Source organism: Bradyrhizobium ingae (assembly GCF_055791185.1).
Genome location: NZ_JBVUBB010000014.1, coordinates 115,343 through 173,013, shown reverse-complemented (window position 1 = coordinate 173,013; position 57,671 = coordinate 115,343). Strand labels below are relative to the sequence as shown.

General features: G+C 59.4%; 41 protein-coding genes and 2 pseudogenes (2 of these 43 running past the window's edge). 12 read left to right on the top strand and 31 right to left on the bottom strand.

Annotation, left to right across the window (positions count from 1 at the left end; translation table 11 throughout):
• On the bottom strand, window positions 1-6,052 hold the 5' portion of the coding sequence (gene xopAD / locus ACV1FX_RS21460; RefSeq protein ID WP_473119539.1) for a XopAD/skwp family type III secretion system effector. The gene continues 1,700 nt to the left of window position 1, outside the view; 6,052 of the gene's 7,752 nt are visible here — the first part of the coding sequence; its start codon is at window positions 6,050-6,052; its stop codon lies beyond the left edge, outside the window.
• A gap of 2,892 nt (window positions 6,053-8,944) precedes the next feature.
• Here xopAD and ACV1FX_RS21455 point away from each other — a divergent pair.
• Genes ACV1FX_RS21455 through ACV1FX_RS21445 form a run of 3 tightly spaced genes read left to right on the top strand, consistent with a single transcriptional unit; the run spans window position 8,945 to window position 11,802 of the window.
• Window positions 8,945-9,634, top strand: a complete 690-nt coding sequence (locus ACV1FX_RS21455; RefSeq protein WP_254103315.1) for a response regulator — start codon at window positions 8,945-8,947, stop codon at window positions 9,632-9,634.
• A gap of 28 nt (window positions 9,635-9,662) precedes the next feature.
• Window positions 9,663-11,129, top strand: coding sequence for a type II and III secretion system protein family protein (locus tag ACV1FX_RS21450; RefSeq protein WP_473119538.1), 1,467 nt, complete (start codon window positions 9,663-9,665; stop codon window positions 11,127-11,129).
• 10 nt (window positions 11,130-11,139) lie between these two features.
• A complete protein-coding gene (locus tag ACV1FX_RS21445; RefSeq protein ID WP_473119537.1) occupies window positions 11,140-11,802 on the top strand; it encodes a CpaD family pilus assembly lipoprotein in 663 nt (220 codons plus the stop codon).
• A 45-nt stretch (window positions 11,803-11,847) separates the two neighbouring features.
• Here ACV1FX_RS21445 and ACV1FX_RS21440 read toward each other — a convergent pair whose 3' ends face one another.
• The 12 genes from ACV1FX_RS21440 to ACV1FX_RS21385 all read right to left on the bottom strand — a co-directional run bounded on the left by ACV1FX_RS21440 (window position 11,848) and on the right by ACV1FX_RS21385 (window position 22,454).
• Window positions 11,848-12,885, bottom strand: coding sequence for an EscU/YscU/HrcU family type III secretion system export apparatus switch protein (locus tag ACV1FX_RS21440; protein ID WP_473119536.1), 1,038 nt, complete (start codon window positions 12,883-12,885; stop codon window positions 11,848-11,850).
• Window positions 12,882-13,703, bottom strand: coding sequence for a type III secretion system export apparatus subunit SctT (gene sctT / locus ACV1FX_RS21435; protein ID WP_473119551.1), 822 nt, complete (start codon window positions 13,701-13,703; stop codon window positions 12,882-12,884). Before sctT ends, ACV1FX_RS21440 begins: the two co-directional genes overlap by 4 nt.
• A gap of 421 nt (window positions 13,704-14,124) precedes the next feature.
• Window positions 14,125-15,039, bottom strand: coding sequence for a YopJ family acetyltransferase (locus ACV1FX_RS21430; RefSeq protein WP_473119535.1), 915 nt, complete (start codon window positions 15,037-15,039; stop codon window positions 14,125-14,127).
• Window positions 15,040-15,890: 851 nt separating this feature from the next.
• Window positions 15,891-16,166 carry an EscS/YscS/HrcS family type III secretion system export apparatus protein gene (locus ACV1FX_RS21425; RefSeq protein ID WP_027522073.1) on the bottom strand — a complete coding sequence of 92 codons (276 nt, stop codon included), beginning with the start codon at window positions 16,164-16,166 and terminating at the stop codon, window positions 15,891-15,893.
• Window positions 16,167-16,168: 2 nt separating this feature from the next.
• On the bottom strand, window positions 16,169-16,834 hold the full coding sequence (sctR, locus tag ACV1FX_RS21420; protein ID WP_473119534.1) for a type III secretion system export apparatus subunit SctR: 666 nt from the start codon (window positions 16,832-16,834) through the stop codon (window positions 16,169-16,171).
• Window positions 16,827-17,711, bottom strand: coding sequence for a type III secretion system cytoplasmic ring protein SctQ (gene sctQ / locus ACV1FX_RS21415; protein WP_473119533.1), 885 nt, complete (start codon window positions 17,709-17,711; stop codon window positions 16,827-16,829). The genes sctR and sctQ overlap by 8 nt, the downstream gene beginning before the upstream one ends.
• A gap of 236 nt (window positions 17,712-17,947) precedes the next feature.
• Window positions 17,948-18,481, bottom strand: coding sequence for a hypothetical protein (locus tag ACV1FX_RS21410; protein ID WP_473119532.1), 534 nt, complete (start codon window positions 18,479-18,481; stop codon window positions 17,948-17,950).
• A complete protein-coding gene (gene sctN / locus ACV1FX_RS21405; RefSeq protein WP_473119531.1) occupies window positions 18,457-19,725 on the bottom strand; it encodes a type III secretion system ATPase SctN in 1,269 nt (422 codons plus the stop codon). Before sctN ends, ACV1FX_RS21410 begins: the two co-directional genes overlap by 25 nt.
• A gap of 86 nt (window positions 19,726-19,811) precedes the next feature.
• Complete coding sequence (gene sctL, locus ACV1FX_RS21400) at window positions 19,812-20,435, bottom strand: type III secretion system stator protein SctL (protein ID WP_473119530.1); 624 nt, start codon at window positions 20,433-20,435, stop codon at window positions 19,812-19,814.
• The gene (locus tag ACV1FX_RS21395; RefSeq protein ID WP_473119529.1) at window positions 20,432-21,064 is read right to left on the bottom strand and encodes a nodulation protein NolU; all 633 of its coding nucleotides are present in this window, start codon (window positions 21,062-21,064) and stop codon (window positions 20,432-20,434) included. Before ACV1FX_RS21395 ends, sctL begins: the two co-directional genes overlap by 4 nt.
• 13 nt (window positions 21,065-21,077) lie before the next feature.
• Window positions 21,078-21,947 (bottom strand): type III secretion system inner membrane ring lipoprotein SctJ, encoded by an 870-nt coding sequence (gene sctJ / locus ACV1FX_RS21390; protein ID WP_473119528.1) that lies wholly within the window; start codon window positions 21,945-21,947, stop codon window positions 21,078-21,080.
• A 9-nt stretch (window positions 21,948-21,956) separates the two neighbouring features.
• Window positions 21,957-22,454 (bottom strand): nodulation protein NolB, encoded by a 498-nt coding sequence (locus tag ACV1FX_RS21385; protein WP_473119527.1) that lies wholly within the window; start codon window positions 22,452-22,454, stop codon window positions 21,957-21,959.
• Window positions 22,455-22,658: 204 nt separating this feature from the next.
• Here ACV1FX_RS21385 and ACV1FX_RS21380 point away from each other — a divergent pair, with 204 nt between their 5' ends.
• Complete coding sequence (locus tag ACV1FX_RS21380) at window positions 22,659-23,354, top strand: secretin N-terminal domain-containing protein (RefSeq protein WP_473119526.1); 696 nt, start codon at window positions 22,659-22,661, stop codon at window positions 23,352-23,354.
• A 944-nt stretch (window positions 23,355-24,298) separates the two neighbouring features.
• On the opposite strand, the gene ACV1FX_RS21375 is transcribed toward ACV1FX_RS21380, so the two are convergent.
• Window positions 24,299-25,126 carry an Effector protein NopP gene (locus ACV1FX_RS21375; protein ID WP_473119525.1) on the bottom strand — a complete coding sequence of 276 codons (828 nt, stop codon included), beginning with the start codon at window positions 25,124-25,126 and terminating at the stop codon, window positions 24,299-24,301.
• Between the two features lie 816 nt (window positions 25,127-25,942).
• Here ACV1FX_RS21375 and ACV1FX_RS21370 point away from each other — a divergent pair.
• Entirely contained in the window at window positions 25,943-28,396 is a 2,454-nt protein-coding gene (locus tag ACV1FX_RS21370) for an NEL-type E3 ubiquitin ligase domain-containing protein (protein WP_473119524.1), read from the top strand.
• 317 nt (window positions 28,397-28,713) lie between these two features.
• Here the strand turns inward: ACV1FX_RS21370 and ACV1FX_RS21365 are convergent, their stop codons facing one another.
• Window positions 28,714-29,106: a hypothetical protein gene (locus ACV1FX_RS21365; RefSeq protein WP_473119523.1), complete on the bottom strand. Its 393-nt coding sequence runs from the start codon at window positions 29,104-29,106 to the stop codon at window positions 28,714-28,716.
• 1,125 nt (window positions 29,107-30,231) lie between these two features.
• On the opposite strand from ACV1FX_RS21365, the gene ACV1FX_RS21360 reads away from it, so the two are divergent.
• Window positions 30,232-30,672 carry an IS4/Tn5 family transposase DNA-binding protein gene (locus tag ACV1FX_RS21360; RefSeq protein ID WP_473119550.1) on the top strand — a complete coding sequence of 147 codons (441 nt, stop codon included), beginning with the start codon at window positions 30,232-30,234 and terminating at the stop codon, window positions 30,670-30,672.
• Here the strand turns inward: ACV1FX_RS21360 and ACV1FX_RS21355 are convergent.
• From ACV1FX_RS21355 to ACV1FX_RS21345, 3 genes and pseudogenes are all read right to left on the bottom strand, one after another.
• The gene (locus ACV1FX_RS21355) at window positions 30,585-38,651 is read right to left on the bottom strand and encodes a shikimate kinase (RefSeq protein ID WP_473119522.1); all 8,067 of its coding nucleotides are present in this window, start codon (window positions 38,649-38,651) and stop codon (window positions 30,585-30,587) included. The genes ACV1FX_RS21360 and ACV1FX_RS21355 overlap by 88 nt on opposite strands.
• On the bottom strand, window positions 38,645-39,145 hold the full coding sequence (locus ACV1FX_RS21350; RefSeq protein ID WP_473119521.1) for a hypothetical protein: 501 nt from the start codon (window positions 39,143-39,145) through the stop codon (window positions 38,645-38,647). Before ACV1FX_RS21350 ends, ACV1FX_RS21355 begins: the two co-directional genes overlap by 7 nt.
• A gap of 1,184 nt (window positions 39,146-40,329) precedes the next feature.
• Window positions 40,330-41,022 (bottom strand): annotated as a pseudogene (locus tag ACV1FX_RS21345) (transposase); the annotation flags it as partial.
• A 104-nt stretch (window positions 41,023-41,126) separates the two neighbouring features.
• Here ACV1FX_RS21345 and ACV1FX_RS21340 point away from each other — a divergent pair.
• A pseudogene (locus tag ACV1FX_RS21340) lies at window positions 41,127-41,348 on the top strand (ISNCY family transposase); the annotation flags it as partial.
• Between the two features lie 1,193 nt (window positions 41,349-42,541).
• The gene (locus ACV1FX_RS21335) at window positions 42,542-44,119 is read left to right on the top strand and encodes an NEL-type E3 ubiquitin ligase domain-containing protein (RefSeq protein ID WP_473119520.1); all 1,578 of its coding nucleotides are present in this window, start codon (window positions 42,542-42,544) and stop codon (window positions 44,117-44,119) included.
• Between the two features lie 489 nt (window positions 44,120-44,608).
• Here ACV1FX_RS21335 and ACV1FX_RS21330 read toward each other — a convergent pair whose 3' ends face one another.
• Window positions 44,609-44,731: a hypothetical protein gene (locus ACV1FX_RS21330; protein ID WP_473119519.1), complete on the bottom strand. Its 123-nt coding sequence runs from the start codon at window positions 44,729-44,731 to the stop codon at window positions 44,609-44,611.
• A 6-nt stretch (window positions 44,732-44,737) separates the two neighbouring features.
• Window positions 44,738-45,046: an ATP-binding protein gene (locus ACV1FX_RS21325; protein WP_473119518.1), complete on the bottom strand. Its 309-nt coding sequence runs from the start codon at window positions 45,044-45,046 to the stop codon at window positions 44,738-44,740.
• On the opposite strand from ACV1FX_RS21325, the gene ACV1FX_RS21320 reads away from it, so the two are divergent.
• Window positions 45,029-45,268: a helix-turn-helix transcriptional regulator gene (locus ACV1FX_RS21320; protein WP_473119549.1), complete on the top strand. Its 240-nt coding sequence runs from the start codon at window positions 45,029-45,031 to the stop codon at window positions 45,266-45,268. The two genes, ACV1FX_RS21325 and ACV1FX_RS21320, sit on opposite strands and share 18 nt — an antisense overlap.
• A 184-nt stretch (window positions 45,269-45,452) precedes the next feature.
• Here the strand turns inward: ACV1FX_RS21320 and ACV1FX_RS21315 are convergent, their stop codons facing one another.
• The 3 genes from ACV1FX_RS21315 to ACV1FX_RS21305 form a co-directional block, all read right to left on the bottom strand.
• Complete coding sequence (locus ACV1FX_RS21315) at window positions 45,453-45,827, bottom strand: helix-turn-helix domain-containing protein (protein ID WP_473119548.1); 375 nt, start codon at window positions 45,825-45,827, stop codon at window positions 45,453-45,455.
• On the bottom strand, window positions 45,827-46,138 hold the full coding sequence (locus ACV1FX_RS21310) for a type II toxin-antitoxin system HigB family toxin (RefSeq protein WP_473119517.1): 312 nt from the start codon (window positions 46,136-46,138) through the stop codon (window positions 45,827-45,829). Before ACV1FX_RS21310 ends, ACV1FX_RS21315 begins: the two co-directional genes overlap by 1 nt.
• A gap of 337 nt (window positions 46,139-46,475) precedes the next feature.
• Window positions 46,476-48,035 carry a S10 family peptidase gene (locus ACV1FX_RS21305; RefSeq protein ID WP_473119516.1) on the bottom strand — a complete coding sequence of 520 codons (1,560 nt, stop codon included), beginning with the start codon at window positions 48,033-48,035 and terminating at the stop codon, window positions 46,476-46,478.
• A gap of 639 nt (window positions 48,036-48,674) precedes the next feature.
• Here ACV1FX_RS21305 and ACV1FX_RS21300 point away from each other — a divergent pair.
• A complete protein-coding gene (locus ACV1FX_RS21300; RefSeq protein WP_473119553.1) occupies window positions 48,675-48,866 on the top strand; it encodes a hypothetical protein in 192 nt (63 codons plus the stop codon).
• Here ACV1FX_RS21300 and ACV1FX_RS21295 read toward each other — a convergent pair.
• The 8 genes from ACV1FX_RS21295 to ACV1FX_RS21260 all read right to left on the bottom strand — a co-directional run bounded on the left by ACV1FX_RS21295 (window position 48,828) and on the right by ACV1FX_RS21260 (window position 56,620).
• Complete coding sequence (locus ACV1FX_RS21295) at window positions 48,828-49,022, bottom strand: recombinase family protein (RefSeq protein WP_473119515.1); 195 nt, start codon at window positions 49,020-49,022, stop codon at window positions 48,828-48,830. The genes ACV1FX_RS21300 and ACV1FX_RS21295 overlap by 39 nt on opposite strands.
• A gap of 147 nt (window positions 49,023-49,169) precedes the next feature.
• Window positions 49,170-49,967 carry a GH12 family glycosyl hydrolase domain-containing protein gene (locus ACV1FX_RS21290; protein ID WP_473119514.1) on the bottom strand — a complete coding sequence of 266 codons (798 nt, stop codon included), beginning with the start codon at window positions 49,965-49,967 and terminating at the stop codon, window positions 49,170-49,172.
• Window positions 49,968-51,919: 1,952 nt separating this feature from the next.
• Window positions 51,920-54,040 carry a type III secretion system export apparatus subunit SctV gene (gene sctV, locus ACV1FX_RS21285; RefSeq protein WP_473119513.1) on the bottom strand — a complete coding sequence of 707 codons (2,121 nt, stop codon included), beginning with the start codon at window positions 54,038-54,040 and terminating at the stop codon, window positions 51,920-51,922.
• Window positions 54,021-54,464: a tetratricopeptide repeat protein gene (locus tag ACV1FX_RS21280; protein WP_473119512.1), complete on the bottom strand. Its 444-nt coding sequence runs from the start codon at window positions 54,462-54,464 to the stop codon at window positions 54,021-54,023. Before ACV1FX_RS21280 ends, sctV begins: the two co-directional genes overlap by 20 nt.
• A 2-nt stretch (window positions 54,465-54,466) precedes the next feature.
• Window positions 54,467-55,006, bottom strand: coding sequence for a hypothetical protein (locus ACV1FX_RS21275; protein WP_473119511.1), 540 nt, complete (start codon window positions 55,004-55,006; stop codon window positions 54,467-54,469).
• Window positions 55,007-55,042: 36 nt separating this feature from the next.
• On the bottom strand, window positions 55,043-55,936 hold the full coding sequence (locus ACV1FX_RS21270; protein WP_473119510.1) for a SctD/MshK family protein: 894 nt from the start codon (window positions 55,934-55,936) through the stop codon (window positions 55,043-55,045).
• 125 nt (window positions 55,937-56,061) lie between these two features.
• A complete protein-coding gene (locus ACV1FX_RS21265; RefSeq protein ID WP_473119509.1) occupies window positions 56,062-56,358 on the bottom strand; it encodes a hypothetical protein in 297 nt (98 codons plus the stop codon).
• A gap of 70 nt (window positions 56,359-56,428) precedes the next feature.
• Window positions 56,429-56,620, bottom strand: coding sequence for a hypothetical protein (locus ACV1FX_RS21260; protein ID WP_473119508.1), 192 nt, complete (start codon window positions 56,618-56,620; stop codon window positions 56,429-56,431).
• Between the two features lie 310 nt (window positions 56,621-56,930).
• On the opposite strand from ACV1FX_RS21260, the gene ACV1FX_RS21255 reads away from it, so the two are divergent.
• A complete protein-coding gene (locus tag ACV1FX_RS21255) occupies window positions 56,931-57,296 on the top strand; it encodes a hypothetical protein (protein ID WP_473119507.1) in 366 nt (121 codons plus the stop codon).
• A gap of 181 nt (window positions 57,297-57,477) precedes the next feature.
• Window positions 57,478-57,671, top strand: the start of a protein-coding gene (locus ACV1FX_RS21250; RefSeq protein ID WP_473119506.1) for an HrpF/NolX family T3SS translocon protein. 1,399 nt of this gene lie beyond the right edge of the window; the window shows 194 of its 1,593 coding nt (coding positions 1-194); its start codon is at window positions 57,478-57,480; its stop codon lies off the right edge, out of view.

Here is a 57,671-nt window from a genome sequence, read left to right as displayed (position 1 = left end):
TGTAGGTATCGTGATTGGCAATCTTGGCTTCAAAGCTCTGTGGCGTATGGAACTCTACCTCAAAGCGATAGCCGTCCGGCGTGGTCAGTACTGTGGTGACGCCGAGGAAGGTTGGATCTCGCATCCTGAACCAATTCCTGGTGCTGACCTCGGCGTAGCCCCGCTCATCGAACGCCAACATGGCCTTCTTGAAACCATTTGTGAAATCCTTGCCAGGGATTTCGAAGAGATGACGCACGGCGTTGCTGATCAGCTGGGTGTTGCCGTCAGACTTGATGATCGCTCCCGTCAGTTGGTCTGTCATTGACCCCTTTGATCTCAAGCAACGATTTAAACGAGGCATGCTCACCTCGATATCCGCCCGCCTGAGCATCTCGGCGACCCGAAGGGTCGCCGTGGTGATGTCGTTCTCTTCTTCTACGGCCCTGACAGACTCCGCCCCGGCGCGGTCGGCAGCCTCCGCGCTGGTCAAAGTCATCGCCATAGCAAGATCCTCCGTGGGGAGCTGTCGACCGGAGGGCTTAGGGAGGATGTGTTTGTCGGCAGCGAGCTTGATTGAGGCTTCCATGATTGAAGCCGCTAGCGTCGGATTGTCCTTCAGATCGTCCAGGGACGCATCGACATCGAACCTGCCATGCATGAGCGTGGCAGCTACGCCTTTGATATAAGGCACGGCCTTCAGGCCCGGCGTCTTGTGCAGGAGGCGCTGAAGGTGTTGGCCTTTTTTAAGGAATAGGCGGGCGCTTGTATCGGATTTATAGGCGTCGGTCCCGACCTTGTTGCCGAGGCTCAGGAGGTTGATTGCGCTTTGTACGACGTCGTCCGGCTCGTAACCATCCGGTCGTGGATCGATACGCGCGGGATATTGATCGAGTAAGGCCTGGACGCGGTCTCGCGGGTGAGCGGAGGCCCGATAGGCGTCCGCCAAGTCCGGAAAAAGCTCGCAAGCCGTCTGGCTCAGCCCAGGGTCGAGATCGGAGGCGCTTTCTGTTTCGACCGGGACCGGGGTATCCGCGCTCGAAGCCCACGCCTCTAAGTCGGCCACGAGCAACTCGGTGACCTCGCGAGCGATTGGGTGCTCTGCGACGTCGATCTCGCGCATCGCCCTTTCGAGCGTGGCCTGAATATCCTGCCCGCTCGTCTCCTCCCGGTTCAATAAGTCACGGATCTCTTGCCTGAACTCGTGGTCAACGCCCTCGTAGATGCCAAAGATGGCCCGTTCCGCAAACCAGCGCCGGGCTTGATCGGATTGAGCCAGAAAGTTTCTCTGCAGAGTGCTATAAGTTTCCAAAGTGTCCTGCGTGGCTGCCAGGATCTGGTTGCCACGACTAAATTGGTACCTGCCGTCCTCGATCGCGGGGGTATGCGACTTTGGCGGCTTGAGCGAGCGGACTCCGCGAGCCTGCTCCTCGGCATCAAACTGCCGGACATGCTCATAAAGCTGCGGCCGGTCCCCGATAATAATGACGGTGTCCCCATCGAAGTCGCCGTCGAGCTTTTTCTGTTCATCGGGCGGGACGGCAACCAGGGACCCGGGAGCGAAGACCTCGGTGGCTTGGAGCATGCCGACACAATCGAGTGAGGTGTCCGCCGTCACACGGTCCTTGCGCTCGGTCCAGCTCGAATGGGATTTCACGTCCTCAGCCGACATCACCAGCCCACGATCTCGATAGTTGGCCGGCCACGCCTCATCAGGCACCACGATCAGAATGCCTTTTGCGAAAAATGCCGGATCGTCGGCCGCCAGTTGATCACCGGACTTCTCGGCGACATTAAAGCTGTATTGAAATGCCACGCATTTATCGAGGAACGCCGCTGTGGGGTCACCTTCAGATGCCGTCTTTACGCGTTCGGTTGTGAACGGGCGCAGGTTTGCCTTATCATATGGCGAGCGGCCGATCAGCACACCAGCCGCCCCAGCCAACGTATCGCTCTTGAGCTTGGGCACGTGCAGATGGCCATCATCGGAGGGCACGGCGATCGCGCCGGGGGCCTCGATGTGTCCGGCCGTCACGGTCCGATACAGCTGTTCCGAACTCAGTGGCTCCCCTTGTCTCCTCTCAAGCCAGCTTTTGGTTTTCTCGCTGACTTCCTGCGCCACTTGCTCGCTGCGCGAATAAAATTGCAGCGCCGCGGCGGGCAGCGACGCCTTCCTTTCCTCACCGTAGGCAAGTAGCCGATCAGGACCTTCCTGCTGACCACCTCGGCGAACAGCTAACATGCGCTCGGCTAACGAGGCTCTGATGAAGCCGCAACCATCGTGCGGGCGCAAAGCGATCGGCCCGTCTGGACCAATCAGCTTAAAGGGATGGTCCTCGCCGGCAGCGCGGTCCGGCAGCAGCGACAACTTAAAGGCACCTTCCAGAGCGTAGTCATGAGGGCCGAGATCTTTGATAACAGGTGGCGCGGCAAACCCCCTGCGCTGCGTATAATAATAGGCTTCCTTAAACGGGGCCCAGGCGCGCGATAGCCGCTCGAACGCCGTGCCCGGTGCGGTGTCGGCATACGGAATCGCCAACAGCTTCCCGCCGGAACCCGCTGGTCTTTGCTCGCCTGGAGCGACGGCAGCAATCTGCGACAGGGTTGGTTTCGGTGCCTTTAACTTACTCCCGCCGAACAGGTCCATCCGGTAGGGCACATCATCGACACAGAACACGCGCCTCAACATGAAGGGGCTCGGCTTTTTCGGTAGTTGCACCGCGACGACCGGTAACGCTCCCGAGGTCAAGCGATGAAACATCGAGTATCGCGTCTCCGGTGCCGTGGGCAGTCGGCGCCCCTGCATGTCCACGACTGGCAACTGCATCAGACCTGCCTTGTCCTGCGGCGGTCTAGGCTCGTGATCCATGGTTCGTAACACCTGGTGCGTATCGAAGACGGACGAGGGATGTTGAGTTTGGATCGCGCCCTCATCGAGCGACATGAATGAGTCGAGCGCATCAACCACATCGTCCGCCTCGATCTGCGCGATCAGATTCCAGCTCATGTTGGAAAGATCGCCTTCGATCAGGGCTCGTGTGTCCGCCAGGATCTTCTTGGTCACATGCTCCAGCTGTTGCCGCCTCATCGCCAAATCAGACTTGTTGCCCTCGACATACGGCCGACGGTACAAAGTCTCCAGGACCTTACGCGCCTTGAGCACCTGAAAAATCGAGAGTGCGGGACGGCGGGCCGAAAACGAACTCTGGGTCCGCCGCTCGGCTGTGTTTGCCGCTAGATATGCCGCTATTTTCTGCTCCAATACTGGTTGCAGATCATTGAGTAGGTTGAGAGCTTGCCTCCGGTGCCACTGCATCGACTTCTGCGGGCTGCGCGCCAGCGGCAGCAGAGCGATACAAATATTGCCCATGGATTCGAGGTTGTTCTCGCGGGCAAAGCCCGAGGCATGAAGCAATTCCTCGAGCCTAGTCAAGCCTGTTGGTGCGAGCTGACCGAGTTCGTCAAAAAGCCGGGCCTTTCCAATCGCCTTGAAGATGTTGGTTATGCTCAAGACATCGGCCTGCTCGAGCCGATCATTTGCATAGTGCAAGTAATGAACCAGCTGCTGCAGCCGGTCCTTGAGCAAAGTGGCGTCAGCAATCTCTCCACCTTCTTCCGCCCTCATGAAACTTCGTCCCACAGCATTGGCGATCATGCTGAGCTGAGGCGTGTTGAAAACAGCGAACCGCTCACCTCCCCGACCAAGGTCCCGCGCAAGGTGTACCATCACCTGGGTGCACGAAGTCTCTCCACGCCATTTGATGAAGCTGTTCATCAAGTCAGCCTGTTGCTGCGGAGTAAACTCGCAGAGGCGGCGGCGACTGAGGATCTCCCGAGCGATCGCGGCGGCGGCTTCGGAGCAGTCTTCGTCTGCAGGCCACTTGCCAAAGCCGTTCAGCAGGTTCGCCAGCCCCTGGCTATCAGAACCGGATAGCCTGTTGCGGTCGCATAGCTCGCGGGCGATCGCGGCTGTCGCGCGGCGACAGCTCTCATCAGTCGGCCACTTGCAAAAGCCGTTCACCAGGTTCGCGGACTGCTGGCGGGTAAAAGCCGAAAGCCGATCGGAGCGGCTGAGCACCTCACCGGCGATTGCGATCGTGGCTTGAAGCACAAGCCTCTGGTCTGGCCATTTGCTGAAAGCGTTCGCCAGGTTCGAAAGCGACTGCTCGGTAAAGCCAGTGAGCCGACGGTCGCGGTCGGCACGGCCAAGGGTCTCTCGGGCGACTGCGCCTATGCCTTCGCCGCAGGCCGGCTCTGCCTGCCACTTGCTGAAACCGTTTGCAAGACTGGCCAGTTCCTGTGGCATACAATGAGAAAGGCGGTCAGGAAGCCTGAGGATCTCGTCGGCAATCGCGACGGTTGCCTGACGACAGCCCCTCTCATGCGGCCACTTGCTGAAACCATTTGCCGCCACAGCGAGGTCTTGTGCAGGATAGTCAGAAAGACCGTCGGTTCGGCGGGCGAGCTCAAGAACCTCAGAGGCTATGACCACGGTGCCCGCACGACAGGTCGGATCTTCCGGCCATTTGCTGAAGCCGTTTACCAGGACGGTCTGGCCCTGCGGAGTAAGACCACGCAGTCGCCCGCCCAGGACCGCACCGGCGATTGCCGCTGTGGCTGCGCGACAGTCCGCTTCCTCGGGCCGCTTGCTGAAACCGCTCACGAGGTTCACCAATGCCTGTGGCGTGAAATGGCCGAGCCCGCGGCGGAGGACCTCCCCGGCAATTGCCACTATGGCCGCGCGACAGTTCTCCTCGTCCGGCCATTTGCTGAAGCCGTTTGCAAGGAGGGACAGGTTCTGATGCGTAAACGCAGAGATGTCCCGGCGGCAGATCTCACCGGCAATTGCGACGGCCGCTCGCCGGGTAGGCCGCTCGTCCGGCCACTTGTCAAAGCCGTTCACCAGGTTCGCCAGGCCCTGCGGCTCAAAATTACCCAGCCGGCGCCCGGCAACCTCCCTGGCGATGGCGATCGTCGCGCGCTTGCAGCTCGTTCGGTCCGGCCACTTGCAGAACGCATTCGCCAGGTTCGTAAGTGCCTGCGGATTGAAATCGGAAAGTTGTGCGCGACCAGACACCTCATCGGCAATCACGACGCTCGCCCGGCAGCACTTCGCCTCGTCGGGCCACTTGCAGAAGGCGTTTGCCAGGTTGGACAGTTGCTGCTGAGTGGCATGGGAGAACCCCGCACCGCGGGCGCGGCGAGAGACTTCGCTCGCAATCGCGACCGTGGCTTGCCGACACTCCGCCCGTTCCGGCCATTTGCTAAATCCGTTCGCGAGCAACGAGAGACTCTGTTCGTTCAGCTCCTGAAGCGCTTCATGATCATCGCGAAAGAACTCGGCGATCCTGATTGTTCCATTGCGGCACCTACTCGATTGTGTGTGCCGCCCGAATGAAGTCGCAAAAAGGGAAAAAGCCTTGAGGTCGACTTTCCTCATGAGGGTGTCATCAAGTCGTGACAGGCAAGCTGCCATGGCCTTGCAAGCGTCTATACCCGCTTGACCTCCGGCCTCCCGGCTCACTGCATTGCAGGTCGTAGCGTAGCCCCACGATTGCTGGTAGCGGAGGTTGTCTTCCCATAGCGGGACGAATTCAGTCTTGAAAAGAGCCGCGGCCGTTTGCAGAAAAGCTGCTAGCCCAGGCATCTTCAACTGCTTGGAATTATTCTGTTGTGTATGGTCGACCACGGTTCGAGAGAATTGATTGAAGTCATGCGCGCGACAGGCCCGATCAATGGTCTCGATCGCTGCGCGAACTTTTCCACTCTCGAGCTCTGCACGTCCATACCGTTCTGATGTCGCGGCATGCGGGCGGTGCCCAGCCAGCTCGTCGAAGCGGCGCTTACCTGCCCTGGAGGGAAGCAGCGAGGCCGATTGCGCGTGCGGCGCAAGTGTGCCCGTTCGCGAACTTTCGGTGGCTCGGTTATCTCGCCGATCCGCAAGACGAGAATGGGCTGAGCCGCCTTCGGGATCTTGCGCGTTGCGATAAGTGGTATGACGCCAATCGTGGACGCCATGACCTCCTTCATCGCCGGCACGATACGTTCCCGATTCCGCGTCCAGTCCCGACACGCCTCGGCGCAGTTGCAGCGCACCTGTTTGCGAGCTTTCCGGCCGCAGATCGGCTTCGAAGGGATCGACACCGGAACGGGAGGAGCTTGGCCTGCGAGTTTGGGCGCCACGCTTGTGTCCCGCGGACCGCTCGCGCCCGCCATCGGCTACGTACGGCGCACCCGCTCCGGTTCTATGTGCGTCAAGGCTAGGATCGGCAAGGGTATCGCAACGGTCGTCGCCAGGCTCGGACGGGGTGCGTGTTGAGGGAGCCTCTGCATCCTGAGGCTCAGAGCCCATCCGCGCAAGCACAGCTCCGAACGTTCCGTTAGCTCCATCGCCGCGCCGAGACACGAATTGAGATTCGTCATCCCGAGCAGTGCTACCCGTTTCAAAGTCCGAAATCCGTGCGTTCCTACGCCTGGTGACGTCTCTCATGCCGTGTCTCCCAAGAAGATGTGAATGCGCGAGCGATAATGCTTATCGCCTGAGCTACGTGCTGGACCGATCCATCGTGGCGGCTCCTCCAGGAGGGCAGGGGCGCCAAATGACGCTGCTAAAGCTGCTGCACACACAATGGACGGCTGGATAAGGGCGTTTCGAGCAGCACGAGCGAGCACCGTCGTTCATCGCCAAGGGTGCATCTATCGCAAGGATAGACACACTTGTTGGCGCGCTTCGATGTTCGAGGGCTGGATTCGACGCTCATTGCCGTACGGCAGCGCGACTAACTCTGCCGCGCTTGCAGCACCCAATGAAGTTGATGTTTGGTGTCAGCTGATGAACGTCGAACGACGGATCAGGACTTCTCACTCAATGATCTCGGCTCGAACAATTTCGCGCGAAAGACCCTGCTGAGATTGGAGATGCCCGCCAATACCCTCCGCAACGACGTGTTGGAGCATATCGGTTGGAGGGCCATAGACTGGGGAGTGTTCACTTCAAAATGGATGATCCTAGCTGTACTATCGAAGGCGGCACACACAGCTAAAGGGACGAACTGACGAGAAGCTGACGAATTCGCTGCGGACACTCACGGCTAGCGGCCCAAGCGCTGGCTCCGCGGAGCCATGGCACCAGAACGACCGGTCTGTCGGCAAGACCCAGCCGAAAGCAAGACCAATGCCGAAAGGGAGTCTCAAGCAGTTTATTCCCACTAGCGACGTGTCCAGCCACATCGCCAGCTCTGAAAATCCTCCTTTATGCGATCTAGCGATCGCCCTCCCACATCAATGCGCGGCGCTGGAGGACATGCTTTCGTGACGAAAGCTCATGTGCAAGCCACTCGGCTGAAACATGCCATGTTATTGCAGACGCAAACAAACGACAAAGTCTTTGGCTGTCCTCTCAAACCCGAGCTTGTCAAGAAGACCACTTGGTTGGTCGTCGCAGGTCAAGCGTCCCGTGAACGCGATCACTGATTGCGCAGCCGCGGACCGACGACGGCCAAAAGATTCACCGCTGCAAGACGCATCGGACGAGGAGGCGAACTCTACGTCTTCAGGTAAGCTTGCCGCCCCGGGCAGAAGACGTTGCGTGCTTAACGAGCACCCTCTTCCCATCGAGAGGCGATGGAACCACGATGCTCATAGCCAGGAAAATTGCTCGGTTCGGACAAGACGCCTTTCGGAGCAGCTGCGCTTTCTCAAATTCCAATATCGTCACCCCATCTGGAGGCATGTGCGCTTGATATAGCCAAGCTACGAGCGCTCATAGGGGCTTGAATCGGACGGAGCGTCAGATTGTACGATTCGAAACAGGTACAGGACGTATCACAGCTTAAGTCGCGGCGGTCTCCGGCCCTCGCAACTTCACGACAGATAGAATGTCTCAAATGCTCCAAGCTCGCCTCCCTCTAATCCCTCAAGCTTCTCGGCCACGCCACCCAAGCCTCTGCTGCCGGCACAGCCTATGCGACCTTGACGCCGTATCAGCTCTGCCCCACTTGCAGCTCAAACCGGACGAGCGGTTCGCCGGCGCGCCAACCGGCTTGAAGTTGCGTCTCGAATTGGGAAGGCAGGTCAATCAAAGTCCGATATCTGGCCTTCGTATCCATTGGCCAGAATCAGTGGAACGTAGGCAACTCAACCGCCTAAGTGGCATGCGTCACAACGAAACATACGAAATGCGCTCGCCAATGGTTCGGCGCCCGACGGGTGCATCGCCGCCAGCGTATCGGACGTGACTGAATGTCGAGTGCCCATCGAGGGTCTGTACTTTGCAGCGAGAGAGATTTGCTCGAAGCGATAAAGACCGAGCAAGTTAATGGCCTTGCAAACCCGACGATAGGTCGTCCACGCGGCGATCGAGACTTTGATGTAGCAGGAGCTAACCGCGCACGGGCTCGCGTGGCCGAATGGTTAAGTCCGCGGGTCCCGCACGGAAAGCCTACCGGCGCGGGAGGTTTCGCAAGTTAGGAGCGTAACGATGCAAATCGCCGAAATCACCGCTCATCAAGGCATCGACGCGATGAGGAGATTTAGATCCAGCCTTCGGGAACAACATCACCGATCCGGAATGTGAATGCATTTCATCCAAACAATCGATTTCACCATCACGTGTTCTCGCAATCATATTGCCCCCCTGATGTCGTTGACAACTGCCAAAATTGTCGCGGCGATGAGCGAGGGTTCTACCATCCTATCGATGCGTTTGATTGATTGCGGTCGATGCCTCTGAGGCAAGGCCAGACTGGAGGTCCACCAGGATGCATGCGAGCCAGATGAGGCTGTCGAAAATGCGAGTCGAGCTGACATTGGATCGGATCAAGTGCGCGATTGGTTAGTACCGTTCTTCTTCGTCTATTCCGGCTGCAAACGCTTACACGAAAGCCGGACTGCTCAATTTCGCTCGACGTCATGTTCGAACATGACGTGCTGAGTGTTTTGGCATGACTTGGTAAGAGGTGATGACATGCGAACGCTACTGGTTGATCATGAGACGGCCCCAGCTCGCGTTGTACACGAAGCGCTCTCGGACTGCGGTTTTGCCGTTGACGTAACGTGCACGCTCGATGAGGCCGCCGCCGCCTTTGGTTGTGCCCGCTACGACATCCTTCTACTGGAGTTGCTTCTACCGGATGGAGACGGCTTGGAGTGGCTGAAGCAGTTGAGGCGCGACGGGTATTCGATGCCTGCCGTGATGATGAGCAGCCTTAACGAGCTCGGTAGGCGGATCGCGATTTTCAATGGCGGTGCGGACGACTTCCTGCCCAAGCCCGTGTCTACTGATGAACTCATCGCACGGATGCGCGCCACTCTGCGCCGATCAACGCAAATGACGGCCCCCGTCGTTACTTTTGGCAATCTAAGATTCGATCCGATCGGTCGGCAGGCCTCCGTTAATGGGCGGCCGCTGAAGATTGCGCGCCGCGAAGTGTGCATTCTTGAGCATCTGCTCAGCCGCGCAGGCCGCACCGTCGTGCGCGCGTCATTGGAGGATGGCCTCTATGCGTTTGACAACGAGGTTTCGACCAATGCGCTTGAGGTCGGAATCTATCGTTTACGCGGTCATTTGAGTCAGTCCGGCGCAACGCTACGGATCAAAACCGCGCGCGGGATCGGCTACGTCCTTGAATTAAAAGGCGCGGCGTCGGCCGCGTAGTCAATCGAACTTGAAAGAAAAGACTGTCTTGAACATCGTTTTTGATAAGCATGCGGGCGTCCGTCGCGTATCGATCGCTGTGAGCGCCCTTTTATCCGCCTCTCTTCCTTGTCTTTCGCATCTTTTATGCGTGGTCGTTCTGCTATCCCCGCTCGCTGCCGCAGCTCAGATCAAGCGGAATGATGGAGGGGGGCCGCCGCGTACGGCTCCTGACGGCATTAGCGGGACACTGACCCTTTCCTCTTCGCTCGGCAAGACCATTCATCTGCCCGCGCCAGCTGCGAGCATCTTTGTCGCCGATCCTACGATCGCGGACTATCAGGCACCGTCGAACAATACCATCTTCGTTTTTGGCAAAAAATCGGGACGAACCAGCTTGTTCGCATTGAACGAGAACGGGGAGGCTCTCGCTGAACTGCGTGTTGTCGTCACGCAGCCGATCGAGGATCTGCGTGCCACGCTGAAAGCACAGGTCGGCGACTACCCGATCCAGGTCAATTATACCCCGCGCGGCGCCATCCTTAGCGGTACGGCGCCCAATGCGGAGATCGTCGATAGCGCAGTGAAAGTGACCGAGCAGTTTCTCGGCGCCGGCGCGCTCGTCGTCAACAAGATCCAGGTGGCTGGGTCATTGCAGGTCAATCTGAGCGTGCGCGTGGCGGAGGTCTCCCGGAGCGCCATGAAGGAGCTCGGCGTCAACCTCTCCGCTTCCGGTCAAGCCGGCCCTTTCACTGTCGGCTTGGTCAGTGGCAGTGGCGGCGGTAACGGCGCGGCGCAGGGCGGCGGTACGGCAAGGATCGGAGTCAACACTGGCAATGTCAACGTCAGCGCTGTCCTCGATGCAATGGCCCACGAGCACCTCGCTTCCGTACTTGCTGAACCGAACCTCACCGCAATGTCCGGCGAATCCGCGAGCTTCCTGGCCGGCGGCGAATTTCCCATTCCGGTCCTGCAGGACAATCGCCAGGTCTCCGTCGAGTTTCGTCACTTCGGCGTCAGCCTGGAGTTCGTGCCGACCGTTCTCAGTAACAATCAGATCAACATCCGCGTGAAGCCAGAAGTCAGCGAACTATCGACACAAGGCGCTGTCTCCATTAACGGCATCTCCGTTCCGGCTCTCTCCACCCGGCGTGCCAACACGGTCGTCGAACTCGCCAGCGGCCAAAGCTTTGCAATCGGCGGGCTCATTCGGCGCAACTTCAGCACTGATATCACGACTTTTCCTTGGCTCGGCGACGTGCCGATTCTTGGTGCGCTGTTTCGCTCATCCTCATTTCAACAGGAGGAGACGGAACTCGTGATTATCGTCACGCCCTACGTCGTGCGGCCACGATCGAACACGAGGCCGATGAGTGCCCCCACCGACCGCATCGCACCGCCCTCAGACCTCGCGCGCAGTCTGACGAACACGATGGCAACTCGCCCGCCTGGTCGCGGTGCTCCCCCGACCAGCGTACCAAGCACGACACGGGGTGGCGGCCATATCATCGAATGAGGATCGACCAATGACATTTCGAATCGCGCGCCCCCTGATCGCTCTGACGGTAAGTCTAGGTGGCTGCACAAGCAGCGCGCCGATCTACCCCGAGCGGACTTCGCAAGCGATCATGGTTCAACAGGAGAAGAACGTCTTACTGTTACAGAGCCTTCGAGGGACTGAGCGACAGCGCCTACGGTATTTCATAGCCAGTACCAGTCGCGGTCGGCGTGACGCGCTCCATCTCGATATCACCGGCTCACCTCGGCTCGGAGCGCAGATAGCCAGTGAGGCCCGCGCAATGGGCGTCGACCCCTACAATATCCGCTTCTACGGCTCATCCATCGACCGGCGCGATGGCTCTGCCGCGCGAATCGAAGCGATTACGTATGAGGCACACCCTCCGGTCTGTCCGTCGATGTCGATCGTCGGCCCTTCAGTGAACGACAACTCCTTCGACCCGACGCTTGGCTGTTCGATCCGCAAGAATCTGGCCGGGATGGTCAACGATCCGCACGACTTGCTCGACAATCAGGCCGTTATGCCGAGTGATGGCAATCGTGCGGCCATTCCCGTTGCCACGTACAAAAACTTCGCGACAGGCAATAGCAGCAACTTGGGCACAGCTAATAGCAAGGTGTCATCAGATCCCACCTCAAGCGGAACCCAGGCCGCACAGCCGTCTCGGTAGTGATCAACGTCCCCACCCGTCATGCGGCGTCTTTCGTAACACGAACTAGACTTGGCCGGCGGCAAGGAGTGCTCTTGCGACAGATTCGAAATACTGCATAGGAATGGGGCTACCAAGCTTGGTCTTGTGGATAAGCTCGCGGACCAGGCCGTGGTCATCGACAATACTGAGACGAAGGGCTCGCGCCTCATCCGCGAGCCGTGAAGCCGCTTCGCCCTCACCGCGGCAAACCAGGACCGGCACGCCGGTTTCGCCACGGACGTAGCGCAGCCCGACCAGCATCTTTTGCCCAGTCAAGATCAATGTTGCGCGATGCAAGCCGAGCGGGGGCTCATTCGCCTGCTCCCGCCGGAGACGACGGTGTTCCCGTTTCAGCTCCGGATTACCTTGCTGCTCCTTGTGCTCGCGCTTCATCTCGCTCTCAGTCATGCGCATGTTGCGCAAAAACAACCAGCGCTGGAGGAGGAGATCGATCAATCCGACGATCAGAAACGCGCCGCAGGCAATTCCGATCAACAGTTTCACTTCTATGAAGAGGAAGTCGAAGCAGCCCATGCCACAAACCGGCAGATAGACCAGTGTCTTCCACGCGCCGACAACGACGAGGAAAAAGATCGCGCCGAGGCAGACGAGCTTGAACAAGCTCTTGCCAAGCTCGACGAGGGAACGCAAAGAAGCGATGCGCTTCAACCCTTTGATGGGATCAATGTTCTCGAACTTCGGCGTCATCGGCTCCGTGGAGAACACTGGTCCACCAGTGGCCAGGACTGCCGTCAGAATTGCGCAGATGACAACACTCCCAAGGAGCGGGCCAACAATTCGCAAGGCAAGTTCGGGCAAGACGCCGAGCGCCAGATCGACCGCAATATTGAACGGCTCATTCAGCAGCTTGTCTGTCAGCATGAGCGCTTCACGACACTTGCCCTGGATGGAACTCGCTTCCACCCAGAGATAGCCGAGACCGGCGCAAGCGCTGACCGCTTTGACGAGATCGGTACTGTGCGGAACCGTTCCTTTCTTGCGCGCATCTTTTAGCTTCTTGTCGCTGGCGGCGTGCGTTTTCTCTTCGCTCGTGTCGCTCATTTCAGTTGCCTTTCAAGCCTCTCCAGCTCGCGGCCCGACTGCGTGATTTCCGATTGCATGTATTCGATGAGATATACCGCGTAAGTAACCATAATGATCGCAAAGCCGATATTCTTGATCGTCAAAGTCAGATCCTTCGGGTTCAATTGCGGCGCAAAGCGCTCGAGCAATAGCGCTGATATGTCGACCAGCAACAGGAAAGCCACCACAGGCCCGGAGACCAGGAGGGTGGTACGTATGATGCTGTCGATCACGCCCCACAACTCCATTGTCCTCTGCGCGCTCAGCGTGGGTCCAAACTGATAAACCGGCCAGATCAGATAGCTGCCGTAAAGCCCGCTGATCATGGTTTGCAGCCCCCCTGATACGACGAAGATCGTGATCGCGGTGATACCGATAAACAGTCCCGTCGCCGAAGCCTGACTGCGCGTCGCGGGATCGGCGGGCGTGACCACGCTGCTGATGCCTCGTTGCGTGTCGATAATCTCGCCGACGGCCTGAAGGCTCCAGAGTGGAATGCTGAGCAGGGCCCCGATCATCAGTCCGACACACGCCTCCTTAAAACCGAGGAGTGTGATGTTGAGCAGACGTGTGTCCGGATCTAGCGCCTTCAGGCCATCGGCGACTTGCGCCAAGTATGGGAGTTCGATCGCAACCGCCAGGCAGCCGCGAATCAGCCGGCCGATCTGCGGACGCGTAAATACGGGAAGCACCAACATAATGCCCGCGGGGCGGGCCGCACCAAGGCCGGCAGCAACGACGAGTTCAATGGCCGCCTGGATCAGACTTTGAGTCTCGGCGGTTGACAAATCATACATGGCGACGGCTTCTGGTGGCTCTGCACAGTGATTTTGACGGGTTGCGTCCAGGGCAGTCAGATTGGCTCCAGGAGGATTTTGGGATCCATGAGGGCCTCGATGCTGCGAGCTGTCCTCGGCTGCCTTCTGATGACGCCAGCTCGTTCCAGCATCCTCCATTTGGTGAACCAAGGGGGCTGACGCAAAAATTGTATAGTCCTGCATCTCGCTTTCGGCCCGGGGGTCCCACGGGCAAGGAAGAAGCGCTGCTGGTGACAAACGCCTGCTCGAATCCTCCAAGCCGGCCGCTCCCGTTGGAACTGCTGGCAGGCAAGTAGTCAAACTGACCGCGCATGAGAGCCTGTCGTGCGAGACGGTGAGCCTCTGCCCAGTCGAGAACGAGTTCTCCAGCGCCGACCTATCGAGAGTAATTCCCCGCGGCCTATGTTGGGCTATCGGGTAGCATCCCGTCCAGCGCGGTGCGGATTTTTGTTGCTCTCGACGTCTCTATAGAAGCGCTATACTGGCGGGAGTCCCGTCTAACGGCAAAGGCTTCGAGGCGTTCGCTCAATGGCTCCGTTTTTGGGGCTCGCCTGCTAGTGCTCAAGTCTATTTCTTTAATGCGGGGTTGATGAGCTGCGACGTCTTCAATTGCTCCGCTGGAGTGCGAGTGCTTGTAAAACAATGCCGGAAGAAACCTCTCCCCGTGGAACAGGTTGATTTGGGCATACTCCAGCATGGCGTCGGGCGAAGGCATGTAGGCGCTGCGATCGCCACTATTGTCCGCTATCGTTCCATGCCGATAAAGGTTGTCATGCCACTGGTCGAAGGTTTGCGCATGCCTGTATGCGGCTAGCGCAAACTGCATACTAAACATTACGCAGTCTGCAGCAGACTTCTGGGCACCGACATCGATAAAGGCCCACTTCGGCTCCGTTCCAAGCCGTTGTATCGATTGCTGCCGCAGTCCAAGATAAAAAGTTATGAACGTATAAAGGTTGGCAGGCTCCATCACGATGATGGTCGGAGCTGCACCCGCGCGCATCCGAACATCGGCGGAAACGTGGTGCATTTCACCGTCCTTCAGTCGCACGACAGCGCGCCAGGCGCAATCTGAGGACCGGTGGACCAGCGCAGCGAGAAACTGGGCGGGCGAATCTATGTGCCTAAGGTTAAGGTCCGAGGAGCGCTGGTTATAGCTGGCCGCCAATTGATGAAAATTGTCAATGTCCAACGACAGGAGTTGGTCGTCAGGCTGTTTGTTGGTAGACAAATAGGAAGCGACCTGCTGACCGTATTCCATCAGGCCAGATGAAAGTTGCGCTTGCCTCGCACGCTGCAGCGTTTGGGAGAGCAATTGGAGCTTCTCGCCAATGCGTGGGGCCTCGTCAGCGCTCGATGTAGTCCCATCGTCGGTGGGACGAGATGACTCTGGCGACTGGCGTTGAATGGATCGAGACTGGCTTGGCCGTAAGGACCGGACGTGAGCGGCAAATTCGGTCTCCTGAACGTATTGATCGTGCTGAGAGGTGTCATGACTTCCGCTCAGCCGAGAGATGCAGCCGCCCATTTCTATCCTCATCTAACCTGCGAGAAACAAACTATTCCGAGCTGTTTGACGTAGCTCGGATGAATATCCGTTCGAGCTGTTGCATGATGCTCAAGGCAGTATCGCCACCGAGAGATCCAACATTGTCAAACTACGATGGTTAGCTTTCGAGAAGCTGACGGGGGCAGAAAGTAGCGGTTATTGCAGAAGTGACGCTCCCCTCGATTGGAGTTCATGCTTACTGATCGGCGAAGTGCGCCCGCCGATCAGACCCAAATCGGGGCAGATCGAGCACTACGACTGTGAGTACCGGCACAGGGCACCGCGAGCGTGTTCGTGATCTTGGACGTGAACAGCCTTTGGCACAGGGTGAAGGTCTCGTTCCACTACAGCCCCAAGCGCGCCAGCTGGATCTCATCGCTGAGAATGAGATCAGCGCTTCTGGTCCACAAATACCCTCGATCAACGCGTTGTGGGCGGCGACGACCAAGGTGACACGCTCTCATCCTGAGAGTTGCGCAATAGCGGAACGCGCCCCGGACAAAATAGATGTTCACAACCGAGAACGCCCGCGCCCAAAATGGCGCCGTATCTACCCAAAACCTACCGCCAAATCAGGCCGAGCTCAAAGTGTCAAAACCGCTGTGACGAGGTACTAGCTAGTAGCCGGTCGTGAGCGCGGGAAAGTCAGTGAAGATCTGCTTGGCTTGCTCGATAAGCGGGGCGCTCAGGACCGGAGAAAACAGACCGATAATCCCAACAATGACCAGAAGCTTCACGGTGAGTGGCAATGTCTGGTCCTGGATCTGCGTTGCCGCCTGGATGATGCCGATGACGGTTTCGGCGACCGCCGCTGCAATGAGTGGAGGCAGAACCCAGATCATGAAAAGCACCAGCGATCGGCTCATATGAGTGAGAATAGTGGTCTCATCCATGCTCAACCTCCAGGCGTTGTATAGCTCAGCACGAGCCCGTGCATGAGACGCGACCAGCCATCAATGGCCACGAATAGAAAGAGCTTGAAAGGAACAGATATCACTGTCGGAGACACCATTGACATGCCCAGGGCCATCAGAATGGTCGTTACGATCAGATCGATCGTGATAAAGGGAAGATAGAGTAGAAATCCGATTTCGAAGGCACGCTTGAGTTCTGAGATTAGAAAAGATGGGACAAGAATAGCAAAATCATCGGCTGTGGCTCTGCCGCGCATCTCCTCTGGCCAGACACGTTCGGTCGAGGACAGGAAAAAGTCTCGCTGTTCTTCATTGGTGAACTTCTTGAGATAGCCTCGCAGCGGCTCCTGCCCCTCCTTCGCAGCGGTTACAAAATCCTCAAGCGTCTGATAGCGCAGCTGCAGATCGGCGATTTTATTGTAGCTCTGCTCGAAGATGGGGGCGCTCGTGAAGGCGGTGAGGATCAATGCGGCGCCGTATAGAACGATGTTCGGAGGTATTGATTGGGTACCAAGTGCATTGCGAACGAGGAAGAGAACGACAGATACCTTTATGAACGCTGTGGTGGTGACCACCGCGAAGACCAGGAGGCCGAGCCCGGCCGTGATGACAAGAAGCGCCAGGATTGCTGGTTGAATGTCAGTCATTGCCCGCCAACCCGCCACGCAGTCTGATGCCGAGCTCGTCCCCAATACGGACGATGTCGCCACGTCCGATGCGCACCCCGTTTGCAAAGATATCGACCGGGCCGTCGACCGGCCGGCCAAGTTCGAACACATGTCCGTCGCCGATGCTTCTCAGTGCTCCCAGCGTGATCGGCCAGCGGCCGCATTCGAAGACAAGCGAGATCTCGATATCATCGAGATCGGCTTCCGAGGGCGGCTGCTCTGAACCGGGTTGTGTCGTCATATGCGCATACTCCAGAGGACGCGGTCGCGAATGAAATGGTCCGCACAGGATCAGGCGGTTGTCGGCGACATCTGCCGTGGTCCATAACCGGCCCGCAGTGAGGATGATCTGGCCACGAGCGACTGGCATGACCTCTGGCAACAAAGCATCGCCTGCTCTTGTCTTGCGAAGAAGTGAGGCTGAAGCGCGGAGCGCGCCGATCTCGCCTGCAACTATGATGGGTAGCTCTGTGGAAAGCTTGCGCATCTCTTGCGGCAACTTGGCGAGCAGCTCGCCTAAGGCGCGGAACGCCGGCGGCATCGGTCCGTCAAGAGGCGAGAAGAGAAACAGGCGACCTTTGCTCTTGACCGGGCCGTAGACGATGTCGAATTCGATATACGGCCCTTTCGTCTCGGCCTTTCCGACATGGAGAAGTCGCAGTTTCTGCTGTGTCTCAGTCTCCAGACCAGCGAGTAAAGGTTCGAGTGCAAGTTCGAGAACGAGCGAACGACTTGGCTCGGAAAATTGAGCTAGGCTACTGCCACTCTGTACTGTCGAGATCAACGCCTCGGCAAGCGCATATGGTATCGACAAGACGATCGCATCATCTCCGACGCCCCAAACGCAGTCGAGCATCGAGGTCGCCGAAGGCTCCTGGTGCCACACAAGTCGCCCCACGCGCACCGATAGCGGCTTATCGCCAAGGTTACTCCGCAACGACGTGCGGAGCCCCGCGATTGCATTGAGCCACGAGACGAGAGTATGGGTCAGAATCTGGGACGGCTTGTACTTGGCGTACTCGTCCGCACGACTTGCAGGAGCTGGGTCTACAGGACAGCACCTTTGCAGCCCGACAGGACTAGCTGTTGTCATCAAATTGCACTTTCCGCCGCCGCCCTGAGCAAGCCGCTCCCATAGCGAAGCAAGACTTCGTCATCGGCCTCCAGCTCAGCTGTTGCTTCCGAATGGGTATCGGCCGCACGCCGGACGTCGGTCTCGATTTGTCGCCATTTATGAGTCGCGGCGGAACGTTTGGCCCAGTGCGCCCGCTTCTCCGATGCCGCTGTCTCGGCCTGCTCTTGAGCGATACGCGCCTCTTCAAGCGCCTGGCGTTTCGACGTGATCTCGATTGCGAGCCTCTCAAAGGTGAGCTGGCAACGATCCAGTTCAACGACGGACAAGGTACCGAGCGATGTCAACTGCTGGTAAACCTCGGCCTCCGCCTGTGTGTGGTGCTGTTCGGCAATTGCAAGGTCCTGCCATGCGTGCTCCGCGGCCAAGGTCGCGATATGACGTTTTTCTTCCATATTGGACAACTCACTGCGAGCACTACGCTCACGCATATCCTTCACGCGCCGCAATCTCGAAGCGTGAATGCAACTCATTCGGTCAGACGGCACATCCATGTAACGGTTTCCTCAAAAGTGGACGCATCGTTTTCACCCTGGCGCAAAAACTCACGCAGATCATCGATCGAGGCGATAGCTCGGTCCGTGAGCAAATCGCTGCCTTGCTTGTATTCGCCGACCTTGATCAAGAATTCCGCCTCTGCATGGCGGGAGAGCAGATCGCGGAACAAGGATGCTGCCTGGCGATGCGGCGCAGATACGACGGCATCCATGATGCGGCTGCGGCTCGACAGCACATCGATGGCGGGGAAATGCCCCCGTGCCGCGAGAGATCGCGAGAGAACGATATGACCATCGAGAATGCCGCGCGTTTCCTCCGCGATTGGATCGCCCGCGCCGTCACCTTCTACAAGCACGGTATAGAAGGCGGTAATTGAGCCGTGCTCCCCCATGCCAGCGCGTTCCAGCAAACCTGGCAGCATGGCAAAGACGGAAGGAGGAAAGCCCCGGCGGGTCGGTGGCTCACCGGCAGCCAGACCGATTTCGCGCATGGCGCGGCTAAATCGCGTCAATGAATCCATCATCAGAACGACGCGCAGGCCTTGTTCGCGAAAATATTCGGCGAGCGCGGTTGCCGTATAAGCACATTGCGCCCGCTCCATCGCCGAGCGATCGGAGGTCTCAACGACGACGATTGAGCGGCGAAGCGCCGCCTCCCCAAGATGCCGCTCGATGAATTCACGCACTTCGCGTCCACGCTCGCCTATCAGCGCAACCACGGTGGCGTCAGCGGCCGCGCCTTTTACGATCTGCGACAATAACGTCGACTTGCCGCCTCCAGGCTCTCCATAAATGCCGATCCGCTGGCCCTCGCCGCATGTCAGAAGACCATCCATGGCGCGAACGCCGAGTGGCATTGGGCGCTCGATGATACGTCTCGTCATCGGGTTTGGCGCTTTGCCGCGCAGGGGGCGAGTTTCCGTGGCTTTGACTGCGCCCTTGCCATCGAGCGGACGGCCGAAGCTGTCGATCACCCGGCCAAGCAAATCGGGGCCGACAGGCACTTCGTGCATCCGTCCGGTGGCAACGACTTCTGCGCGGCTGGACATGCCTTGCAGGTCACCAATGGGCGTCAGCAACACGCCATCGTGCAACAGGCCGATCACCTCGGCCTCAAGCGAGGATCCGGTGCGCGGATCCTTAAGGACACAAAGCTCTCCAATACGAGCATCCGGCAGGACCGCATGGATGAGCGTGCCGATCGCCCGCGTGATCCGCCCGCGTACGGCACGGGTGTCCACATGCCCTGCTGTAGATCGCAGACGCGCCAGCGCCGCGTGCAGAGTCCCCTCTCCACCAGGGCCGGCATGGTTTGGTCCCGGCGCCGTCACTGTTCGCCTGCCTCATGATCTAACCCAAAGCCCGAGCGCAGAGCGCGGAGCTGCGCGTCAAGTCCGAGATTGATATTGCCAAACTCGCTCCACAGCACGCATTCGTGCGGAAGCAGCGCCGGATCCGGAACAATTCGGACCGCCGGCCGGCCTTCCCGACCGTCGCACGCAGCAAATTCGCGTGTAAGCGCATCTGCATCCGCGGGGGCTACATGAAGAGAAAGTTCCGCCCCTCCATATTTTTGCAAGATCGCGTGACGAACCGTCCTCACCAGCATCTCGCCGGGGTCGAACGCGCCCAATAGGTCGGTTACGATGTCCATCACGAGCGCCGATAATTCCTCCTCCAGAACGGCCTTTCGTCGTGCCAATTCCGAGGCAGCCTGAGCGATCAGTTGTGCCATTTCCTCGGTGCCGGCCTTCACCCCCTCGGCATGACCGCGCGCTCGCTCCTTCTGATAAGCTCTGCGCGCCCAGGTGCGAACCCGCGCTAGATGCCGCTCTGCTGCGGCACACGCCTCGACGGCGTTCTGCCAGATCTTAAGATCGCTTGCCGCTACCAGTGGCCCAAGCGGGCGGATGTGCGGCGTGTTGGGCGGCGCGGAGTCGTCGGCCGTCATCCTGCTGGGGCCTCCGTCGCCAATTGGGCCAATACCAGGGAAAACAATCGGCCTGCGGCATCGCGGTGTTCAGTGGCAGGATTGTCCGCAGCCGTTCCGACAGCCAGGCGTAGAAGCACGCGGCGGCGATCAAGCGCTGAAACTTCATCGAGCCAAGCGCCGAGACAGGCATGTCCATCGTCCTCAATCTCTTGCGCAAGTTGTTGTGGATCGGCAACAACTCTGGTCGAAACCGCATGCGCTGCATGTCGGATTCCGAAAGCCTGCACCTCGGTGCCGATGCACCCGATCAGAATACTGACATCGTGCTTTGAAATCAGCCTTGTCAGCGAACCGGCATGCCAGATACCGCCAGCGAGCCGAGCAGCCCTGCTCGGATCACGTCCGGAGAGAAGGTCTGGCCCGAAGTCACTTCCGTTCAAGTCGATTTCATTGTCGAGCAGCAACCCTGACAATCTTATTTGCAGCCTGGGACTCTTCTGCAGCCGTTGCAACGTCGCAGCCGAGAGGTTCGCGTCAAGACGCGCGGCAAGGCGGGTCGGATGAATCGAGGCGGCAAGCTCGCGAACACCGACAGAGGGCAATTTGAGCGGACGATGCCGCTCGGCGGATGGCTTTTGTCTCGCCATATCGGAAACCACACTACGCCGCATTAGGGTTGATCGCTTTGCGCACGGCCTCGATGGCGGACATACCCGAACGCCCGCCACCCGTGCCCACCTTGTGGGCTGATTGCCTGCGCTGCCGCATACGAGCGCTCAGCAAGACGTAGGATAGGACGCCGAATACAGAGCCGCCGAGACCCATGCCGACCGCAAGCAATGGCGTTGAAATCAATCCTGATGCTTGAGCGAAACCGGCTGCAGGCGCCGGCCGCGGTTCCAGTGTAGGCCGTTCGACCGACACGAAAACCACAGCCACCTTGTCATAGGATAAGCCCTCGATGCTGTTGGCGACGAGCATCTTGATCTGCGGCAGCAGAATTGAGAGATTTGCCCTCGAGTCATGCCGGATGAAAACCGACGCCGAAGATGGCGTGGTGTCACGTCGTAACAGCTCATTCTTCGGCAGAACAACATGGACGCGTGCTGAGAGGACACCATCGATGTCGCTGATCGTGCGCGACAATTCTTCGCTCAGCGCATAGACGTAACGGGCGCGTTCCTCGGTCGGCGAAGCAATCAGCCCCCCCGCGTTGAACACTTCGCCGAGACTCTTGAAAGCATGGTGCGGCAACCCTTCTGCATTCAGCAGGTCGATTGAGGAGGCAATCTGATTCTGCTCGACCTGGATCGTGCTGGTCCCGTCCTTAGCAGCAACGCGGACCGCATCGACCCCGTTCTTGAGGAGGACCGCAAGCATCTCGTTCGCCTCACGCTCTTGCACTTTGGTGTAGAGATCGGCTTTGCAACCGACAAGGAGAAGCAGGAGCGGCAGCAGGGCCACAACGTGAAATCGCTTGTTGGATGGACGAGCCTGGCCGCTTTGGCGACAACAGATTGAACCAATCATTCGCCCCACTCAGCCAGCCGACATCAGCTTGTTCAGAGATGAACCGAGGCTGCCGATACCATTTGAAATGAGCGTCACCTGAATGACGCCGTCAGAAACATCCTTCAGATTCGCCATCATCGCTTCGAAATCACCTGGGCCATGGGCGGCGACCGGCTCGCGTGTTTCCGCAGCGCCCGGTTTCAGCAAAAGGGGCTCCGACGTCGGCCCAGGCTCCGCACCCTTTGGAACTGCGTTGACCCGATACATCGACGAAAGATTTTGGAGGATGCGATCGCCGAGCGGGCTCGCCTGCGTTGTTGTACGTGATACCTCGGATGTCGGCGGAACGGGCGCCACTTCTGTCACTGGAGGCCCTGCCACTGACGGCGCAGTGTCCTGAACTGAAGCCGCCTGCAAAAGACTCTGTTGAAACTGGGCCTGCTGGTCGACCGCTGTTGCCGAACAGGTCTTGGACAAGCCTTCTGTTAGAGTGTGAGACATCGGCGCAGCGCCTAACATCATCATGGAAAGACCTCGCTTTCTTCGACCTCGCTCTCTTCGAGATGTGATACGACCAGCCGCTCAAGCCCATTAACGGTTCAACGTTCTAGAGAGGCCAGCTGACGAAAAGCTGACGAGTTCGCCCGTTCATGGTCATCTAAAGATCACGTTTCGCGTTCACCTTTACGCAACGTTACTCCTGTTGGTTTAGGTCAAAGAGAACCGTGAATGCTCATTCGATTCATTATCCGTTACGTTTTGAACGGAGTCCTCTGTTTCGGCGTTTTCGTTTCCACCGGAGTACAGATGGCGCTCGGCGCTTCCCTGTCGCTACCCTCGACCCCTTATCGCTATACGGTTCTGGATCAGGAGCTTTCTGCGGCGCTGCAGGAATTCGGCAACAACCTCAATATCAGAGTCACCGTCAGCGCCGAGGTGAAGGGACGAATTCGCGGGCACATGCCGGATCTGCCACCGCGCGAATTCCTCGATCATCTGACGCAGCTCTACAATCTTCAATGGTATTACGATGGGCTCATGCTCTACGTGTCTACCGCAAAGGAAGCGCAAACTCGTCTGCTTCTTCTAACTTCAATCAGCTTCGACGCGCTCAAGGCGACCCTGGATACGCTCAACATTTCTGACGAGCGCTACATCTTGAGACCGGCACCGGGAAATGGCCTCGTCCTTGTCTCCGGTCCGCCACGCTTCATCGCACTCGTGGAACAGACGCTCAATGGTCTTGTGGCGGAGGCGCAGGCGCGACCACCCTCCGCCCAGATGCCGTCGCGGGACTCTGTGCTGATGCTATATCGCGGGTCCTCAGCGACAGTTGTTCGAGATGGGCGAACTGAAAGCCCCTCTTCTTCAGATACCCCACGCCAGGACGGCGCCTTGCCCGCGCACACGGCGGGTCAAAGATGATATTGAGGCGCGCTTGTTGCCGAAATCCTGTCAGCTGCCCCCTCAATGAGTCCGCTACGCTGAGTTGTGCAGGGAGCAAGGACCGATCGTCCCGGTCAGACACCGTACAAGGATGGCAAGGCGTTGCGTCTCGTAAACCGGCTCTAGACCGGCGAATTGCCGCTGCGCCACCTTGTCTTCCAGTATCGGGATGGCCGGTCGCCGTTCGGTAACCATCCGCCGAGGCTGAAGTGCCGTTGCACCCGCGGCGCGATGCTCCAGCGGGATCTGGTCCAAGCCACGAGATTAATCAGGATCAGCCTTGCAAGTTCGCCGGGACGTTCGTCGCCTCATGCCGTCGGCGCCGGCCGACCCCTTGCGCCCTTTGGATGACAGGCCTTGCTGCAACCACTCACAATCCATGAGGTGATGCAGTGAGATTGGCACCTTAAGAATTTTCTCATCGCCAAATCAGTTATTTTCGATGAGGATCGTCATACGTCACCGGAACAGCGGGCTCGACCAATATCTCCCCTCGGCCGACCGCACTCAAGCCTCCAAAGTCGCGTGAGACAAGCAGAAGCGGAATTTCGCGGGATCCTAGAGGACGAGAACCGAACGAAAGGCATCCTATTGCCGCATGACCGACAGACACCACGCGAAACGGGCCAATGATGTGACCTGCGCGAACACGTAAGGTAAGGATGATCGCGCAGGCGCCGGTTTGGCTAGCGACGCCTGCACGTTCTGCTCAAGCGGAAGAGTTATCTGATCTCTTCTACCGAAAAAAGAGGCCCATGCCCCGCCGCCATGGTGGGTAAAATCGGGCGACGGCAACCGAGCGCCGAATGGTGCCGATACCGTCGAACGACCGCTTAACAAGCCGCCTTCAACGAGCAACCGACAAGTTTGACGGTCCGGTCCTCTCCATCGCGCCTGGTCTACCAGGAATCCTACAGCGATCCCTACATAAAGTCATACTCATCCTCGGACTGGACGCGCGGTGTTTCACTCTGGCTATCACTGTCCTCAGCTTTGGATAAGTATAGACCCGGTTTGTCCGCCCGCTGCCATTCACCGTCCCGATTTTTGGTCCACTTTTCGGGGTACTGGGTGGGATCAAGCACCATGTTATCGTCATCCACATCCACAAAGCCCAACTGCTGCGAACGCGCTCTCGCTTCTTGATTAGCAGGACGAGAATGGAGCAACGCGTTATCGCCGTCGAGCCGAAGCTGATGTTCCAGCAGGATATCGCCCGCGTTATCGACGAGCGGATGAACAATTTGAAGATCTACGGTGGACGTGACTTCGTGTCGTCCGGGGAACGATTCCCGCCACTGTTCTCCTTCGAACACGTCGCCGCCCATCGCAAATCCACCTTCTGTTCTTAGAAGACCGACACTTTTGTTGCCGAGCTGATAGCTGAAATAGCGCGCATTCGCGGTATCGTATTGCGTGGTTCCGTATTTCTTAGCGAGCTTTTTTGTGCGCTTGGCCTTGTCGGATATGTGAGGCGAGTACTCTTGTGGGTTCGCGGCAATATGCTTGATCTCATCGCCATGGTAAGCCTTTGCCAGTTCAGCAAATGAGCGCTTTGAGAGCTCCACGACAGGGGGGTGGTCGACCAGGGAGTACGCCCGCGACGAAGACGAACCAGCGTGTGAGTTCGATTCCAAGTGCACGTTTTCAAGGGCTTGCGAGAAGCTGTGGCTATCTGCCCAATATCTCGCCTCATCAGCGTGGCTATCGTTGCTGAACTGGCTGGGTGAGCCATGGATTCGGCCATACATGGAATTTGTCTCGTGTGGGTGAAGTTGCGTGGCAGCGCGTTCAGGCTGCTCAGGTGGGGCGGACGTTCATAGTCGCCCCAGCTGACGCCAATCTGACTGTTAGGTGAGAATCTGCATCGGCTTCTACGTGGCGGACATTCGACCACGGCGATGAACGCGGCTCGCGTGTCATGGGTTGCAGGACAGGGTTCGCGGTGCTGGATAATCGAGCTTCCTCGTTATGGAGGAGACGAACTCGGCAAGCCACCGCGCCTGATGCTTATACTCGTATCTAAGCCCTTGGCCCGCTCGCGTGCAGATCGCGGAAAGATCATTGGACGCTTCCGAGGCGCGGCAAGGCTCAATGTGCGGTGTCTTTGGATTTTCCACCTTCAATAAAGATGCGCTTAGGTCATGGCTCTCGCGCGTGGTGAGTCATTGGCCGATTTCCAACAAGATCGCGCCGGATCGGAGAAGCTCGATAGCGAGACCGTGTCGGAGGATATGGGCATGCAGAGGCGGACGTAAGCCTTACGTTCAGTGGACGACGCGGGCAACTCCATTGCGATTTCCCAACATGAACGTTGCCGGCGCGCACAAGCGCTGACGTTCTTGAGAGAGGCTATAGAAGTCGGCTTCTCGAAATGCCGCCACGGTCCGGGAAAGGTATGTCGAGCTGCAGCGCGGGCAGTTAAGCGGTGACGGTCCGGCGGAGACCCCAAAGGACAGTAGCTATCATTCTGATTCCTCGTCAGCTTCTCGAAAGCTAAGCCTCTTAGCGAGAAGGTGTCGATCTGGGTCCCGCGTTAACTGTTCGGATCTGCCAAGGAGAATGGGATGGATCCGCTCAACAATGTCAACCCGTTCGAGGCCCCGGATTTCGCCGGGACGCACCACGACGAGCTGCAACAGTCTCGAGTGGACCAAACGGGGTTTCAGCAGCACCTGAACGAGTTGCACCTGCGCGAGCGCCCGCCCCGCAATCCAAATCGTCGCGGCGAGCATCCTTATGTTGTGTCGAACCGAGATGCGGACTGGCTAGACCACGTCGGGGAAGGCACCTCACGGTTGCCCTCGAATCCGCCCGCCTCCTCTGAACAGGGGGGCAATCAGCATGTGATTTTTGCGGCCGCCCATCGCGGCGGCCAGTTGCCAGCCAGCAGTTTCAGTCTGACGGACGATTGGCACGGCATGGATTCAGCTGTCCACTGGCCGATGCATAGTGTCGATCAGGAGGAGTATTCGTGGGCGGAGGCCGATGATGAGTGGCCAACGACCCCCACAGCTCCTTGGGACCATCATCTCGAGGCACCGAGCCTCGACCGACAGCCTCGGTCGGGCGATGGCAATACTTCAGAAGAAGGACACTGGCTCACCCCGGCAGCGGCGCAGCGGGTCGAAGCCTTGAGCGTCGGGCGGGCTTCTCCCGCCGGCGCAACCGGCGAACCGAAGAACGTTGAAAACCCCATCCTCCGGCAATCGCAACTTGACGATATCCTGAACAGTTGGGCTGGCGAGGAGGGGCAGACAGAAGACGAGGACCGGCAAGAAGCGGTCAGACGAATCCAAGCATGGGGAGAGGCTGGCGACGTCTATGCACGGTTGGAGCTGTCATACCTGCGCCTGACGACCTTGCCCGCCGCCTTCCCTTCCGATCTGCGGATGCTCAACGTCAGCGACAACGAGTTGATGCACCTGCCCGACACCCTTCCGACCGAACTCCGCACGCTCGAGGTCGGCAACAATCGTCTGATCAGTCTGCCTGACATCCTGCCGGCGGCCCTTCAGTCACTCGCCATCGCTGGCAACCAGCTGACCAGTCTGCCCGTAACACTTCCGGAGGGCCTTCAGACACTCGCCGTCGGCAGCAACCACCTGACCAGCCTACCAGAAATCCTGCCGGCGGAGCTCCAGGACCTCGATGTCCGCGGCAATCGGCTGACCAGCCTGCCTGAGACCCTCCCGGCTGGACTTCAGTTACTTGCCGTCGGCGGCAACCGGCTGATGAGCCTGCCTGATACCCTCCCGGTCGAACTTCAAGAGCTCGAAGCCGACGGCAACCGGCTGACCAACCTGCCCGAGAGCCTCCCCTCTGAGCTCCAATTGCTTTTCGTCCGCGACAACCAGCTGACTAGCCTGCCCGAGACCCTCCCGCCTGAGCTCCAGAGGCTTCATGCCAGCGGCAACCGGCTGACCAGTCTGCCCGAGACCCTCCCGGCCGAGCTCCAGGTGCTCGAGGCGCGCGACAACCGGCTGGCCAGCCTGCCGGAGTCCCTGCTAACGCAGCTGGGTTCTGGGTGTATGGCTTATCTGGAGAATAATCCGCTATCCGAGCGGGTGCGGACGAATCTGGCAGCAGCCCTGAATGCGCCAGGTTATGTCGGTCCTCGGGTCTTCTTTTCGATGGACGAGGCAATCGCGGAAACTCAGGCGCGGCCGCTGCCCGAAGTGGTGGCGGACTGGCTCGACGAGGCGCCGGAGTCATTGGCCGCCTGGCAGAACTTCGCCGAGGAGGCGGGTGCTCCCGAATACGCGCGCTTTCTCGACAGGCTGCGGGACACCGTGAATTCTGGCAATCCCCGGTTCCGGCAGGCCGTGATCGAAGATCTGCAGCAGGCGGCGATGAGGCCGCAATTACGCCAGCACTACTTTCAGCTGGCCTTCGGGGCGAGCGAGAGCTGCGAGGATCGCATCACTTTGACCTGGAACGGCATGCAGAGCGCACGTCTGAGCGCTGACGTCGAGGGCGGCGCCTATGACCATCGGCTCGGTGATCTCGTCGAACAAGGCCGCATTCTGTTCCGCCTGGGCGCGCTCGAGGGAATCGCCCGGGAGAAGGTCAACTCGCTCCGCTTTGTCGACGAGATCGAGGTCTATCTCGCCTATCAGGTCAAGCTGCGCGAGAAGCTGGAGCTACAGCACATCGCGCCGGACATGCGCTTCTTCGGCGTCTCATGGGTTACCGACTACGATCTCAGCACGGCCGAGACGCGGGTGCGCGAGGAGGAGGCGACGGGGTTCGCCGACTATCTGGCAACCCGGTGGCAGCCCTGGGAGACGGTGGTGAGCCGGATCGCCCCCGAAGCCCATGCACAGATGCAGGATCGGCTCGTCGAGGCAATGGGCGAGGAGTTCGACAGCCGCCTCCAGCAACGGCTTGCCGATCATGACCTGATCGGCAACAGAGATGCCGAGCGGCAGTTCGGAGCGCAGATCCGTGACGAGATCGCCCGCGAGATCAAGGGCGCGCTGACGCGTCAGGTGCTCGCGGACCACGGGCTTGAGCTGTGAAGCAGCCGTCCAGTTGCAAGGGGCTGTCCATGCTGTTTTGCCGATTGGACCGCCATGAAGGCTCTCAGGATGTCGTGGCCGCCATGTGCGGCCCCCTTGTCATGACCGCGGATCTCCGCCCTGCGCAAATGGAGTGGACCCGCATCGAACCTGCCATGGTCGGCGGAGACGTGATGTCGGCCATGCCTGCGGGCTTCCTTCGCCGGCAGGAAGCTTGGATCAGAACCGGCCTGATCGGGGAATCCAAAACGCTTCTGGTCGCAAATCCGCTCTACTGCGTGCGCCCGAGCAACAGTCCCTCGCCAGGCACCGCAGTGTCAGATTGGCGGAGCAATGCCGCAGCGAGCAAGGCCGAGGCCCGGCAATATCAGCGTGACCCCGTAGCCGAATCTCGCCGCGATAAATCCACTCGCTGCGAAGCCCACCAACGCGAACGCCGACATCACCGAAGTCAGGAACGCGACATCTGTGCCCGCGTTGCCCGGCCAGCCGAGCCCGAGAAACCAGTTCGTGAATGTAATATGCTGGACTGCGAGTGCCGCGAACACGATCCAAACGCTCGCGACGGCGCTCACACGAACGTCAACATAGCGATCAATAATCGCAAGCGCCCAAAACCGATAGCCAGGACTGCACAGCCCCAGATCAATCATCGTTGCGGCGTCATTCGCGCGAGGATCGCGCTGGCGCCTTATTGTGTTGTCATGCATCGTTGCTCGATCTGGCGAATCTGCAGCCTTAGCCGACGTCGTCAAGGCTGTCGCCCTCGACCATGAAATGATGAAGGGCCTTCTTTCCCGAGCCGGCTATTGCAAAGCTATGATATGCGAACATTGACGTGGGACAGGTACAGTCCATACGACCTCAAGCCGACGTCCCGCACCTTGACGCCCAGCAAGTCGCGATGCCAGCAATGCTTCGACGTCCTCGACAGTGAGCACCACATGGCCCCATCACAAGCGTGCCGGTAGGAACGCCCTCTCTGGGTCGCTCGGATTTCAACGGCTCGGACGCGAGCTCAGAGTTGCAAAACACTTGCCGGCGAGACGCTAAACGGATCGGTTTTTCGACATGGCGTTAGTCATCGAGCACAGGTGACGGAGGCGACCGGCGTGGATGGTGCCTCGCACAGACTTGGCGAAAAAAAATCTTGGCGAAAAAGACTTGGTGAAAAAGACTTGGCGAAAAGCACTTGCGTGTGCAGTGCGGTCGCGTATTATTGCAGTGCGGTAGCGTCTCGCGCTGCCGCTGCCCTCCTTGGGCGTTTCCTCCCTAGACTTGGGCCGCTTGTCAATCAAGCGGCCCTTTTTTCTTGCCCATCAGTCAGAGCATTGAGCTCGCGTGTGCCCGATTCAGCATTCGCGTTTGATGCGGAACGATATAGACCGCGATCTTGAACGCCAGGTTGCCTAAGTTTGGCACGCTCTGCGAGCAGCTCCTGTAGCTCGTCGGGCATGGAGCTTTGGGATCCCGTAAGGATTCGTTCCAATGCGGATTGACACGCCACTCGTCAGGGACACAGGAATTGGTGCCCGCCAGCAGCACGAAAGGGAATCGAACTCCTCGCCCAAGCCACTTCGAAATCATCAGGCGGGAGGGAGCCAGGCAGGTTTTCAATCTGCGTCCTGAGCGCACATCTAGCCGAGGTAACGCAATGCGCGGTCGAGAGTACGCCGTCCGTCTGCATCGCGCCTTCCAGACCGCGCCTCGTATGCCGCGCAAGGTTCTCAAAATGCATCTCGGTCATGAGCACACCCACGGCTGCAGCGTATCCCATGCCGGCGGGAGCGGAGCACCCATGAAGGTAACGCGGCTCGGCAGATACATCGTGCGCGCTGCAGATCCATCGGTGTGCGGAAGAGGGAGCAGGTGATTCGTGTCTGCGAAATCGTCGTCATTCGACCTCTGCTCCTTCGTCCGAACAGCAGCGCGCGAAGGCGCGTGCTCCGCGATCGAGGACCGGTATCGAGACGTGGGTTGATCGGGAAGTTGTGGGATGCGAGCTTAAGGATGGGCGGCTTGGCCGCCGGTTCGGCGAACTGCTCGCACAAATCGGGAGCGACATGGGTCAGAGCATCCCGCTGGTTTGTCAGGATTGGGCCAACGCCAAGGCCGCCTATCGCTTCTTGTCCAACGAGCGGGTCAACGAGGCGGATATCGGCATCATCCAACCCTGTGAGCGGCGAGGTCAAGATGGCGCTCCCATGACATTGGCCGGTGTCCGGTCCGCGCCCCGCTCGCCGCAAAGATGTGCATGCAGCGCGGCCACGCATTGATCCGCGTTCTTGTTGTCACGCTTTTGGCCCGGGACGATCGTGAGATCGGCAAGTTGATAGAACGGCGCGCGCTCGCGGATCAGTTGCGTGATCTTGTCCGCTCGGTCCTCGGTCTGCAACAGCGGCCGGGCGGTGTCACGGCTAAGGCGTCTCTTGATTTCGCCTGCGTCCGTATTGAGCCAGATCGACACCCCCTTCTCGGCGACGCAGCGCTGCGTCTCCTCGCGCATGAACGCGCCGCCACCGGTGGCGAGCACCACCGGCCCTCGCTCGAGAAACTGCGCGATCAACCTCGCCTCGAGGTCCCTGAAATGCCGCTCCCCTTTGGTTGCAAAAATGTCCGCTATCGACATGCGAGCCATCGTCTCGATTTTCTTGTCGGAATCGATGAAAGGCAACCCCAGTCGTCGCGCAAGATGTGGGCCGATAGTGGATTTGCCAGCACCCGGCATGCCGACGAGCACGATCGGCCGCGCGCCCAGGGCGCCAACGATCTCTGTTGCGATCGCGGAGTGTGCCGTACGGCTCGGCGGCGACTTTTGCAACCGGCGAACGAGGCTGGTACCGGCTGTGCCACCCGCGTCGGCTTCCCAATGCGGGATTGATGTGGCTCCTTCGGGAATGACAACCTTGTTGCAGGCCTGTCGTACGCGCTCCAAGAGTGGCTCGGCCATTGACTGGTCCAAGGGCTCTTGGCTCGTTCGCTGCCCCTCCTGCAGCTTCTGCAGCTCCTTGTAAGTGTCGTGATTGATGATCTTGGCGGTGTAACTGTCTGCCGTGTGGAACTCCACCTCGAAGCGGTAGCCGCCGCTCGTGGCGAGCACAGTCTTGATGCCGACGAAGGTCGGTGATCTGGCCTTGAACCAATTGGTCGTACTGACCTCAGCACAGCCGCTCTCGTCGAAGGCTAGAATGGCCTTCTTGACGGCACGCGTAAAATCCCGATCAGGGAGCTCGAGGACGTGGCGTACAGCGTTGCTGATCAGCTGAGCACTGGCCTCAGACGGGACCTGCATGCCGGCGAGTTGGTCTGTCATCGAGCTTTCTGATCTCAAACGCTCAGCGAGATGGGGCATCTTCACCTCTATGTTAGCCCGTCTGAGGACTTCGGCGACCGAGCCCACCATAGCGGTAATGCCGTTCTCTTCGGCCTGAGCGCGGGAAGCCTCCATTTGGGCGCGCTGTGCGGCCTGCTCACGCGTCAACGTGATCGTCGTGGCGGAATCATCGGCAGCAAGCTCTCGGCGCGAGGGTTCAGGCAGAATGCCTTGCTCGGCTGCAAGCTTGATCGAGACTTGCATGACTGAAGCCGCCAGCGTTGGATTGTCCTTGAGATCGTCCAAGGTGGCATCAACATCGAACTCACCCTGGTTGAGGGCAGCCGCGACGCTCTTGGCATAAGGCACTGATTTCAACCCCGGTGTCTGTTGCAGCAGACGCTGAAGATACCCGCTCTTGATCATAAAGGTGTGGGCGCCAGTGTCGGATTTATAGGCGTCAGTCCCGACCTTGATACCGAGGCTCAGTAGATTGCTTGCACTTTGGACGAGATCGTGCGGATTGTAACCATCCGGCCGCGGGTCGATGCGCACGGGGTAACGATCGACGATAAGCTGGATGCGGTCGCGTGGCTGAGCCGTTGCCGGATAGATCTCCGCCAGCTCCGGGAACAGCTCGCAGAGCGGTTGGCTCAAGGCGAGCTGTGTCTCACTCACGCTGGCCGCTGTTTCGGGCACGAGTTGTCCGGGCAGGGCTTGCTCATCCAGCCTGGCGGTCCATGCCTCGAGCTCGGTGACGAGCAACTCGGCCATTTCGCGCGCGACCGGATGGTCTGCCAGCTCGATCTCGTGCCGCGCCTTCTCGAGCTTGTCCTGGACGTCCTGAACACTGACTTGCTCCTGTTCCAAGAGGACTCCGATTCCTCGCTTGAGCTCTTTGTGAACGCCTTCATAGGTGCCGAAGATGGCACGCTCGGCAAACCACTGTCGGGCCTCGTTGGATTGAGCCAGAAAGCCTCGCTGCAGGCCGGTGTATATTTCAAGAACATTCCGCGTGGCGGCGAGGATCTGGCTGGCGCGACCGAACTTGTAATGACCGTCCTCAATCGCTGGGGTATGCGACTTTGGCGGCTTGAGCGAACCCAATCCGCGAGCTTGCTCCTCTTGATCGAATTGCCCGACATGCTCGTAAAGCTGCGGCCGATCGCCGATGATGAGAAGGCTATCCCCGTCGAAGTCGCCATCAAGCATCTTCTGTTCACCGGGCGGCACGGCAACCACCGAGCCTGAGGCAAACAATTCAGTCGCCTGGAGGATGCCGACACAGTCGATCGCCGTGTCCACTTTTGCGCGGTCTTTGCTCTTGGTCCAGTCCGAATGGCACTTGACGTCCTCGGCAGACATCACCAGCCCCCGGTCGGCGAAGTCGGTCGGCCACATCTCATCCGGCACCACGATCAGAAGCCCTTTTGCGAAGAACGTCGGATCGTTGGCTGCCAACTCCTTCCCCGACTTCTGGGCAACATTAAAACTGTATTGGATGGTCACGCACTGATCGAGGAACGCTGCGGTCGGATCCCCATCAGCAGGCGACCTGACCTGGTCGGGGGCGAGCGGGCGCAGGTTAGGCTTGTCATAAGGTGATCGCCCAATCAGCACGCCGCCACCGCTCAACGTCTCGCTCTTGAGCGTCGGCACATGAAGATGACCGTCAGCGGACGGGACGGCGATTGCGCCCAGACCATTGATATGTCCGGCGGTCACGGTGCGAAACAGCTCCTCAGACGTCAGCTTGTGATCTTTCCGGCTCTCAAGCCAGTTCCTGGCCTTCTCGCGCACCTCATCCGCCACTTGCTCGCTACGGGGATAATGTTGCAGCGCCGAGACCGGCAGGACCGAATTCCTTGCCTCACCATATGCGAGCACCCGGTCAGGACCTTCCTGTTGGCCGGTGCGACGCACAGCTGGCATAAGGTTGGCTAGCGAGGCCCTGATGAAGCCGCACCCATCATGCGGTCGCAACGCGATAGGGCCGTCCAGCCCCCTCAGCTTGAAGGGATGCTCCTCGTTGGTAGGGCGGTCGGGCAGCAATGCCAATTTGAACGCGCCTTCAAGCGCGTAGTCATGCGGAGATAGATCCTTGATCGCGGGAGGCGCCGCAAAACCCCTGCGCTGAGTATAATAATAGGCCTCCTTGAAAGGGGCCCAGGCGCGAGACAGCTGCTCGAAGGCGGTGCCCGGTGCGGTTTCGGCATAGGGAATCGCCAGAAGCTTTCCCCCGGCAGGTCTTGCTGACTCACCTGGAGCACGGGCTGCCACCTGAGACACAGTCTGACGCGGCGGCTTCAACTTGCTGCCGCCGAACAGGTCCATGCGGTATGGAACTCCGTTGACGTTCACCGTACGCGCCAGCATGAACGCGCTCGGTGTTGCTGGCAGTTGCACCGCGACCACCGGCAGGACTCCCGAGGTCAGGCGATGAAAAATCGAATACCGCATCTCCGGCTCCTTGGCCAGCGGCCGCCCCTGCATGTCCACTACAGGCAGCTGCATCAGTCCCGCGTCACCCTGCGGAGTTCTTGGCGCGTGGTCCATGGATCGCAAGACCTGATGCACGTCGAAGACCGACGCAGGATGTTGCGCCTGGATCGCCGCCGCATCCTGCTCCATGAATAAGTCCAGCGCATCTACGGGACTGTCCGCCTCGATCTGCGCAATCAGATTCCAGCTCATGCTGGAAAGATCGCCTTGAATCAGGTCGCGCGCCCCGGCCAAGATCTCTCTGGTCCCATCGTGCAGCTCTTCCTGCCTGATCCGTAACTCGGGCCTCTTGCCCTCAACATACGGTGACCTGAACAATCTCTCCAGGACGGCACGAGCCTTGAGCGTCTGATAGATCGATAAAGCGGGACAGCGGCTTGCAAGCGGCCCACGGATCCGCTCGGCATCGTTTGCGTTCAGATGCGCCTCGATCTTGTGCTCGACCACAGGTTGGACGTCGTTGAGCAGGTTGAGGGCCTGCCTGCGGTGCCAGCGTAGCGGCCTCTGTGGGCTACGCGCCAGCGGCAGCAGAGCAGCACAGAGATTGCCCATGGTTTCCAGATCGTTCCGGGCCGAAAAATCAGGGGCTTGATGCAATTCCGACAGCCGATTCAAGCCTGTCGGCGCGAGCAAACCGAGATCATCAACCAGCCGAGCCTTACCTAGCCCCTTGAAAATGGTTGTGATGTGCAGAGCGTCTGCCTGCCCCAGACGATCATGATCATAGTACAGGTAGTGGGCGAGCTTGTGCAACCGATCCTTCGGGAGAGCAGCCTCCGTAATCTCCCCACTGTCCTCTGCCCTCATGATCGTTCGCGACAGAGCATTGGCGAGCATACTCAGCTGAGGCGTGGTGAACACGCCGAATCGCCATTCTCGAGTGCCTAGGCCGCGCGCGATGTCCATCGTGGACTGCCGGCACGCCGCCTCTTCCGGCCATTTGGCGAAGCCGTTCACCAAGGTCGCCACTACCTGTGGAGCGAAATCAGAGGGCTGGCGCCGACGGGCTTCCCCGGCGATCGCGGCCGCGGCTTTGCCGCAGTCCTCCTCGTCCGGCCACTTGCTGAAGCCGTTCACCAGACTCGCCAGCCCCTGTGGGGCAAAATCAGAGAGTTCGGCGCGACGAAGAACCTCGCCCGCGAGCGCAAGCGTGGCGTCGCGTGATGCCGGCGATTCCGGCCATTTGCTGAAACCGTTCACCAGGTTCGCTAGCCACTGCGGAGCAAAATCAGAGAGTTCGTCGCGGCGAAGCACCTCGCTCGCAATCGCGAACGTGGCGTCGCGAGGGGCCGGCTCTTCCGGCCACTTGCTGAACCCGTTCACCAGATTAACCAGCTCCTGGCGCGTAAAATCAGAGAGTTCGGCGCGGCGAAGCACCTCATGCGCGATCGCGGCTGTGGCGTGCTGAGACCCCGCCTGATCTGGCCACTTGCTGAAACCGTTCACCAGGTTCGCCAGCTCCTGCGAAGTAAAATCAGAGAGCGAGGCGGCGCGCCCAAGAACCTGCCATGCGATTGCGACCGCGGCGTCCCGACAGTCCGGTGCTTCCGGCCATTTGCTGAAACCGTTCACCAGATTAGACAAGTGCTGGTTGTTAAAATCAGAGAGCTGGGCCCTGCGGCGACGGACCTCGCTGGCGACCGCTACTGTGGCTTGCTCAGACGCCGCCGCTTCTGGCCACTTGCTAAAACCGTTCACCAAGTTCGCTAGGCCCTGCGGAGCAAAGTCAGAGAGCTGGCGGCGACGGACCTCCCCTGCGATTGCAACCGTGGCGTCACGACAATCCGGTTCTTCCCGCCACTTGCTGAAACCGTTCACCAAATTAGCCAGGTGCTGGTGATCAAACTCGAAGAGCCGGGCGCCGCGGCGAAGAACCTCATGTGCGATTGCAGCTATGGCTTGCTGAGACGCCGCCGCTTCTGGCCACTTGCTGAAACCGTTAACCAAGTTCGCCAGGTCGTGAGGAGCAAATTCGGAGAGCTGGCGCCCGCGAATCGCCTCAGCGATTGCGACTGTCGCCTCGCGACAACCCGCTGCGTTCGGCCACTTGCTGAAGCCATTCACCAGATTAGTCAGGTGCTGGTGAGTAAAATCACGGAGCTGGGCGCCGCGGCGAAGGACCTCATGCGCGATCGCGTCCGCGGCTCGCTGATTTCTTGCCCCTTCCGGCCACTTGCAGAAACCGTTCACCAGGTTCACCAAGTCCTGGTGATTAAAATCAGAGAGCTCGAACTCGCCGCGCGCGGCGCGACGACGGACCTCACCGGCAATCGCTCCGGTGGCTTGGCGAGACCACTCGTTTTCCGGCCACTTAGTGAAGCCGTTTACCAGGTTTGCTAGGTCCTGCTGACGGAATTCAGAGAGCCGGGCACGGCGGTCACAACGGAGCACCTCGCTGGCCATCGCGCCTGCTGCTCGGCGCGCTGGCGCCTCTTCCGGCCACTTGCTGAACCCGTTCACCAATGTCGCCAGCGTCTGTCGAGTAAGATGAGACAACTGGTCGTCGCGGCGAAAGACCTCACTGGCGATTGCGAGCGCGGCGTTGCGACAGTCCGTCCCGTCCGGCCACTTGCTGAAACCATTCACCAGGTTCGCAAGATTCTGGTGAGTAAAATCAGAGAGTTGGGCGCGGCGGCGAATAATCTCGTTGGCAATCGCGACTGTCGCTCTGTGATAGTCCGCATCGTCCGGGCATTTGCTGAACCCGTTCACCAGGTTCGCCAGTTCCTGCGAAGTAAAATGAGAGAGCCCTTCCTCGTGGGCGCGGCGAGAGAGTTCTGTGGCGATGTTGGCTGTGGCTTGGCGACAGAGCGTCTCTTGCGGCCATTTGCTAAAACCGTTCGCCAAATTCGCCAGGCCCTGGCGGTGAAAGTCAGAGAGCCCTAACTCGCCGCCAACAGCGCGGCGAGCGACCTCACCGGCGATCGCGACACTCGCGCGGCGAGACGCCACCTCTTCGGGCCACTTGCTGAACCCGTTCACCAATGACGCGAGCGCCTGCTGAGTAAGATGAGAGAGCTGGTCATCGCGGCGACCGATCTCGTTGGCGATTGCCAGTGCGGCGTGGCGACAGTCCGCCCCGTCCGGCCACTTACTGAAGCCATTCACCAGGTTCGTTAGATTCTGGTAAGTAAACTCAGACAGTTGGGCGCGGCGGCCAATAACCTCACTGGCGATCGCCACCGTGGCCTGGTGACAGTCCTCATCGTCCGGGCATTTGCTGAACCCATTCACTAGGTTCGCCAGCTCCTGCGGACTAAAATGAGAGAGCCCTTGCTCGCGGGCGCGGCGACAGAGTTCTGTGGCGATGTTGGCTGTGGCTTGGCGACAGACCGCCTCTTCCGGCCATTTGCTGAAGCCGTTCACCAAGTTCGCCACGTCCTGGTGATTAAAATCAGAGAGCCCACACCCGCGGGCGGCGCGGCGAGCAACTTCACCGGCAATCGCTCCGGTGGCCTGGCGAGACGACGCCTCTTGCGGCCACTTGGTGAAGCCGTTCACCAGGTTCGCCAGATCCTGCTGACTGAATTCAGAGAGCCGGGCGCGGTGGTCACGACGGAGAACCTCACCGGCTATCGCGCCTGCAGCTTGGCGAGAAGCCCTCTCCTCTGGCCATTTGCTGAAACCGTACACCAGGTTGGGCAGTTCCTGGTGAGTGAATTCAGAGAGCCGGGCATGGCGGTCGCGACGGAGGACCTCGTCCGCGATCCTGACTGCCGCTTGGCAAAAGACCTCCTCTTCCGGGCATTTGCCGAAACCGTTCACCAGATTCGCCAAGTCCTGGTGATTAAAGGCAGAGAGGCCGAAGTCACTGGAAGCGCGGCGAAGGGTCTCACTGGCGAGCGCGGCCATAGCATCGCGACAATCGGCTACATGCGGCCACTTGCTGAAGCCGTTTACGAGGTTCGCTAAGTTCTGCTGACCAAAATCCGAGAGCCGAAAACGACTGTCGGCGCGACGACGGACCTCACGGGCGACGGCTTCCGTGCCCTCACGAGTTTCCGCCCGTTGCGCCCACTTGCTGAAACCGTTCACCAGCAACGACAGACTTTGACTATTCAGCAGCCCAAGTGCCCCATCCTCGTCACGACAAAATTCGGCGATTCTGATCGTTCCATTGCGGCATGTCCTCGATTGCGGATACCGACCAAATGATGCAGCCAAAAGCGAAAGAGCTTTTGGCTCGACTTCGCATAACAACGCACCATGACGCTTCGACACGCGAGCCGCCATCGCCTTGCAAGCCTCGACGCCTTCCTGACCTCCGACCTCGCGGCTCACCACGTTGCATACCGTCGCGTAGCCCCACGATTTGCCCCGCCGGATATCGTCCTCGAAGCGAGGGACAAATTGACTTCTGAAGTTGGCGGCGGCCTTTCGTATGAATGTCGCATAAATCTCGCCACCAGCCTTTTGCAGCTGTTTGTCATGGTTTACCACGGCACATGAGAATCCAACGATGTCACGGGCGTAATAAATCGCGCGTAGAGCTGCATTAGATTGTTGTTCTGAGATTGCACTTTGCGTGCTCTGCCTGGCGACGTCATCCGTGCGCCGCCTTTTTGGTTCGCGTTCCAAGCCGGATACGGATTGCCTGCGCGAGGAGGAGGCAATTTGTTGTGAATTTCTGGACTGATCGGCACTTCGGCTCTCGGCGCCGGAACGCGACGGACCTTCTCGCCAATCTGGCGCGACGCGATACGGCAAATAGCGAGAACTTGGCTGGTCGTCACGCAGCTGCTCGTCACGCGCATCAACGGTGCGATCGGCCAATACGCCGCGTCGGACATTGCTAAGTCGGACATTGCCAGCCGAAGGCGGCCTTTGAGCGGATGGCGCTCCCAAATTTCGATTTTCGGAGCGCAAGCCTTGCACGACAGAACTGAACGTCGGGCCATCGCCTTCGCCGCCAACATCTGACGCTTCTGGTTCACTGGGTGCATTCCCAAGTCGGTCAACTCGAGTCAAAATCCGCCCTCCTCGCAAGCGAGAATTAGCCGATCAGAGCGTTTGGCGCACACGCGGTCCCGCCGCGACAGCCTCAACGATTTTGTTTCAACAGACGATCAGAAAGGAGCTTTTTACGCTACGCCGACGAGACGTGACTCGCCCCACCCGGAAAGCGCAAACCATTTCTGCACAATTGTTCGAAGTATGGCATCGAAGATATCCACTTCACCTGACGTGAACCTGACCTGCGCACTGTCGGCAATCCGGAGTGGTGTTGCATTCGCCCAACTAAGCCACTCGTCCGGGAATTGCGAAGGCAAGCTCGAGACAGGTGTGGCGCGCTGATCTTGGCTTTTCCCCTTCGCGACGTTGATGCGAGTAGGAACGGCGGGCCAAGTAGCTCATCGAGCAAGAGCTGGCCGAGTGCCAAGCGCGTAGATTGGTGTTCTCGAAGAACTTCGTCGGCACGCTTCTTCGCCGGGTGTCAAAGGCTCTCGGTGAGCTCGCGGCTGAGACTGGCCGGCCGTTCAATCCGTCATCCGCCCGCGAATATCCTACCGGCACCTATCGACAGCGCTTCGCGTGCCTCCGGCCGCGTCGCGAATCGAGGACGGGTCTCGGCTTGGACCATCTGATGTCCACACCAGCTTCGCCATTGACGTCGCGTTGGTGGCCGAGCCAAATACAAGCTGGAGTGGCAGGTCGCCGCAGTACCCTGGTCAGGCGGACACTCCGGACAGGTAGTGCCGATCAAGGCAAGCACGTCGTCAATCGCCTCCGGGCCCCGCTCGGGTGAAAGACAGAAAGCCGCCTCCTCGCGTGCCATTCGGCGAGCTCTCATGCTCATGCGGGTCAGCGCGGCCCTTTATCCAGCGATGCTCTTCGCTTTCACGGACGGTAGCTGCTTCGATGAGGACGCTTCGCCTCCATCCCTCGATCGGATTGCCGTCCGCCGCTTCCTGCATCCAGCATCGAAACCTCTCCCGCGATGTGGGGCGCCCCCGGGTAACGCCCCACAATGTCGCGAGCCAATACAAGTTAGGGATTCGCAAATGAGAGAGCTCGGCGTTGTCCACCTGCTCCGCTTGCCAACCTCAACGGATCGGCACCCATGAGTGCGCGCGCGAGAAGCGCCCCGCCGCGACACTGGCGCAAGGCGGGCGGGGTCTTATGCGGGCTTGGGGGTTAGCATCGGGATCAGCTTGGCCAGCCTGCGAAGGTTCTGAGCGGTGGCTGCGAGGATGAACACGTCGCGCGCGCCGTTTCGGCCTCGTAGACGTAAACGGTCGAGCTTGAGAATGCGCTTGAGGTGCGCGAACAGCATCTCGATCTTCTTGCGTAACCGGCTCGAGGCGCTCCATTCCCAAGATCACGCGATCTCGCGCGCCACGTCACGGGCGCCGTCATAGATCGACCGCGGCACGTATCGAGCCGCCTCCTTTGGACAGCACCGGGGCTTTAGAGGCAACCTTGGCAATCATACTTGCTCCCGGCAGCGCAATGTCGCACCGTCGATCAATGAGCCGGTCGTCGACAGCAACGTGCCGCCGGAGCAGACATAGGCATCGCTGGCATGGTCGTAGGTGAAGTCGTCGCGTGAGAAAGTGCCATCCTGGCGCGCCGACTCGTCGAGCACTGTTACATGCGGCTCGATGCCATGCCCATAGACCAGCCAACCGAGCATCTCAGCCGAGCCGTAAGCGCTGTCGCCCATGATCCTGGCAGGATAGATGTCGAAGCGCTCCATCGAACGTTCGATCATGCGCTTGGCGGCGAGGACCTCGGCCTGTCGGATTGCCGTGGTCGCTTCAACATCGACGATGATCGCGTTCTCGACGTCGACCAGATAGTTCGTCGAATACGTTGTGACGATGGCGGCCGAACGCATGGCGCAGGGTCTCACCCAGACTATTGAGCAGGCGCCAGTGGTCCGCCACCTGCACCGCGTCGGGCGCGCCACAGCCGAAGCGAGAGCGGCGACGCCCTGATCCGCTCGTCAAAGCTGCGCCACAGCCGCGTGAATGGTTCGAGGCCGAGCCGTGGCGGACCGGCAGCGAACTCCTGTGCAAGCTTCAGGCAGAATACCCCGGGGTCTACCCGAGCAAAGCACTCCGAACTCTTCAACGTCGTCTCAAATCGTGGCGCAGCGAGCAAGCAAGCTGTTGTTTGGCTCCTGGGAAGACGTAGCACAACTGACGTGATCGACACATCACACCGGCGAGCCCGCCGCTGCTCGATAACGGAACGGCTGTGTGACGTAGACCCGTGATCGATCGAGGACCGAGCGCGGACATCGGCGCGCTCGAAATGCCCACCAGTTGTGCGACCGGCTTCCTTCACTCCCTGGCTAGGGAGCAAAATAGATGAGGCAACGAGAGGTCTATTGGGAACATCGCTACATGCGGGCAATACGGGCTTCCTACCCAGATCGTCGCGCCATACAAGCGCCAGATGTATGGCCGTTCAGGATTTGCACTGCTAAGAAACAGGCTGCTGACGACCGTCTGACAACGCACAATCGCCCACGATGAAAACGCGAAAAGGCGACCTGCACCAAATATGCGGAAGAACCCTAGATCGCCGCGCCATATCCAATTCTCCAAGCTGTTTCCAACCGGAGAAATGGCTCAACGATCAGGCCTCACACCATGCAAAACTGCGCGCGATCATTTCGGAACCCCGCGCGCCATCAAATCGGTGCGGTGCGCGCGATGACCTCGGAATCGGCACCTTCCTTTCAGTCGTGGGTTCGCGACTGGCATTTTGGCTTTATTGCGATTACGCGTGGAGAGCACCGCGCTCGTCAACTGCCAGAATTTGCAATTGCCAAAACTCATCCTCGGCATGAACTTCGCCGACGGACTCGAAGTCGTCAGGTCGCAAGCTCAATCCGCTGCCGCCTGCCCCCTTCCGTCACCGAGATTCGTCGATAGCTCCCATTCTCGCGTGCCATTCTGTCTGATTTGAAACGTTGATGCGACAAACCGAACCAAGCAGCCTGATCGTTCCGTTGCGGCGGCAAACCGCTGTTTTTTGGTCTCGACACGGCAGCAACGCTTTCGCGTGCGGCACGCCGACTGCAGGAACAAATAACCAGCAATTGAAGGACGTCGCACGCATCACCGGCTCACGATTACACAATGGGGCTTGCTCGATTGATCCTGACCAATGCGAGGTTGAAGCTGTAAAATTGTGGGCTACGGGCCTCGAGAGGCGCCGCTCCCTTGCATTCCCTTTGTTTTGGCGACCGGAGAGACGCATCGATGAACCCAGGACAGGACCAACCGGGGGACGACGTTACGACTGTCTCTTCCGAACGAGACCAACAGCCAGGCTGCCTATGCACGCTCACCCGGGCCGCAACGCAGTGGGTTGGATCCTTGACCAGGACGCGCATCTCTGCCGCTGGCGATCCGACGAACCGCGAGGCTCGGGCTTCGCGCGAAACGGCGCAGGACCAGGTTCTGGAGGGCTGGGCTGCCGACGACGGACAGGGTGAACAGGAGAACCGGCAAGAGGCCGTAAGACGAACCAGAGCCTGGCTCGATGCCGCCGCGGCCCATGCGCTGCTGGACCTTTCGTTGCTATCCCTGACAGCCTTGCCCGCCGCCTTTCCCGCCGCGCTCCAGCGTCTGAGCATCTGGGGCAATCAGCTGACCAGCTTGCCCAACCCCCTTCCGACCGATCTCCGTGTGCTCTACGCCATGCGCAACCAGCTGAACAACCTGCCGGCCGCCTTCCCGGCCGGGCTCTTGCGCCTCAACGTTCACGACAATCAGCTGACTACTTTGCCCGATAACCTTCCGGCCACGCTTCTGGAGCTGAACGCTAGCTACAACCGGCTGACCAATCTGCCGGCCCGCCTCCCGCCCGGGCTCGAATTTCTCGACGCGAGCAACAACCAGCTGACCAGCCTACCCGAGACGCTGCTGACGCGGCTCGGCCCTGAGTGCGTCGTTGATCTGGAGGGTAACCCGCTATCCGAGCGGGTACGGACCAATCTGGCGGCAGCCTGCAATGTCCCGGGCTATGCCGGCCCACACCTCTACTTCTCGAGAGACGGAGGATCGGAGCAAGCGCCGCCGCGGCCTCTGCCCGAGGTCGTCGCGGACTGGCTGGAGGGCGAGCCGCAGGTGGTGGCTGCCTGGCAGACCGTCACTGATGAACCATGCGCCCAGCAGTATGCCCTCTTCCTCGACCGGCTGCGGCACACCGTGAACTATGGCAACCCCGAGTTCCGGCAGGCGGTGGCCGAGGATCTGCGGCAGGCGGCAATCAGGCCGCGGTTGCGCGAGCAGTACTTCCAACTGGCCTTCGGGGCGAGCGAGACCTGCGAGGATCGCATCACTTTGACCTGGAACGGCATGCAGACCGCACGTCTAAACGCTGATGTCGAGGACGGCGCCTATGACGAGCGGCTCAACGAGCTCATCGAGCAAGCCCGCGTGCTGTTCCGCTTGGACCAGCTCGAGAAGATCGCCCGGCAGAAAGTCAGCTCGCTCCGCTTTGTCGACGAGATCGAGGTCTATCTCGCCTATCAGATCAAGCTGCGCGAGCGGCTCAAGCTGCAGCATATCGCTCCGGACATGCGCTTCTTCACCGTCTCCTACGTCACCGAGGACGACCTCATTGCGGCCGAGACGCGCGTGCGAGACGAAGAGGCGGCAGGATTCGCCGACTATCTGGTAACCCGCTGGTCCCCCTTGGAAACCGTGGTGAGCCGCATTGCACCCGAGGCTTATGCAGCGATGCAGGAACGGCTCGCCGATGCGATGGGCGAGGAGTTCGAGACGCGCCTGCAGCAACGGCTCGCCGATCATCACCTGACCGATGCCGCACCGGAGCTCAGAGCCGCAGCCGCGGAGGCGCTCGGACCCGATCTCCTCAAAGAAATCACCTGCGAGATCAAGGGCGCGTTGATGCGCGAGGTGCTCGGGGACCGCGGCCTCGAGTTATGAAGTGGCGCTCCGTATGCGGGGGGATCCTGTTTCCATGCGATCGGCGGCGCAAGGGGGCATTCCTGCCGAAGTTGGATCCGGACCAAGCCGGAGATCGCGCTAGTCTTATTGAGTGTGCGCTGGAAGGCCGGCCAAGGAATAGATGGTGAGGGTCCACTACGATGAAGGAGTAGCGTCCCACATCGGCCCCGAGCCCTGCGGCAGCGTCCGCGAGGGCGCTGGCGAAGCGTCGAAAGGGGAGCATGCAGGCCAGCCATTGAACCGCGAAAGAAGATTGTTCCGGGGGCCGACGCTAACTCAGAGCGGAAGGCGACGCGGGCGGGTGCGACAACGCGAGCACCTGGACGTCCCGGCGTGGTCGTAGACCCTGGCATGTATGGACGTTCCTTGCGCGGAAACCGGGAGATATCGAGTCTGACCGGGGGACGGTTCGGCCGCCCCGGCCCGCACCGAGAAGGCGAGGAGCCGTAGCGTAGCTGTCGCCGCGGATCAGTTCTCGTCCAGATGCCGCTCGCCATGCGCCTTGGCGAGGCCAGCGACCAGCATCGTCGCCGTGGTGCACTGCACCGTGTATCCGGCCAGAAGCGCCTCTCGCCCGAGCGCGATCGACAAGCGCTCTTACCGACGCCCGGCGGACCCTAGCAGCAGCACGTTCTCGCCGTTGGCGATCCAAGGTGACGCGGCCAGGTCGCGGATCTGCTTCGGATCGATCGGCTGCGCCTCGAAGTCGAAGCCCGCAAGCTCCTTTACGGCTGGGAAGTGTGTGAGTTTCAGCGCCATCTCAATGCGGCGGTGATCCTTGCGCGCGATCTCGCGCTCGCACAGTAGGATCAGCGTCTTATGCGCCGACAGGTTCGCGTGCGCCGCTTCGTCGAGCAAGTAGTCGAGCTGATTGCGGATGCCGGAGAGATACAATCGCGCCAGCATGAAGCGGATGGTCGGTGTGAGTCCTTCGGTAAAAACCTTCACGCCCAAACAGGGGCAGTATCTTGCCTTCCCACCATTTACCGCAAGATCGCCGAGGGCATGTTCCCGGCCCAGCTCAGGATCAGCACGAATGGCGCAGGTTGGAACGAATCCGACATCAACCGCTGGATCGCAGATCCCGTCGGATGGCGGCCGAAACGCGAGTTCGATGAAGTCCGGTGAGGTCGGTGGTTGTACCATTTCCTCACGCGGGTCCTCTAGGCCTCCGCAGCCAAAGCGTTTCCATTGCGCTTATTCTGCTCTCTAAAAACTGGCAACTCTTTGAGCGGGGACGCTTTTCACTCATCGCTTTAGACTGCTACCGAAGTCTGGAAAATACGTGACTTACTGGCGCGTCCCTATCCACCTAGGCCGCGACACTCTCACTGGCCAAAATCAGCAAATCCGCTGGAACATGGAAACGCTCGCGCAGGCGCTTTACCATCGTCATGCTCAATTCGCGCTTGCCCGACATGACCTCGCTGACACGGCTCGCCGTGCCCAGAAGCGGCACAAGATCGGCGCGCGTCAAACCATGCTGCTCCATTAGATAGGTCAGCAAATCAGACAACGGCGGCGCTTTGCGCGGCCATCGCGTGCGTTCATATGCCTCGATCAGGCGAGCCTGCGCCACCATGCGCGCGCGGTCGTCAGCCTCGCTCGATCGCATTAGCTTGCCGACAAGCGCCTTGGCCATCTCATGATCGGCCTCGTTCTGGATAATGATCAAAGTCGCCTTCATCACACCGCCTCCGCATCCACCTTATCATAGTCTTCATGACTGCCGAAAAAGCGGATTATCAACACGCCATCGCGATATTGTACCAAGGCGATCAAGCGGTAGTCGTTGGCCTTGATATTGAATACTACGCGCCCGCCTTTTAGGATGCTCGCCTTGGGATGCGAACGCTTCACGTCCTGAGGCGTGCGCCAGTCCGAAGCCTCCGCAATCGCCAGCCATGCCCGATATTGGGCGCGCGCCGCATCGATGCCCCGATGGCCGGAACGTTCGGCAAAGTAGCGCTCAACAATGTCCGTGCCGATAACCAGCATGAGCGGATGCTAGCGTGGATTTCCCAAAAATGGAAGGATCGATTTCCATTTTTGGGAAGAATATGCTGGTGCTAAAACTCTTAAAGACGGCCGATGAATATCGCTGGTTCTCAACGGCGCGGGGAAACTTCCTTGCGAGGTGTATGTATAGGTGTATGTCGCCGAAAGCTGTGTGCTATCGATCCAGCTAAAATGGGCGTTGACCCTGGAACGAGCTGGCCTCATCAGACGGCAGCCAAGGCCCCCCGCAGCATCGAGGTCCTCGTCGATCCCAAAAGCCTGCCGGCTAATCTGACCGTTCCCAGATCCAACCCGACAAAATCACTGTGCAGAAGTACTAGTTCGCCGCCGGCCTGATCATCGTTTCGACCTCTGCGCGAAACGCCTGCCGTGAGCTTTCGCGCGAGTAGAACATGTGGCCGCCTGGAACGACCACGAGTTTGACCCGCGGCACTGAGGCAAAGGCCGGCAACTGGTCGAGCAACATCTTCGAGGCAAAATAAGGCGTGGCAAGATCGAACAGGCCGTGCCCGACCAGTACGTTCATCTTCGCGTCCGTCGCAAGCATCTGGCGCAGCTCCGACAGCGACTCGGGAAGTCTGCTGCCAAAATCCCACCCCCGCCAAACCGCGCCATTGAGCACCTCATACGAGCCGTCCGGCCGCCAGTTCAGCTTGCGCGTGAGGAGATCGACGGCGGCACTGGTCAGCGGCGCCTGAAGCGTGTCGCCGGAGGGATCGCCGAAACGGGAGGCGCCGGAATCCGGATAGGGATCGAAGCCGCGCACGGAGGCATCGTAGCGACCGGTCACCTTGCCGTTCTTGCGGTCGAGCTCGCGGCGGAATTCACCGATGTCGAAGCGGCCCGAGAGCCTGCGGCTCACCGCCTGGTCGATGCCGGTCAGTGTGGCGACCTTGTCGGCCAGACGCGTGGCCGCCTCCCTGTCCGCCTCGCCTTTGACGAGGTCGACCAGGAACTCGCCGCGTGCATAAGCTTCCACATCGGCGAGATCGGCCCGCTTCACCGGCCCCTTGGCTTCGCGCACGGTCGCGACATAGCTCGGCAGCGTTGCGACATATTGCAGGAGGCTCGTACCTGAGAACTCGCGGTAGTCGAACAAGGGCGAGATCATGATCAGGCCCTTGACGCCGACGCCCTGCTGCATCTGCAACTGAGCTACGACCTTCGGCCCGCGAATGCCGCCATAGCTTTCGCCCGCGACATATTTTGGCGATCGCAGCCGGTCATACTTCTCGAGCCAGCGGCGGATCACCAGCGCGAGCGCACTGACATCGCCGTCCACGGAAAAGAACCGCCTGCGGACATCCTCGCCGGTCGCAACGAAACGGCTATAGCCGGTCCCGACCGGATCGATAAAAACAAGGTCTGTGAAATCGAGCCAGGTCTCGGCGTTTGGCTTCACCTCAGAAGAAGTCGATGGCGTGACCTCGTCGGCGTTGATCGGCAGCCGCCACGGGCCGGCATTGCCGAGTTGCAGCCACGCCGACGATGCGCCCGGCCCGCCATTGAAGAAGAACGTCACGGGACGCGAGGCGCGGTCGGTGCCGTCGAGCTGATAGGAGGTATAGGCGATCTCGGCTTGCGGCTCGCCCTTGTCGTCGAACAGGCGAATGGAGCCTGCGGTCGCGGTGAAAGTGAGCGTCCGCCCGGGCAGCTCGAGCGTTTGCCTGGTGGTGGAGTCCGGCGGCAGACGATGCTGCTCGGCCGTAGACGGCGTTTGGCCGGCCGGTGCGCCGGGACCGCCTTTCTGGCCGGCAGGCGTCGCAGCATCGGGACGCTGCGGCGGATCGTCGGCCCAAGCGCTCCCCATCACGCCGCAGGCAAGCAGGGCCAACACAAGACAGGCGCGGCGCAGCGCGGTCAAATCAAACTGCATCGAGTTTCTCCCCTTCCGGCCGCTCGTGCACGAGGCGTGTCTCCCAGCCCTACTCACTTAGCTGATAGTCGAGGAACAACAGGCCTACTAAGTCCGGTAGTATTCGCTATCCCTTGGGTCCCGCCTGTCGGCGGCAGCGCCAGAGCAGCGGGCCTGTGCTTGCAGATGGCGATCGCTTGCCGACGAGCACATCCACACGCACGGATTAGGAGCTCCTGGCGCACGAATTGCATCGAGAAAACCCGCATCTCGCCGCCCAGATGTGGTTCATGGATGGCCTCATAGCCCTTGGGCGCCGGCTTGTGGGACAAACCTGGAGCGAGTCAACATGTATAGACCCGCCTGCGCGGCTACGCGCGCTCATGAGCGAAACGTACATTGAGAACATTGCAGCATACGAAGCGCGGCTAGAAGGCGCGATCCAGACGTGGGGTTATAAGTTTTTGAACGTCGATTGACAGTTTGTGAGTGCAGAATTCGAGCAGTCCCGAGGCGCGTTCCCGGCGATTTTCGATCACGTGTCGTCGACCCGACAACAGGCCTCACGTCTGTAGTTCATCAAATTGCAGTTGCGCTGCTGACCTGCTTCCGTTGGCAAAACCGCGGCCAGAATCGCGCAAGGTGGGTTAAAACATGCCAATGGCAGAGATCGACACCGTCACCGCGGCAATCCCCCGCGCAGAATCCGCTCTGTTCATCACGCCCCGTCAGGCGGCCGTCCTGGCGATGGCAATGGAGCTCGTCCAGATCGAGCCGATCGCCGCGTTCGAATGCTCATCGCAACCTCCCACTTCAGAGTGTTGCGACGACCGATTGAATCCGCCCCCTTAAAGACCGGTCACTGCTTGCGGCCGCGTTGTTTGATGCGCTTTCGGATTCGACGCCCGTATCGAGATAGCTCTGCTGGGTGCGGCCATACACATAAACGCCGGCATAGAACGGGTTGGTGAGGACCTGGTGGATCTTTGTGTAAGTGGGGCGCCCCATCGGAGGGGGACGCCGGTCTTCTGGCTTAAGGGGGCAATCATTGTCGGCCGAATGACATGCCGGTCTCAGACGTCGTAAGCCGCAGGCTGAGACCGTTAGTCGGCGTGGCTTACAATATGAGCACAGACCATCCCGTCCCACGAATCTTCACTTCGAGGTCACGGTCATATTGTCGAAGTTGAAGTTCATTCCACCTGGCGACGAGGTGATCTCGACGCCGTATTGGACGCTACCGACGTTTATGTCGCCGAAGTAACCCTTCGACTTGATCCACTCTAGGATGCCTTTGATATCCACTGTCCCGCTATTGCTCTTCGAAATGGGCACGAGCGAGATGACGTTGTGACCATTATTCCCTTCAAACACGTTCCAGGTCGTCCCTCCTACAGCGACATTGCGATAGACCGGGATCGACGCGCCGGAAGGGGCGTATTTATACGAAATCGGCTTAACGTTGCCGCTACCGTCCGAGTTTCCGGTGTAGTTTGTCCAGATCATGATCTCTTGCTGGTTTGAGCTGTCCCAAATATCATAGGCAGTGTCCCAGGCCCCGCTTTTAGGAACGTGCTGATTGAAGGTCGAGGTCAAAGTGTTGATTGCACTGAGCGGCTTTCCGATATGGACAGCCTCGTGCGGATAGCTCTTGATGCCACCAGTTCCAGGCTGGTTCGACCACACGCTCCATCGGTTCGCATCATGCACCGAAATGGTCTGAGGCCCTGCACCACTGCCCCACACGTCGTTGTTCCAGGTATTGCCATCGCGTGAAAAGTGCCCGTATGGATCGCTCGACTTCCAAATCGGAGCCTTAGCCGGCATCGGGGCGGTCGCCGATGACCTGACATGATTCACAGCCTGGCTAAAAAGATCATGTTCCTCCTGTGAGTAAACGTACCCCGTTGGGGACTCTGGCGAGCCGGCACCGTTTATCCGATTAAAATCCATAGTGCTGTCTTCCTCTTTCTGCCAGCGGGGTATCCTGGAATGGGTGAGCAGTTCAGTCTTAGGTGGCCTCATCTGAAGGCAGGTTCGAATTTCTACGAAGCTTGGCTTTCGAGAAGCTGACCCGTGCAAGGAGAAAGGTGGACTGCGTATTGCCTCACAGATCGATGCTCCCGAGTGCGATCGGTTGCCTTATTTATTTTGCTCCCGGCTTGGGTTGAGGAGGAGGCCGGGTGTGGAGATGGCCGGGGTTTCGGAGCGCCCGGCCTCCTCCGCTGGCACCTGGCACATCATTGGGTTGTTGTGCCCTCGTGCCCCCGGCAGCGCTTTCTCTGCAGGAACGAACAATAATGTACAATGAGAGCTCTGCAGCATACGAAGCGCGGCTGGAAGGCGCGATCCAGACGGGGGTGCTATAAGTTTTGCACGTCGATTGACCGTTTGTGATGTGCAGAATTCGATGCCAGCAGTCCGAAGGCGCGTTCCCGCCGATTTTCGATCACGTGTCGTCGGCCCGACAAAAAGCCTTACGTCTGTGACTCATGAAATTGCAGTTGCGCTGCTGACCTACTTCCGTTGGCAAATCCGCGGCCAGAATCGCGCAAGGCGGGTGAAAAATGGCAATGACCGAGACCGAGATCGACACCGTCACGTGCTAAATCGGTTCCTCGCGGGTCGTCGCGGCTCTTTCGGAAGTTGGAACTGGACTGCTCCGAAATGGCATCGAAAGTTTGCTCGAGGTACGACCGACGGCTAAGTCAGGGGCGGGACGCCGATGGCCCTGGCGCCCGCCCCCTAACATCACCGCTGGAGCGTTGGTTTGGTGATGGTGCCGCGAACAGAGCAAACGGCGTGCCGGTTCGAAAAGTGCAGTGTCTGCCGGCACTGGTCATCGCGTGTCGTGTCAGATTGCAGACGCTGGCGGGCAATTGGCGGGCGATTTCGTACAACTCGGGCGCCCTACCGGTCGGCGGTCATCATTCCATCATCTCGTCCGCGTCATCGAACACGGGCAAGGCGCGTTGATCAGCTACCGTGACGAGCGCTTGCGCCGCCGTGATGTCTTCGATTACTCCGCCACGCCTACCGAAAAGACCTGAGCCGGTCCTGTTTAGACAGCTGCCATACCTTGCTCGCGGCGTAGCGACTTAGAGCAACTACGCGTGCCATCGCGATTGCCTTTGAACGGAAACACGCCCCCGCGCTGATCGAAAGTCAACCTTCGTCGCCGCCCGATTTCGCCAGTAGCATCAAGTTCGACCTGGGTGTCCAGTTCCAGCGGATACCGAGACAGCAGCATCGTATTTCGGGCAAAGCTGCCCATTATTCTCGATCACATCGAAGAAACGGCCTGTTTCAGCCGCCGCTATACCTGCCGGCACGATGGCAGGCCCTCGCAGTGACACGCGGCCCAATACCTACACGCTCGCCGGGTGCTCTTCCGTTCGCCCTATATCTCGGCAGGATTTGGATTAGGCTCTTGGGCAAACTGAGGGATAGTCAACTTCCAATTTCATGGCGTTGCTGGATCCGCGATGGGGGCGGCCGTTGATGTCTGATCGTCTGAAGCGCTCCTTATCATTGAAGCGAGATGTCGTCCGGCCGCCATCACTCTAACGGTAACGCCGAAGCGCGACACCGCGACAATTAGATTAACTTGAAAAGATGTTCCAGCAGTCCAACAAATCCACGCTTTTCTGCTTCAGCGCGTCGCGCAAAGCTCCTGGTCTGGAGTCTGGCCGACCGCGCACTCAATGCGTTCTCGCATGGCTTGATCGATATCTTTTGCACCAAGCAATTTTGGCGGCGGCGTCTCCTGCACCTGAAGAGCTGGTCTATCCCAGCTGGCGCAACCGCCGAGCCCGAGAATGGAAAGGAGAGCTGAGAACGAGAGCAGACACAATGAGCCCAAGCGCCACCGAACAACTTTCTGACGTGAATTCATTCGGTCCATCTTATATCGACTGCTGCGCCTGTGAATCGTCTGCAACGAGCATGTTGCTAAGTTCCTCCGACGGAGCCTTGTCCTTCGCAGCTGCGAGTGTGATGGATCCAACCGGCTGAATTGTGAAGTCCGAGGCAAGGTCTTGATAGGATAGAACAGCAAGATCGATCCCATTGCGGGTGAGAAAACCGCGGACAAAGCGCCTTATATCCATCGAGGCAAGGATAACGGGCTGGATCTGACCTCGGACTGCGTTCGAATGGATCTGACGCATTTTTGACAGCAGCGCCTCACTTTGTCCGTCCGTCAAAACCAGGTAGGGCCCTTTGGGAGTGTCACGCACCGCGCTGCGAACAATATCCTCGGTTTGACGTTCGATGATGAAGACCGGCACGACACGGTGTGCATTGGCATAGCGGTGGCAGATCTGCCGTCTCAGGCCGGAGCGAACATATTCCGTCAGCAAGACGACGTTTTGCTCACGTCCGCTCCATTCGGCCAATGCCTCCAAGACCAGCCGCGTGTTCCGGATCGGAATACCCTCTTCCAGGAGGCGCCGCAAGACGTCGGCGACCTTGGGGATCGGCGTCGTACGTAAGACCTCCTTCACCAGATCGGAATACTCCGTCTCCATCCGCGCCAGCAATTGGCGCGTCTCCTGGATACCCACCATGCACTGTGCATAGCGGGTCAACGCCGAATGGACGCGCAAGGCCAGGATTTCAATGGGACGGTGATGCCCGATGCCGGCTGCTTTGAGAGCCGGTGCGTTGCTCTGTTCAATCCAGATTTGATCCTTCTCCGCCTCGCGCCGAAACGGGATGCCGCTCAATTCAATGTTGGCCGGATCGTCGTGCAGTGCGAGCTGCGTTGGATCAATCAAACCCTGATCGACCGGCACGCCCTCGACATCCACCCTGAACTGCAACTCCGGCAAGCGCTCGTCGACCTCGATGGGGATGCGCGGAATCGTGATGCCAAGATCAGCTGAGACAAGTCCCGAAACGCGCGTAATATGCTGTTGCAATTCTTCCTTGTCGATCGCCCGGGTCAGACTGGGCGAAAGGAATACCGCGACGGGAAGCGCCCCCGCAGGCACGGTTTGCTTGTTAGACTGTTCGGGAGCCGGGCGAGAGACATCGGCGCTTTTCTTGGCGCTTTGGATTACGCCTTCGGCAAAGCTCGCTGCCGCAAAGACTGCGGCCAAGAGGAGAAAGACAGGGAGCGGGAAACCCGGAATAGCTCCCATTACAACCAGGACGCAGGCAGATAGCCGCAATGCGTGCGGATTGGCCGTGAGCTGGCCTACGATGTCGGTACCGAGGTTGAGCCTTACAACCCCGTTGACACGAGTGATGATCGTTCCGGCTGTAATCGAGAGCAGCAGCGAGGGAATCTGTGAGATTAACGCATCGCCTATCGTCAGCAGGGTATATTGATGCAGCGCCGCCTCGAAAGACATGCCCTTGGAGAGCAGGCCGATGGTGATCCCGCCCAGCATGTTGATGCAGATGACCACCAAGCCTGCGATGGCATCGCCCTTCACGAACTTCATGGCGCCATCCATAGCTCCATAAAGCTGGCTTTCTTTCTCCAATGTAGCGCGCCGGCTGCGGGCTTCGTTCTGATCGATATGGCCGTTGCGCAGCTCCGCATCGATCCCCATCTGCTTGCCCGGCAGAGCATCGAGCGTGAAGCGCGCCGCCACCTCCGCCACGCGCTCAGCGCCCTTGGCGACGACGATGAACTGCACCATGGTCACGACCAAAAATATGACAATGCCGACGACGATATTTCCCGATATGACGAAATCACCGAACGTGTGAATGATGCTGCCGGCATCCCCCTCAGCCAAGATCAGCCGCGTCGTCGAGATGGTGAGCGCCAGGCGGAATACCGTGGAAATCAGGATGACGCTCGGCAAGGACGAGAAATCAAGCGGAGTGCTGATATACAGAGCAACCATCAGCAGCAATATGGCGAAGCCCAGATTGAAGCCGATAAGCGTATCGATTGCGACTATCGGGATCGGCATGATCATCATGCTGACCGTCAGAAGCAGCGCCAACGCAACCATCAAATCGGAGCTGGCCGACGCGCGCGCAATGATGTTACGCAGGACGTTGGCCATGGGAACCTTCCGATCGTTCGTTGATAGATCCGGTGCTGTCACGCAACGAAACATAGTTTTGGAAAACCGCGCGCCCCTCGTCTATGAGGCCGGCCTGCCGCAGCGCATGGCTACGCAAGAGCATCAAAGAGGCGCGCGAAGACGATTCATCATCAAGTGCGTCCAGCCTATCCAGGATCGGCAGCGCTTCACCGCCGAGGCCTTCCGAGATGAGGGCGTAGGCGAGAATCCGCAGCAGATCGACATCTTGAGAGTCGTCGCGGACGATGAGCCGCAAGAGAGCCAGGCATTCTGCGCTCTGTCCACATGCAAGATGCAGATAGGAAAGGGCACAAAGCAAATCGCGTTCCTGTCCGGCACTCAGCGAGACGTAATCGGACTTGGAAACGTCTGTCGTCCGTTGCGCTCCATCGGAGTTGGACATTATTAGACTTCGATCAAGCTGTTCCGGTTTTGCCGAAGCAGCGCCAGCCACTGCAGTCCCTGCTGCAGGACGACGACACCTTCGTGCGCCGTCGAATCCGCAGGCGCGGCCGCCAGCTTATGGACGAGACGTTCCAGAAGAATGCCATACCGCTCTGCCCGCAGCATGTCCGGATGACGCAGCCTTGGCGTGACGAAGGAGAGCAGATCATGCGCGATATCGCGCCCATAGAGCGACGCCGCCACCGCGGGCGGCTCGATCTCATAATTGCGAGTGCGTATCTCGTTAAGACTGACGCGCCCGACTGCATCAATATCTTTGGCCTCCCCTATGGCTTTTATTGCTACATCCGGCGGATTATACGATGCGTTCAGCTCGCGCCAGATCGACGCCGGCTCCTTCTCACCATCAGTGCAAGCACCGTCGATCTCAACCTTATTTGGTTGGCGTGTGGTCGGCCCGATGAGCGGCGCAGGATAGTCCTCGTTTGGTTGCTGCGAAACACTGCTAGGCCCGACATCGTAGTGGGACAGCTTTGACATGACGCTCTCCTTATTTTTCCTTCGAGCCCGGAAGGTCTAATAGGGGATGGCAGCAAAACGGCCATTGCGGCTTAGCAGCACGCGCCCCTCCTCGATTCGATTGACCGCCCATCCGTCGGCCAACAGAGCTCCGACGAAATACTTCTGTCCACCGATAAGAAGATAGGGCTCGGTTCCGCGCCAAACAGCTTCGACAGCGATTGAGGATGGCTGCTTGTCCTCCTTGACCACGACTCCGTTCACCAATGCCACTGCACCGTTTGTACGACCATCAAACCATTGCTGGAGCTCCTGCCATTTCGTAACCGCTGCAGGCGTTACTGTTCCCTCAGCGCTCACAAAACCCGGCCCCGAACCGACCCTGATATCGAGCAGGCCGGCCCTATCAACTTCCTGTTTCAGCACTTCGGCTGCGGCCTGAGCTCGCCGATCATCAGGTCTGTTCAAGCCCAGCTTGGGTACAGGCTCGGCGGCAGGCGACGCAACGGTGCTCGGTGCACTTCCGCTGGCCTTGAAGAATATGGTCGAGAGAGCGCCTAGACCAAGAAAGGCGAGCAGTACGATGGCGAGCGCCAAGATCGAAGCACGCGATAGGCTGATCGAACGCGCCTCAACTGTGTTCTGGATCGACCAGCGAATAGACATCGCACCCGCACAAACGACGGCGGGAAGAGGAAGGACAACGCGCCCACCTGCGGCGATATCCTCTTCGCCCTCTTTGGCGCTTACGGCTGCAAGAGCCTCAATCTCGATTGAATTCCCAACAAGCGCGATACGAAGGTGATGCGGCTCAAGCCCTTGTTCGACGAAGACCATATCTGCGTCGAGGCCACTACCGATAAGGCTCGTTGCGGCAGCAGCCTTCCCGCTTAGTCCGGCATAAAGCCCCGATAGCACCTCGAAATGTAGGGAGGCAGCAGCCTCATTCACAGACAATCCTCCGAACCAAAGAGCACGCGCAGGTGATTGCTGCACGACTCATTTCCAGGCCGCACGACTTAACATCGTCGCCACGGCGGAAAAAGCGGAGCGAGCACTCGCCCCGCTTTCCAGGCTCACCCGCTGGCCCGCTCGCTCGCCGCCTTCTTCTCGCTCGATAGCTCAGTCGACAGCGCACGCAACCGCATGTCCTGGACCATGGCTTGCTGATTAACAGCCTTCAACTGCGCGATCAGCGCCTCGAAGGTTGCCGCGCTACCAACACTATCAAGCACAGCCCCGGCACCCGATGCAGCCGATCCGATGCCAGGCGCGTTGACATTGCTACCGGAGCCCCCGGGCTTGTTTGCGACCTTGCTCTCATTGTTCAGTTCGTGGCTAGCTCCAGAGCTAGGAGCAGTTACTTTCGACATATCGTTTCACCTTCTGTTTGAATCTGCCGCCACGATTGGCGACGCACCCTTGACGTCGGACACTTCGACATCAAGAATCCTCGTCCTCTTCTGTTTCAGCCACAGTCTCGTGAAACTTTGACATGTTTCGCTCCACAGACTGGATCGCGACCATGTTAAGAACCGAACCAAAAGCCGATTCTAAGTTTTGACGATCAGCTGCGGACAGCGAGCTGTCGCTATCAGAATTGGCATGAGTCACGCTTTCGATTGCGCCGGCCATCTGGTGCCTCTCATTTTAGTTCCATCGGAAAGGTGGCATCACCTACCGAGCGATCCACGTTGCTTACGCTAACGGGATTAGCTGTCGAGAAGCTGACGTCGAAGGACGGATCGGTAAACTATCTCATTCAACCTCGCCGCCAAGGTGAGAGGACGGATTCGCGGGTGCATGCGAGATCCGCAACCGCGCGCGTTCTCGGCCGCGCCTCTTAAGCTCTACAACATCTCCGACGAGCGCCCGACAGACTTCGCTCGATCCACTCACACATTGCCATACTCGCATATCGTTATACTCGTGGATCGCACGCGCGATGGTGAATCGCGAGGCGCAGACGCAACCACGCGCAGTCGGAAATGCCGACGCGAGGCTCGGTGATGATGATGTTTGCGGCTCCTCGACGATGGTCATTCGCAACTGGACGGCCGGAGGGGCCTTATTCTTCCAGCATGCGACATCAGGAGAGCGTCATGCCGCATGTGCTGGGCCGGAGACGAAGACTCAGCGCCGCCTGGAGAAATCAAGATGGTCGCGTCGCGCGGCTCTGCGCAAGCCTTCTTTTGGTTCTGAGACTCGTCAGCTTTTCGAAAGCTTGCGCGCCTATCACGTCGCCGCGATCTCTAACCGCCGATCCCGCCCGCTGACCGCAATGGAAATGTACTCACATGCAGCTCAATAACTCTTCGCTACCAGCCAGCGCAAATCCAGCTCTGTCGGCGTTAGGACCTTCCGCGCACACGCCCGACCAGATTCGGCAAGGGGAACCTTCGACATTCGAGGCAATGGTGTCCGTTTGCGCGCGGGACGAGCAAGCCGACGCGCCCCCCCCGTCACCGGACCTACTGCACCCAAAGCTGCCTATGCCAGAGGATCCGCTCGACCACCTGCCCGCGCATGTGAAGGCGGCGATCGAGGCAATGGAGCGGGGCGAGCCCCTTCCCTCCTCAAACGGCACATCGGCGACGGCTGAGCCTGCAGCTGACCTTCCGACCGCTCCGGTGCCAAGCTCGAGGATCACGTGGAATGGCGGCACGCTGACCAATGCAGAGCTGCA

Coding starts and splice junctions, on each gene's coding strand:
- ACV1FX_RS21295 (WP_473119515.1), bottom strand. CDS start 49,022: ATGGGGCGCCCCACTTACACAAAGATCCACCAGGTCCTCACCAACCCG.
- ACV1FX_RS21425 (WP_027522073.1), bottom strand. CDS start 16,166: ATGGATGAGACCACTATTCTCACTCATATGAGCCGATCGCTGGTGCTT.
- ACV1FX_RS21325 (WP_473119518.1), bottom strand. CDS start 45,046: ATGCTGGCGCGATTGTATCTCTCCGGCATCCGCAATCAGCTCGACTAC.
- ACV1FX_RS21315 (WP_473119548.1), bottom strand. CDS start 45,827: ATGAAGGCGACTTTGATCATTATCCAGAACGAGGCCGATCATGAGATG.
- ACV1FX_RS21440 (WP_473119536.1), bottom strand. CDS start 12,885: ATGAGCGACACGAGCGAAGAGAAAACGCACGCCGCCAGCGACAAGAAG.
- ACV1FX_RS21380 (WP_473119526.1), top strand. CDS start 22,659: ATGCTCATTCGATTCATTATCCGTTACGTTTTGAACGGAGTCCTCTGT.
- ACV1FX_RS21265 (WP_473119509.1), bottom strand. CDS start 56,358: ATGTCGAAAGTAACTGCTCCTAGCTCTGGAGCTAGCCACGAACTGAAC.
- ACV1FX_RS21305 (WP_473119516.1), bottom strand. CDS start 48,035: ATGCAGTTTGATTTGACCGCGCTGCGCCGCGCCTGTCTTGTGTTGGCC.
- sctQ (WP_473119533.1), bottom strand. CDS start 17,711: ATGCTCGACTGCGTTTGGGGCGTCGGAGATGATGCGATCGTCTTGTCG.
- ACV1FX_RS21310 (WP_473119517.1), bottom strand. CDS start 46,138: ATGCTGGTTATCGGCACGGACATTGTTGAGCGCTACTTTGCCGAACGT.
- sctL (WP_473119530.1), bottom strand. CDS start 20,435: ATGACGGCCGACGACTCCGCGCCGCCCAACACGCCGCACATCCGCCCG.
- ACV1FX_RS21290 (WP_473119514.1), bottom strand. CDS start 49,967: ATGGATTTTAATCGGATAAACGGTGCCGGCTCGCCAGAGTCCCCAACG.
- ACV1FX_RS21395 (WP_473119529.1), bottom strand. CDS start 21,064: ATGGCGAGACAAAAGCCATCCGCCGAGCGGCATCGTCCGCTCAAATTG.
- ACV1FX_RS21275 (WP_473119511.1), bottom strand. CDS start 55,006: ATGTCAAAGCTGTCCCACTACGATGTCGGGCCTAGCAGTGTTTCGCAG.
- sctJ (WP_473119528.1), bottom strand. CDS start 21,947: ATGATTGGTTCAATCTGTTGTCGCCAAAGCGGCCAGGCTCGTCCATCC.
- ACV1FX_RS21370 (WP_473119524.1), top strand. CDS start 25,943: ATGGATCCGCTCAACAATGTCAACCCGTTCGAGGCCCCGGATTTCGCC.
- ACV1FX_RS21300 (WP_473119553.1), top strand. CDS start 48,675: ATGGCAGAGATCGACACCGTCACCGCGGCAATCCCCCGCGCAGAATCC.
- ACV1FX_RS21375 (WP_473119525.1), bottom strand. CDS start 25,126: ATGTATGGCCGAATCCATGGCTCACCCAGCCAGTTCAGCAACGATAGC.
- ACV1FX_RS21455 (WP_254103315.1), top strand. CDS start 8,945: ATGCGAACGCTACTGGTTGATCATGAGACGGCCCCAGCTCGCGTTGTA.
- ACV1FX_RS21280 (WP_473119512.1), bottom strand. CDS start 54,464: ATGTCCAACTCCGATGGAGCGCAACGGACGACAGACGTTTCCAAGTCC.
- sctT (WP_473119551.1), bottom strand. CDS start 13,703: ATGTATGATTTGTCAACCGCCGAGACTCAAAGTCTGATCCAGGCGGCC.
- ACV1FX_RS21410 (WP_473119532.1), bottom strand. CDS start 18,481: ATGGATGTGCCGTCTGACCGAATGAGTTGCATTCACGCTTCGAGATTG.
- ACV1FX_RS21385 (WP_473119527.1), bottom strand. CDS start 22,454: ATGATGATGTTAGGCGCTGCGCCGATGTCTCACACTCTAACAGAAGGC.
- ACV1FX_RS21445 (WP_473119537.1), top strand. CDS start 11,140: ATGACATTTCGAATCGCGCGCCCCCTGATCGCTCTGACGGTAAGTCTA.
- ACV1FX_RS21255 (WP_473119507.1), top strand. CDS start 56,931: ATGGTGAATCGCGAGGCGCAGACGCAACCACGCGCAGTCGGAAATGCC.
- sctV (WP_473119513.1), bottom strand. CDS start 54,040: ATGGCCAACGTCCTGCGTAACATCATTGCGCGCGCGTCGGCCAGCTCC.
- ACV1FX_RS21365 (WP_473119523.1), bottom strand. CDS start 29,106: ATGCATGACAACACAATAAGGCGCCAGCGCGATCCTCGCGCGAATGAC.
- sctR (WP_473119534.1), bottom strand. CDS start 16,834: ATGACTGACATTCAACCAGCAATCCTGGCGCTTCTTGTCATCACGGCC.
- ACV1FX_RS21260 (WP_473119508.1), bottom strand. CDS start 56,620: ATGGCCGGCGCAATCGAAAGCGTGACTCATGCCAATTCTGATAGCGAC.